This window comes from Ramlibacter sp. WS9 (assembly GCF_003797765.1).
In the GTDB taxonomy this organism is placed as follows: Bacteria; Pseudomonadota; Gammaproteobacteria; order Burkholderiales; family Burkholderiaceae_C; genus Ramlibacter.
This window is the reverse complement of sequence record NZ_RKMB01000022.1, coordinates 1-57,440: the sequence shown is the minus strand read 5'-3', so window position 1 is coordinate 57,440 and position 57,440 is coordinate 1. Positions and strand designations below refer to the sequence as shown.

The 57,440-nt window shown below is 65.5% G+C and carries 49 protein-coding genes and 1 pseudogene (1 of these 50 running past the window's edge); 27 read left to right on the top strand and 23 right to left on the bottom strand.

Translation table 11 applies throughout. The features are described 5' to 3' along the window. From EEB15_RS25160 to dapC, 6 genes are all read right to left on the bottom strand, one after another. Positions 1-390 carry the beginning of a cystathionine gamma-synthase family protein gene (locus tag EEB15_RS25160; protein WP_141512706.1) on the bottom strand. The gene continues 882 nt to the left of window position 1, outside the view, so 390 of the gene's 1,272 nt are visible here — the first part of the coding sequence; its start codon is at positions 388-390; the stop codon falls past the left edge of the window. Between the two features lie 57 nt (positions 391-447). Continuing rightward, on the bottom strand, positions 448-1,317 hold the full coding sequence (gene prmB / locus EEB15_RS25155) for a 50S ribosomal protein L3 N(5)-glutamine methyltransferase (protein WP_141512705.1): 870 nt from the start codon (positions 1,315-1,317) through the stop codon (positions 448-450). Beyond that, entirely contained in the window at positions 1,314-2,489 is a 1,176-nt protein-coding gene (gene dapE / locus EEB15_RS25150) for a succinyl-diaminopimelate desuccinylase (RefSeq protein WP_141512704.1), read from the bottom strand. Before dapE ends, prmB begins: the two co-directional genes overlap by 4 nt. A 36-nt stretch (positions 2,490-2,525) precedes the next feature. After that, positions 2,526-3,680 (bottom strand): PilT/PilU family type 4a pilus ATPase, encoded by a 1,155-nt coding sequence (locus EEB15_RS25145; protein WP_141512703.1) that lies wholly within the window; start codon positions 3,678-3,680, stop codon positions 2,526-2,528. A gap of 117 nt (positions 3,681-3,797) precedes the next feature. Next, positions 3,798-4,622 carry a 2,3,4,5-tetrahydropyridine-2,6-dicarboxylate N-succinyltransferase gene (gene dapD, locus EEB15_RS25140; RefSeq protein ID WP_141512702.1) on the bottom strand — a complete coding sequence of 275 codons (825 nt, stop codon included), beginning with the start codon at positions 4,620-4,622 and terminating at the stop codon, positions 3,798-3,800. Beyond that, positions 4,619-5,818: a succinyldiaminopimelate transaminase gene (gene dapC, locus EEB15_RS25135; protein WP_141512701.1), complete on the bottom strand. Its 1,200-nt coding sequence runs from the start codon at positions 5,816-5,818 to the stop codon at positions 4,619-4,621. Before dapC ends, dapD begins: the two co-directional genes overlap by 4 nt. A 205-nt stretch (positions 5,819-6,023) precedes the next feature. Between dapC and EEB15_RS25130 the strand changes: the two genes are divergently transcribed. The 7 genes from EEB15_RS25130 to ligA all read left to right on the top strand — a co-directional run bounded on the left by EEB15_RS25130 (position 6,024) and on the right by ligA (position 17,158). Continuing rightward, complete coding sequence (locus EEB15_RS25130; protein ID WP_233259615.1) at positions 6,024-6,425, top strand: hypothetical protein; 402 nt, start codon at positions 6,024-6,026, stop codon at positions 6,423-6,425. 77 nt (positions 6,426-6,502) lie between these two features. Further along, entirely contained in the window at positions 6,503-8,128 is a 1,626-nt protein-coding gene (locus EEB15_RS25125; RefSeq protein WP_233259614.1) for a PAS domain S-box protein, read from the top strand. A 4-nt stretch (positions 8,129-8,132) separates the two neighbouring features. Beyond that, positions 8,133-8,549: a response regulator gene (locus tag EEB15_RS25120; RefSeq protein WP_141512699.1), complete on the top strand. Its 417-nt coding sequence runs from the start codon at positions 8,133-8,135 to the stop codon at positions 8,547-8,549. A 1-nt stretch (position 8,550) separates the two neighbouring features. Next, complete coding sequence (locus tag EEB15_RS25115; protein WP_158290223.1) at positions 8,551-10,341, top strand: ATP-binding protein; 1,791 nt, start codon at positions 8,551-8,553, stop codon at positions 10,339-10,341. 217 nt (positions 10,342-10,558) lie between these two features. Then, the gene (gene smc / locus EEB15_RS25110; RefSeq protein ID WP_141512697.1) at positions 10,559-14,074 is read left to right on the top strand and encodes a chromosome segregation protein SMC; all 3,516 of its coding nucleotides are present in this window, start codon (positions 10,559-10,561) and stop codon (positions 14,072-14,074) included. Beyond that, entirely contained in the window at positions 14,071-15,090 is a 1,020-nt protein-coding gene (locus EEB15_RS25105) for a cell division protein ZipA C-terminal FtsZ-binding domain-containing protein (protein ID WP_141512696.1), read from the top strand. The genes smc and EEB15_RS25105 overlap by 4 nt, the downstream gene beginning before the upstream one ends. A 1-nt stretch (position 15,091) precedes the next feature. Beyond that, complete coding sequence (gene ligA, locus EEB15_RS25100) at positions 15,092-17,158, top strand: NAD-dependent DNA ligase LigA (protein WP_141512695.1); 2,067 nt, start codon at positions 15,092-15,094, stop codon at positions 17,156-17,158. A 31-nt stretch (positions 17,159-17,189) separates the two neighbouring features. Here the strand turns inward: ligA and EEB15_RS25095 are convergent, their stop codons facing one another. Continuing rightward, the gene (locus EEB15_RS25095; RefSeq protein ID WP_141512694.1) at positions 17,190-18,014 is read right to left on the bottom strand and encodes a phosphate/phosphite/phosphonate ABC transporter substrate-binding protein; all 825 of its coding nucleotides are present in this window, start codon (positions 18,012-18,014) and stop codon (positions 17,190-17,192) included. 103 nt (positions 18,015-18,117) lie between these two features. Here EEB15_RS25095 and def point away from each other — a divergent pair, with 103 nt between their 5' ends. From def to EEB15_RS25080, 3 genes are all read left to right on the top strand, one after another. Then, entirely contained in the window at positions 18,118-18,657 is a 540-nt protein-coding gene (gene def, locus EEB15_RS25090) for a peptide deformylase (protein WP_141512693.1), read from the top strand. Continuing rightward, positions 18,650-19,336, top strand: a complete 687-nt coding sequence (locus EEB15_RS25085; RefSeq protein WP_141512692.1) for a methyltransferase — start codon at positions 18,650-18,652, stop codon at positions 19,334-19,336. Before def ends, EEB15_RS25085 begins: the two co-directional genes overlap by 8 nt. 71 nt (positions 19,337-19,407) lie before the next feature. Next, the gene (locus EEB15_RS25080; RefSeq protein ID WP_141512691.1) at positions 19,408-19,683 is read left to right on the top strand and encodes a hypothetical protein; all 276 of its coding nucleotides are present in this window, start codon (positions 19,408-19,410) and stop codon (positions 19,681-19,683) included. Between the two features lie 18 nt (positions 19,684-19,701). On the opposite strand, the gene EEB15_RS25075 is transcribed toward EEB15_RS25080, so the two are convergent. From EEB15_RS25075 to map, 7 genes are all read right to left on the bottom strand, one after another. Then, positions 19,702-20,412 (bottom strand): cytochrome b/b6 domain-containing protein, encoded by a 711-nt coding sequence (locus tag EEB15_RS25075; RefSeq protein ID WP_141512690.1) that lies wholly within the window; start codon positions 20,410-20,412, stop codon positions 19,702-19,704. Further along, positions 20,390-20,854 carry a cytochrome c gene (locus EEB15_RS25070; protein ID WP_199236630.1) on the bottom strand — a complete coding sequence of 155 codons (465 nt, stop codon included), beginning with the start codon at positions 20,852-20,854 and terminating at the stop codon, positions 20,390-20,392. Before EEB15_RS25070 ends, EEB15_RS25075 begins: the two co-directional genes overlap by 23 nt. Then, positions 20,851-21,696, bottom strand: coding sequence for a phosphate/phosphite/phosphonate ABC transporter substrate-binding protein (locus EEB15_RS25065; protein ID WP_141512689.1), 846 nt, complete (start codon positions 21,694-21,696; stop codon positions 20,851-20,853). Before EEB15_RS25065 ends, EEB15_RS25070 begins: the two co-directional genes overlap by 4 nt. A gap of 4 nt (positions 21,697-21,700) precedes the next feature. Next, positions 21,701-22,792 (bottom strand): hypothetical protein, encoded by a 1,092-nt coding sequence (locus EEB15_RS25060; protein ID WP_199236629.1) that lies wholly within the window; start codon positions 22,790-22,792, stop codon positions 21,701-21,703. Between the two features lie 5 nt (positions 22,793-22,797). Next, on the bottom strand, positions 22,798-23,679 hold the full coding sequence (locus EEB15_RS25055; protein WP_233259613.1) for a phosphate/phosphite/phosphonate ABC transporter substrate-binding protein: 882 nt from the start codon (positions 23,677-23,679) through the stop codon (positions 22,798-22,800). 355 nt (positions 23,680-24,034) lie between these two features. Continuing rightward, entirely contained in the window at positions 24,035-26,701 is a 2,667-nt protein-coding gene (locus EEB15_RS25050) for a [protein-PII] uridylyltransferase (protein ID WP_141512688.1), read from the bottom strand. Positions 26,702-26,741: 40 nt separating this feature from the next. After that, complete coding sequence (gene map / locus EEB15_RS25045; protein WP_141512687.1) at positions 26,742-27,545, bottom strand: type I methionyl aminopeptidase; 804 nt, start codon at positions 27,543-27,545, stop codon at positions 26,742-26,744. Positions 27,546-27,661: 116 nt separating this feature from the next. Between map and purL the strand changes: the two genes are divergently transcribed. Further along, a complete protein-coding gene (gene purL, locus EEB15_RS25040; protein WP_141512686.1) occupies positions 27,662-31,675 on the top strand; it encodes a phosphoribosylformylglycinamidine synthase in 4,014 nt (1,337 codons plus the stop codon). 10 nt (positions 31,676-31,685) lie between these two features. Here the strand turns inward: purL and EEB15_RS25035 are convergent, their stop codons facing one another. After that, positions 31,686-31,964, bottom strand: coding sequence for a ribosomal protein L7/L12 (locus EEB15_RS25035; RefSeq protein WP_158290222.1), 279 nt, complete (start codon positions 31,962-31,964; stop codon positions 31,686-31,688). 71 nt (positions 31,965-32,035) lie between these two features. On the opposite strand from EEB15_RS25035, the gene EEB15_RS25030 reads away from it, so the two are divergent. After that, positions 32,036-32,779, top strand: coding sequence for a DUF1624 domain-containing protein (locus tag EEB15_RS25030; RefSeq protein ID WP_141512684.1), 744 nt, complete (start codon positions 32,036-32,038; stop codon positions 32,777-32,779). Positions 32,780-32,987: 208 nt separating this feature from the next. Here EEB15_RS25030 and EEB15_RS25025 read toward each other — a convergent pair whose 3' ends face one another. Genes EEB15_RS25025 through EEB15_RS25000 form a run of 6 tightly spaced genes read right to left on the bottom strand, consistent with a single transcriptional unit; the run spans position 32,988 to position 37,296 of the window. Next, positions 32,988-33,767: a peptidylprolyl isomerase gene (locus tag EEB15_RS25025; RefSeq protein ID WP_141512683.1), complete on the bottom strand. Its 780-nt coding sequence runs from the start codon at positions 33,765-33,767 to the stop codon at positions 32,988-32,990. Positions 33,768-33,810: 43 nt separating this feature from the next. Further along, positions 33,811-34,083: a BolA family transcriptional regulator gene (locus EEB15_RS25020; protein WP_141512682.1), complete on the bottom strand. Its 273-nt coding sequence runs from the start codon at positions 34,081-34,083 to the stop codon at positions 33,811-33,813. After that, the gene (locus EEB15_RS25015; protein WP_233259618.1) at positions 34,080-34,625 is read right to left on the bottom strand and encodes a septation protein A; all 546 of its coding nucleotides are present in this window, start codon (positions 34,623-34,625) and stop codon (positions 34,080-34,082) included. Before EEB15_RS25015 ends, EEB15_RS25020 begins: the two co-directional genes overlap by 4 nt. Positions 34,626-34,627: 2 nt before the next feature. After that, positions 34,628-35,038: a peptide-methionine (R)-S-oxide reductase MsrB gene (gene msrB, locus EEB15_RS25010; protein WP_141512680.1), complete on the bottom strand. Its 411-nt coding sequence runs from the start codon at positions 35,036-35,038 to the stop codon at positions 34,628-34,630. Next, complete coding sequence (locus EEB15_RS25005; RefSeq protein ID WP_141512679.1) at positions 35,035-36,528, bottom strand: YdiU family protein; 1,494 nt, start codon at positions 36,526-36,528, stop codon at positions 35,035-35,037. The genes msrB and EEB15_RS25005 overlap by 4 nt, the downstream gene beginning before the upstream one ends. Before the next feature lie 60 nt (positions 36,529-36,588). Further along, the gene (locus EEB15_RS25000; RefSeq protein ID WP_141512678.1) at positions 36,589-37,296 is read right to left on the bottom strand and encodes a Crp/Fnr family transcriptional regulator; all 708 of its coding nucleotides are present in this window, start codon (positions 37,294-37,296) and stop codon (positions 36,589-36,591) included. Positions 37,297-37,424: 128 nt separating this feature from the next. Between EEB15_RS25000 and EEB15_RS24995 the strand changes: the two genes are divergently transcribed. From EEB15_RS24995 to EEB15_RS24970, 6 genes are all read left to right on the top strand, one after another. Next, positions 37,425-39,050: a 3-(methylthio)propionyl-CoA ligase gene (locus tag EEB15_RS24995; RefSeq protein ID WP_141512677.1), complete on the top strand. Its 1,626-nt coding sequence runs from the start codon at positions 37,425-37,427 to the stop codon at positions 39,048-39,050. A 137-nt stretch (positions 39,051-39,187) separates the two neighbouring features. Further along, positions 39,188-40,420: a branched-chain amino acid ABC transporter substrate-binding protein gene (locus EEB15_RS24990; protein WP_141512676.1), complete on the top strand. Its 1,233-nt coding sequence runs from the start codon at positions 39,188-39,190 to the stop codon at positions 40,418-40,420. Positions 40,421-40,487: 67 nt separating this feature from the next. After that, complete coding sequence (locus EEB15_RS24985) at positions 40,488-41,435, top strand: branched-chain amino acid ABC transporter permease (RefSeq protein ID WP_141512675.1); 948 nt, start codon at positions 40,488-40,490, stop codon at positions 41,433-41,435. Between the two features lie 3 nt (positions 41,436-41,438). Beyond that, complete coding sequence (locus tag EEB15_RS24980; protein ID WP_141512674.1) at positions 41,439-42,782, top strand: branched-chain amino acid ABC transporter permease; 1,344 nt, start codon at positions 41,439-41,441, stop codon at positions 42,780-42,782. Continuing rightward, on the top strand, positions 42,779-43,549 hold the full coding sequence (locus EEB15_RS24975) for an ABC transporter ATP-binding protein (RefSeq protein WP_141512673.1): 771 nt from the start codon (positions 42,779-42,781) through the stop codon (positions 43,547-43,549). Before EEB15_RS24980 ends, EEB15_RS24975 begins: the two co-directional genes overlap by 4 nt. Position 43,550: 1 nt before the next feature. Continuing rightward, positions 43,551-44,252: an ABC transporter ATP-binding protein gene (locus EEB15_RS24970; protein WP_141512672.1), complete on the top strand. Its 702-nt coding sequence runs from the start codon at positions 43,551-43,553 to the stop codon at positions 44,250-44,252. Between the two features lie 6 nt (positions 44,253-44,258). Here the strand turns inward: EEB15_RS24970 and EEB15_RS24965 are convergent, their stop codons facing one another. After that, a complete protein-coding gene (locus tag EEB15_RS24965; protein WP_158290220.1) occupies positions 44,259-46,766 on the bottom strand; it encodes a response regulator in 2,508 nt (835 codons plus the stop codon). A gap of 85 nt (positions 46,767-46,851) precedes the next feature. Beyond that, a complete protein-coding gene (locus EEB15_RS24960; RefSeq protein ID WP_141512670.1) occupies positions 46,852-47,445 on the bottom strand; it encodes a hypothetical protein in 594 nt (197 codons plus the stop codon). 295 nt (positions 47,446-47,740) lie between these two features. Between EEB15_RS24960 and EEB15_RS24955 the strand changes: the two genes are divergently transcribed. The 9 genes and pseudogenes from EEB15_RS24955 to EEB15_RS24915 all read left to right on the top strand — a co-directional run. Next, entirely contained in the window at positions 47,741-49,840 is a 2,100-nt protein-coding gene (locus tag EEB15_RS24955; protein WP_141512669.1) for a 3-hydroxyacyl-CoA dehydrogenase NAD-binding domain-containing protein, read from the top strand. Between the two features lie 13 nt (positions 49,841-49,853). Continuing rightward, positions 49,854-51,401, top strand: coding sequence for a M20 family peptidase (locus EEB15_RS24950; RefSeq protein WP_233259612.1), 1,548 nt, complete (start codon positions 49,854-49,856; stop codon positions 51,399-51,401). A gap of 32 nt (positions 51,402-51,433) precedes the next feature. Beyond that, positions 51,434-52,609, top strand: coding sequence for an acetyl-CoA C-acyltransferase (locus EEB15_RS24945; RefSeq protein WP_141512667.1), 1,176 nt, complete (start codon positions 51,434-51,436; stop codon positions 52,607-52,609). Between the two features lie 78 nt (positions 52,610-52,687). Next, positions 52,688-54,517: an acyl-CoA dehydrogenase gene (locus EEB15_RS24940; protein ID WP_141512666.1), complete on the top strand. Its 1,830-nt coding sequence runs from the start codon at positions 52,688-52,690 to the stop codon at positions 54,515-54,517. Next, on the top strand, positions 54,517-54,720 hold the full coding sequence (locus EEB15_RS24935) for a hypothetical protein (RefSeq protein WP_141512665.1): 204 nt from the start codon (positions 54,517-54,519) through the stop codon (positions 54,718-54,720). The genes EEB15_RS24940 and EEB15_RS24935 overlap by 1 nt, the downstream gene beginning before the upstream one ends. Before the next feature lie 88 nt (positions 54,721-54,808). Beyond that, positions 54,809-55,600, top strand: coding sequence for an SDR family oxidoreductase (locus EEB15_RS24930; protein WP_141512664.1), 792 nt, complete (start codon positions 54,809-54,811; stop codon positions 55,598-55,600). Positions 55,601-55,615: 15 nt separating this feature from the next. Next, a complete protein-coding gene (locus tag EEB15_RS24925) occupies positions 55,616-56,044 on the top strand; it encodes a PaaI family thioesterase (RefSeq protein ID WP_141512663.1) in 429 nt (142 codons plus the stop codon). A gap of 8 nt (positions 56,045-56,052) precedes the next feature. Next, the gene (locus tag EEB15_RS24920) at positions 56,053-57,069 is read left to right on the top strand and encodes an NADP-dependent oxidoreductase (RefSeq protein ID WP_141512662.1); all 1,017 of its coding nucleotides are present in this window, start codon (positions 56,053-56,055) and stop codon (positions 57,067-57,069) included. A 24-nt stretch (positions 57,070-57,093) separates the two neighbouring features. Beyond that, a pseudogene (locus tag EEB15_RS24915) lies at positions 57,094-57,440 on the top strand (DNA alkylation response protein); the annotation flags it as partial.

Genomic DNA, 57,440 nt, shown 5'->3' with positions numbered 1-57,440 from the left:
ATCGACGAGCGTCACTTCGCAGCCGAGCTGCGACAGCGTGCCCATCCAGCTGGCGGTATTGCCGAACAGGAAGCGGCTGGCCACCACGTGGTCGCCGCTCTTGAGCAAGGCCATCATGGTCGAACAGATGGCCGCCATGCCGGTGGCGAAGCACACCGTCCCGACGGCGTCCTCCATCAGGCTGATCTTGGCTTCCAGCGCCTGCGTGGTGGGGTTGCCCTGGCGGCCGTAGACATGGCCGCTTTGCTGGCCCTGGAAAACGGCCGTCAGTTCTTCGGCCGTGGCATAGCCATAGGCCGTCGCGATGTGCAGCGGCTTGAGGATGGCGCCATGCTCGACCGCGCCCAGCCGGTCGGCGTGGAGGATGCGGGTGGTGATATCTCGGGTCATGGGTGTATTGTCGGTCATGCCCCTCACCCCAGCCCTCTCCCCAGAGGGGCGAGGGGGTCAAGCCCGCAGTGACAATTCCTCACGGGTGACCAGTAGCACCTGGTTTTCGCCCGCGCTCGTTTCCAGCCAGACGACTTCCAGCTTGGGAAACGCGGCTTCGAAGTTCTCGCGCTCGTTGCCGATCTCCAGCACCAGCACCGCCTGCTCGCGCATGTGCGCCGGCGCGTCGCGAAGCAGCGCGCGGATGAAGTCCATGCCGTCCGCGCCGCCCGCCAGGGCGAGCTCTGGCTCGGCGCGGTATTCCTGGGGCAGCTGCGACATGCTCAACGCATTGACGTAGGGCGGGTTGCAAAGGATCAGGTCGTAAGGTCCCCGCACCGATTGCAGCCCATCGGATTGCAGCAGATGTACGCGATCGGTCAGGCTGTGCTTGTCGACATTGATGCGGGCCACTTCCAGCGCCTCCGCTGAAATGTCCGCGCCGTCGACGGTGACTTCGGGAAAGGTCATGGCGGCGAGGACCGCCAGGCTGCCATTGCCAGTGCACAGGTCCAGCACACGCTGGGTGTGTTCGCCCAGCCAGGTGTCGAAGCTGCCGTCGGCCAGCAGTTCCGCGATGAAGCTGCGCGGCACGATGCTGCGCTCGTCCACGTAGAAGGGCACGCCCTGCAGCCAAGCTTCGCGCGTCAGGTAGGCGGCGGGCTTGCGGGACGCGATGCGCTCGGCGACCAGCTCGTTGACGCTGTCTTGCTGCTGCGGCGACACGGACATCTCGGCAACGCCATCGAGGTCGTCGAGCGGCAAACCCAGTTGCCACAGAACGAGCCACGCCGCTTCGTCGAACGCATTCGTCGTGCCATGGCCGAAACCTACGCCGGCCTGATCGAGCAGCGCCGCGCTCGACTCCACCAGTTCAAGTAGCGTCATGAACGAACCAATGCGGCTTCGAGGTTCTCGAGCGTGCGGCGATAGATGTTTTTCAGCGGCTCGATGTCCGCCACCACCACGTGCTCGTCGATCTTGTGGATGCTGGCGTTGATCGGCCCGAACTCGACGACCTGCGGGCAGATGCGCGAGATGAAGCGCCCGTCGCTGGTGCCGCCCGTGGTCGACAACTCGGTCTCGATCCCCGTCTCGGCGCGGATGGCGCCCTGGATGGCGCCGACCAGGTCACCGGGCGTGGTGAGGAAAGGCAGGCCGCCCACGACCCAATCGACGCTGCAATCCAGGCCATGGCGGTCCAGCACTTCGTGCACGAGCTTTTGCAAGCCTTCCGGCGTGGACTCGGTGGAGTAGCGGAAGTTGAAGTCCACCACCAGAGTGCCCGGGATCACGTTGCCGGCGCCGGTGCCCGCGTGGATGTTGCTCATCTGCCAGCTGGTGGGCTGAAAGAAATCATTGCCCCGATCCCATTCGATGGTGGCGAGTTCCGCCAGTGCGGGCATCGCGAGATGGATCGGGTTCTTTGCCAACTGCGGATAAGCGATATGCCCCTGCACGCCGCGGATGGTGAGCTTGCCGCTCATGCTGCCGCGCCGGCCGTTCTTGATCATGTCGCCGACGCGCTCGACCGAAGAGGGTTCGCCCACGATGCAGTAATCGAGCCGCTCGCCGCGCGCCTTGAGGCGGTCGCAGACGACGACGGTGCCGTCGACGCTGGGACCTTCCTCGTCGCTCGTCAGGAGAAAAGCGATAGACAGATCCGGCTCGGGGTGCGCCGCCAGGAACTCTTCCACGGCCACCGTGAAAGCCGCGATCGACGTTTTCATGTCGGATGCGCCGCGGCCATACAGCTTGCCGTCGCGGTGGGACGGCGTGAAAGGGTCGCTCGTCCATTGGTCCAGTGGGCCGGTGGGCACGACGTCGGTGTGGCCGGCGAACACCACCGTGCGCCCGGCGCCGGGCTGCGCTTCGAGCTTCCCCTCGCGCTTGGCCCAAAGGTTGGTCACGCGGAACGTGTCGGGCCCGCTCAGGATGGTTTTGCAAGCAAAGCCCAGCGGCGCAAGCCGCTCGGCGATGATCTGCTGGCAGTTGCCGTCTTCCGGCGTGATGGACCGGCGAGAGATCAGCTGTTCAGTGAGATGGAGGGCGCGGGTCATCGAAAAGGCCCTTCGGCAAGCAGAGGGCGAACGGGGTTAATGTTTCACGTCGAGCGTGATCTCGGTGAACGACGGTTCATCGGCCATGTCGTCGGACGGGCCGTCTTCGGCGTCGCCCCTGACCTTGGCTGCAAAGTCGTTCTGCAGGCGCCATTGGAGGTTGGTGGGAGAGTCGGCGTAGGCCAGGCCCTCTTTCCGGTCCACGGAACCGTCCACGATGAGGCGGGCGATGTCCATCTCGAAAGTCTGCGAGCCCTCGGCCATGGATTTCTCCATCGCCTCCTTGATGCCCGAGAAGTCGCCTTTCTCGATCAACTCAGCGATCAGCTTGGTGTTCAGCAGCACCTCGACGGCCGGCGTGCGGCTGCCGTGCACAGTGCGCAGAAGACGCTGCGACACGATGGCCTTGAGCGCGGCGGCCAGGTCGCCCAGCATGGTGGGGCGTACTTCGACGGGGTAGAACGAGAGAATGCGGTTCAGCGCCTGGTAGCTGTTGTTCGCGTGCATGGTGGCCAGGCACAGGTGGCCCGACTGCGCATACGCGATGGCCGCGGACATGGTCTCGCGGTCGCGGATTTCACCGACCAGGATCACGTCGGGCGCCTGGCGCAGCGCGTTCTTCAGCGCGGTCTGCATCGACTGCGTGTCGCTGCCGACTTCGCGCTGGTTGACCACCGACTTCTTGTTCTTGAACAGGAATTCGACCGGGTCTTCGATGGTGAGGATGTGCCCCGACACCTTTTCGTTGCGGTGGTCCATCATCGACGCGAGCGTCGTGCTCTTGCCGGCGCCGGTGGCGCCCACCATCAGCAGCAGGCCGCGCTTTTCCATGATCAGGTCGGCCAGGATCATGGGCACGCCGAGGGACGCCAGGGCGGGAATCTCGGTCGTGATGTAGCGAATGACGATGGCGTAGGTGCCGCGCTGGCGCATGCCGGAAATCCGGAAATTGCCGACGCCTTCGATGGCATGCGCCATGTTCAGCTCGCCGGTTTCCTCGAGTTCCTCGATGCGGCGCGCGGGTATCACCTCGGACAGCAGCGCCAAGGGGGCATCCGGCGGCAGCAGCTGGTTGTTGATCGGCAGGCACTGGCCGTTGATCTTGATCAGCGCCGGCGCGTGCGCCGACAGGTACACGTCCGACGCCTTCTTTTCGCCCATCAGGCGAAGAATCCGCTCCATCGTGCTCATAAATGTACTTTCGTCAAGAATTTTGCTCCGCTTCGCTCCACAAAATTCTTGCCGAGTTCAATCAGCAAAAAATCTAGGGGCGGCCCGTCGATTTTTTGAAAACCAGACACCACTAACTCAGTCGCGCAAGAGGTCGTTCAGGCTGGTCTTGGCGCGGGTCTGCGCATCGACGCGCTTGACGATCACCGCACAGTACAGGCTGTACTTGCCGTCCGCGCTCGGCAGATTCCCGGAGACGACCACCGAACCGGCCGGAATGCGGCCGTACGTCACGGTGCCAGTGGCGCGGTCATAGATCTTGGTGCTCTGGCCGATGTACACGCCCATGGAGATCACCGAGTTCTCTTCGACGATCACGCCTTCCACCACTTCGGAGCGGGCGCCGATGAAGCAGTTGTCTTCGATGATGGTCGGGCCGGCCTGCACCGGCTCCAGCACGCCGCCGATGCCGACGCCGCCGGACAGGTGCACGTTCTTGCCGATCTGGGCGCAGCTGCCCACCGTGGCCCAGGTGTCCACCATGGTGGCTTCGTCGACGTAGGCGCCGATGTTCACGTAGCTGGGCATCAGGATCGCGCCCTTGGCGATGAAGCTGCCGCGGCGCGCCACGGCCGGCGGCACGACGCGCACGCCGGTGGCGGCCATCTCTTCGGGCGTTAGGTGCGCGAACTTGGTCGGCACCTTGTCGTAGAAGCCCAGGTCGCCGGCGCGGACGATCTCGTTGTCACGCAGGCGGAAAGACAGCAGCACGGCCTTCTTGATCCACTGGTGCACCGTCCATTGGCCCACCGACTCACGCGTCGCGACGCGCAGGTGGCCGTTGTTCAGCTCGGCGATCACGTGCTCCACAGCCTCGGAGACCTCCTTGGACACGGTCTTGACGGAAATGCCGGCGCGGTTTTCCCACGCGTTGTCGATGATTTGCTGGAGCTGTTGGGTCATTGCGATGATTTTCTGGACTGGACGAACTGGACGATGCGTTGCGCGGCTTCCACGCATTCCGCGGTGGGCGCCACCAGGGCCATGCGGATGCGCCCGGTGCCCGGGTTCTTGCCACCGCTCTCGCGGGCGAGATAACTCCCCGGCAACACGGTGACATTGTATTGAGCCAGGAGGTCGCGGGCGAATTCCGTGTCGCTTCCCCCCACGCCGGCCCACAGATAAAAGCCCGCGTCGGGCAGCTGTACGTCCATCACCTCGGCCAGCATGGGGGTCACCTGGGCGAACTTTTCCCGGTACAGGTTGCGGTTTTCCACCACGTGCTGCTCGTCGCCCCAGGCCGCAATGCTGGCCTGCTGGATCACCGGGCTCATGGCACTGCCATGGTAGGTGCGGTACAGCAGGAATTTCTTTATCAGTGCTGCGTCGCCGGCCACGAAGCCGCTGCGCATGCCGGGCACGTTGCTGCGCTTGGACAGGCTGGTGAAGCTGACCAGGTTCTTGAAGTCGGGCCGCCCCAGCTTCACCGAGGCCTGCAGGCCGCCCAGGGGTGGCTCGTCCCTGAAGAAGATCTCGCTGTAGCACTCGTCCGAGGCGATCACGAAGCCATGCTTGTCGGACAGCTCGAACAGCTTCTTCCACTCTTGCAGCGGCATCACGGCGCCGGTGGGGTTGCCGGGCGAGCAGACGAACAGCAACTGCGTGCGGGCCCAGACCTCCAACGGCACGCTGTCCCAGTCCACCGCGAAGTTGCGGGCCGGGTCGCACGGCGCGTAGTACGGCTCAGCGCCGGCGAGGAGGGCCGCGCCTTCGTAGATTTGATAGAACGGGTTGGGGCAAACCACCACGGGCTTCTTCGTGGGGTCGATCACGGTCTGGGCAAATGCGAAAAGGGCCTCACGAGAGCCGTTCACGGGCAGCATCTGCGTATTGGCGTCCACGGCCATCAACGCGTAGCGGGTCTGCAGCCAATGGCGAAACGTGTCGCGCAGTTTGGGCTCGCCGGCCGTGGCCGGATAGACGGCCAGCCCGCCCAGGGCGCCGGCCAGCGCCTGCTTGATGAATTCGGGCGTCGGGTGCTTGGGTTCGCCGATGCCCAGGCTGATGGGCGTGTACGCGGGATTGGGCGTGACGCCCACGAAAAGTTGCCGCAGGCGCTCGAACGGATAGGGCTGCAGGCGGGAAAGCAGGGGATTCATGGGCCCGATTATCGTTGGCACGGCGGGATGGCCGTGCGCCGGTAGCTCCATACGCCCCTTTGGGTGCCGGTTGGCGCTACACGGGCATCTTCGTGGTACTTCGAACGCCCCGGCGCGAAGAATCCGCGGCACAGGCATTTGCCTGGGTCACTGGATCGTTATGAACATCCCCTCGCGATTTGTCCGCATTGTTTCGTTGGCCGGCATGGCTGTCACATCGGCCGTCCTGGCCGGGTGCTACGTCGTCCCGCTGCAGCACCAAACGCCCCATACGGTGGTGCACGTGCCTGCACCCGCGCCTGCGCCCGTCACTTTTTCGGCGCGGCTCTACCCGGCCAACGACATGGCGGCGGTGCACGGGACGGTGATGGCGGTGGTGACCAACGATCTCAACGGCCGCGGCCACTTCACGACCAACATCAACGGCGAGAGCTTCTCCGGCGAAGCGACCCGGGTGGCCGGCTCGGCCCGTGACGGCCTGGCCAACGGCGCGGGCTCGCGCGGCAGCTACATCAATTGCCGCTACACGATGAATTCGCCCGCGCTCGGCACGGGCAGTTGCCGCCTGTCCAACGGCGCCGTCTTCACCATGCACGTGGGCGGCTGACGGCTTCTCGCAAATGCCTCGCCTTTCCGGCGAAGTGCGCGCAGAATAAGCGCAAGAATACATTTCCAAAGGCGAGGTTGGCGGCCGGGCAATGCCAGGATACGGTCGCTCCGCGGGACGGGAATGAGGGGGGTGCCAGTGCAATTGATTTCTACATTCGTGACCGCGAACGCAGCCGTTCGGGCCGTGTCTTGATGGCGGCGGTTCCGGTGCACTCCCGGCGACTCTCGGACATCGACGCCAAGCTGGGCGACCTGCTTGAATCGACACCTGATGCCATCGTCATGGTCGATTCGGACGGGCATATCGTCCTCGTCAATTCGCAGGCTGAGCACCTCTTCGGCTACCGGCGGGACGAGCTGCTTGGCAAGCCCATCGAGGTATTGCTGCCGGAGCGTTTTCGCCACCAGCACCTCGCGCACCGCGATGGCTATTTCGCGCAACCCCATACCCGCACCATGGGCGCAGGCCTGGAGTTGCATGGACTGCGCAAGGACGGGATCCAGTTTCCCGTGGAGATCAGTCTGAGCCCGCTGAAAACAGAGGGCGGCACGCTGGTCATGAGCGCGGTGCGCGACATCAGCGGGCGCCAGCGGGCCGAAAGAAAATTCAGGGAACTCCTCGAGTCGGCGCCCGACGCGATGGTGATCGTCAATGGCGAGGGGCAGATCGTCCTGGTGAACTCGCAAACTGAAAAGTTGTTCGGCTATCGCCGCGAACAGCTTCTGGGCCAATCGGTCGAGATCCTCGTGCCAAGCCGCTTCAGGGAGCGGCACCCCAGCCACCGCGCCGGATTTTTCAGCCAGCCGCGCGCGCGGTCGATGGGGGCGGGGCTCGAGCTCAATGGCTTGCGCGCGGATGGCTCCGAGTTTCCCGTGGAGATCAGCCTCAGCCCCCTGGAGACGGAAGAGGGCCTCTTCGTGTCCAGCGCGATCCGGGACGTCACCGAGCGCAAGCGATTCGAGCAGGCGCTTCGCGACAAGAACCTCGAGCTCGAAAACGCCGCGCTGGTGAAAGACCGGTTCCTGGCGAGCATGTCTCACGAGCTGCGCACACCGCTCAATGCCATCATCGGATTCACCGGCACGCTGTTGATGAAGTTGCCCGGCCCGATCAATGCCGCGCAGGAGCACCAGCTCCAGACAATCGAATCCAGCGCGCGCCATCTGCATTCGCTGATCAACGACCTGCTCGACCTGGCGCGCATCGAGGCCGGGAAGGTCGAACTGGTACTCGAGGCCGTGAACTGCCGCGAAGTCCTGGACGAGCTCGATGCGGTGTTGCGGCCGGCAGCCGAGGCCAAGGGCCTGTCGTTCAGGCTGGCCGCCCCGCCGGCGGCTCACTCGTTGCGGACCGACCGCCGGGCGCTGACACAAATCCTGCTGAACCTGACGAGCAACGCCATCAAATTCACGCAGACGGGTGAGGTTCGGGTCGACTTCATTTCCGGTGGCAGGGATGCCGAGAGCGAGTTCACGGAGTTCGCCGTCACGGATACGGGCATAGGCATCGCATCGGAAGACCAAGCCAAGCTGTTTCAATCATTCCAGCAGTTGGGAGCGCCGGGCATGCGCCGGCAGGATGGCGCGGGTCTGGGGCTGCACTTGTCAAAGAAACTGGCAGTCCTTGTGGGAGGCGACATCAGCTTTCACAGTGTGGCGGGCCAGGGCAGCCGGTTTACGCTGAAACTGGGCGGGAGCTGAGGCCATGGCCATCGCCCGAGTCCTGCTGATCGAAGACAACGCCGCCAACATGGATCTGGCGAGGTACATCCTGGAAGCCCATGGCTTCGCCTGTCACGAGGCGCGTGACGGCGAAACCGGGGTGAAAGCCGCGCGAGAACGCCGGCCTGACCTGGTCCTTTGCGACCTGCGGTTGCCGGGGATCGACGGGTTCGGCGTGCTGCGCGCGTTGCGCGCCGACGTCGCAATGGCCGGTGTCCCCATCGTCGCGCTGACGGCCTATGCCATGGTGGGCGACCGGGACAGGGTGCTCTCGGCAGGCTTCGACGGGTACCTGGCCAAGCCGCTGGACCCTCAGCGTTTCGCCCATCAGGTGGCCGGTTTCCTCGACGTGCGCCTGCCGGATGCTGGTCAGGCGCCCACAACACCAACCCAAAGCTGACATGGCCCACATCCTCGTCGTCGACGACCGTCCGCTCAATCGCCAGTTGCTGGTGACGCTGCTTGGCTACTACGAGCACCGCGTCTCGGAGGCGGGCGACGGGCTGGCCGCGATGGAGCAAATCGCCACCGATCGGCCGGATCTCGTCATCACGGACCTGCTGATGCCGAACATGGACGGTGAGCAGCTTTGTGTGTGGCTGCGCGGGAACGAAGCCACCGCTGCGATTCCGATCATCATCCACACAGCCAGTTATCGGGCGCGGCAAGCGCGCCAGACCGCTGACCGGGTCCGCGTGCGCTGGGTGCTGCCCAAGCCGAGCGATCCCGCCGAAATCATGGCGATGGTGAATGAAGCGCTGGGCCCGTTGCAGACGCCCGTTGCAGACCCGGGCGAGCAAATGCAGCGGCCCGCAGGCCGGTCGGCCGGGCCGCGCAGGTTCGACCAACTTGCCACGGTGAGGGAGCGCAACGATCGGTTGGCCCGGCTGCTGGCTGACGCCGCTGAAATCGCGCACGTGCAGGCCCGCGCGCTGTCGACCGCCGAACTGCCGCGCGACGCCCAGTCGGAGGTATCGCGCCTGACCAACCTGGTCAATCTGGGCATGGAGATGTCCTGGGAGAGGGACCCAGACGCCATGGTCGCGAGGTTTTGCGAGGCGGCACAGGAGGTCATCGGTGCGCGCTACGTCGGCGTCGCGGTCCTTGCGCCCGACGGCGCATTGCAGGAATTCGCGAGCGCGGGCATCGATCAGGCAACCCATGATGCGCTGAAAGCAGTCATCGGCAACTGTGCGGCGGCACGCCACGTGCTGGATCCGACGCAGCCGCGGATGCTCGTGGCTGAAAAGGCGGGCGATTTTGTAGGCCTGCCGGAAACTCATCCACCCGTGCGCACCTTTCTGGCATGTCCGCTTATGTCCCGGAACGTCGTCCATGGCTGGATGTATGCGGCGGACCGCATGGGGGGCGAGGCCTTCGATGCGGGCGACGAACGGATCATTTCCGCCTTGGCGGCGGTACTCGCGACGGCCTGGAGCGGTTTGCTGGTCGTCGGCGAGCTCGACCGGCGCGTGGCACAACGGACGCGCCAACTGGAGCGCGTCAACGAGCAGCTCGAAGCCTATTCACTGCTCGTGTCGCACGACCTGCGCGCGCCGCTGGGCAGCATCGACGGGTTTGCCAAGGCCTTGCGGGACAAGGCGGGCGCAGTCCTGCCGCCCGACGGCAAGCGCTATCTCGACAAGATCGACCGCAACGTGGAAGTGATGAGGCGCCTCATCGATGATCTGCTGCACTTCGCCCGCACGTCGCACATGGAAGTGCGGCCGCGCAAGCTGGATCTCGGTGTCCTGGTGAACGATTGCCTGGCCAGCTTCAAGGACGAAATCGACCGCCGCGGTGTGACGCTCGAACTGGGCGCCCTGGGAGAGTGCTGCGCAGATCCACCCTTGCTGGCGCAAGTCATGCTCAACCTGTTGGGCAATGCGATCAAGTACACCCGCAAGGAGCCTCACCCCGTCATTCATGTCGCTTGCCGCACGGAAGCGGACGACCTAGTGATCTCCGTCAAGGACAACGGGGCGGGCTTCGACATGCAGTTCGCCGAGGCCTTGTTCAAGCCGTTCGGCCGATTGCATTCCAGCAGCGAATTCGAGGGAAGCGGCATCGGCCTGGCCTTGGTCGAGCAGGTGGTGCGCCGCCATGGCGGCCGCGTGTGGGCGGAAAGCAGCCCCGGCGCCGGCGCCAGCGTGTTCTTCACGCTGCCCCTCGAGCCGCACGTGGAGCCGTGAGCTGCGCGAGCGCAGTTTTTTGCCTCGCGGATTCATGCCTGGTTGCAGGGGTGCAGCCCTGAATGCGAAAGAATTAACCTGCCCGGTTACGTCCTCGCCCGGGCCGAGCCCAGGAAACGCGCCTTTTCACCGCAGGACGCCTGGGCGGCTCGGGTAACATCGTGCGTCCCACGCGGCGCCAGCGCCCGCCACCGAACGTTCAAGACAGGCTTTTCCAGTGCGTCTCAATTCGATCAAGTTATCGGGGTTCAAGTCGTTCGCCGAACCCACCAACTTCCTGCTGCCGGGCCAACTGGTGGGCGTCGTCGGGCCCAATGGCTGCGGCAAGTCCAACATCATGGATGCCGTGCGCTGGGTGCTGGGCGAGTCGCGCGCCAGCGAGCTGCGCGGCGAGTCGATGCAGGACGTGATCTTCAACGGCACCACCACCCGCAAGCCGGCTTCGCGCTCCTCCGTCGAGCTGGTGTTCGACAACGCCGACCATCGCGCCGGCGGCCAGTGGGCCCAGTTCGCTGAGATCGCCGTCAAGCGCGTGCTGACCCGCGACGGCACGTCCAGCTACTACATCAACAACCAGCCGGTACGCCGCCGTGACGTGCAGGACGTGTTCCTCGGCACCGGCCTCGGGCCGCGCGCCTACGCCATCATCGGCCAGGGCACGATCAGCCGAATCATCGAATCCAAGCCGGAAGAGCTGCGCCTGTTCCTCGAAGAAGCGGCGGGCGTGTCCAAGTACAAGGAGCGCCGTCGCGAGACCGAGAACCGCCTGTCGGACACGCGCGAGAACCTCACCCGCGTGGAAGACATCCTGCGCGAGCTGAACAGCAACCTCGACAAGCTGGAAAAGCAGGCCGAGGTGGCGCAACGCTACAACGCGCTGCAGTCCGAGCTGACGCTCAAGCAGCACCAGCAGTGGTTCTTGAAGCGTGCCGAGAGCGAAGCCGACCAGGCGAAGGTGAAAGCGGACGCGGAGAAATCGGTCAACGATTTGGAGTCGCGTGTTGCCGACCTGCGCCGCATCGAAAGCGAGCTGGAAACGATCCGCCAGGCCCACTATGCGGCCGGCGATCAGGTCAACCAGTCGCAAGGCCAGCTGTACGAGGCCAGCGCTGAGGTGGGCCGGCTCGAAGCGGAGATCCGTTTCGTCGTCGAGGGCCGCCAGCGCGTCGAGCAGCGCCTGATTCAGCTGAAAGAGCAGACTGCCCAGTGGGCCGCTCGCAAGGACGACGCCACCGCCGAGATCGAGTCGCTCGCCGCCCAGGGCGTCGAAGCCGAAGAAAAAGCCGTGCTGTTGGCAGCGCAGGTCGAAGAGCAGGCGCAGCAGCTTCCGGAGCTGGAAGACGCACTGCGCCAAGCACAGGCCAAGTCCACCGAGCAACGCGGCTCCGTGGCCCAGGTGCAGCAGCAAATCCAGGTGCTGGCCGCCGACCAGCGCAACATCGAGGAGCAGTCACGCCAGCTGAACCAGCGCCGCGAGAAGCTTGCCGCCGACCGAAACGCGTTGGCAGCACCGGACGAAGCACGGCTGACGAACCTGCAGACGCAGTTCGCAACCGCGCAGGAAGCTGCTGAAACCGCTGACGCCCGTCTGCACGAATTGCAGGACCAGGTGCCGCAGCTCGACGACGACCGCCGCACGAAGCAGCAGACCGTCAACACCGAAAGCCACAAGCAGGCCGACCTGTCGGCGCGCATGGAAGCGCTCAAGGCACTGCAGGAGAAGGTCAAGACCGACGGCAAGCTGCGGCCCTGGCTGGCCAAGCATGGCCTGGACGGTTTGCAAGGCCTGTGGAGCCGCATCCACATCGAACAAGGCTGGGAAAGCGCGCTCGAAGCCGCGCTGCGCGAGCGCATGAACTCGCTCGAAGTGTCGCGGCTCGACATGGTGCGGGCATTCGGCAACGACGCGCCTCCCGCCAAGCTGGCGTTCTACAGCCCGCCGCAAGCAGCGGTGCCGGAAAACGCGGGCGCTCTGCCGCGCCTGGCGGATTTGCTGCGCCTGAACGACGCGGGCCAGAAGGCGCTGCTGGCCGACTGGCTGCACGGCTGCTACACCGCCCAGAGTTTCGAGGACGCGCTGGCGATGCGCGAGAAGCTCGCGCCCGGCGAAGTCATCTACGTCAAGAGCGGGCATGCGGTCACCGCGCACAGCGTGAGCTTTTACGCGCAGGATTCCGAGCAGGCCGGCCTGCTGGCGCGCCAGCAGGAAATCGAGAATCTCGAAAAGCAGCTGCGCGCGCAGGTGCTCATCGCCGAGGAAGCGCGCTCTGCGTTGATCCGCGCCGAAGCCGCGTACACCGACGCATCCCAGCGCCTCGTGTCGGCGCGCCGCGAAGCCGCCGAAACGCAAGACCGCGCGCATGAACTGCAGGTCGAGACGCTGCGCTTGACGCAGTTGGCCGAGCAGACTCGCGCCCGCAGCGAGCAGATCGCGGGCGATCTGGCCGAAGTGGACGCGCTGCTGGAAGAGTTGCAGGAGCGCCGCGTCACCGCGGAAGCGCGCTTCGAAGAGCTGGACATGCAGCTGGCCGACAGCCAGGAGCGTCACGCGCAACTGGACGAGCGCGTGATCGATGCGGAGCGCAAGCTCACCGAATCGCGCGAACAGCAGCGCAGCCTCGAGCGGCAGGCGCAGGAAGCGACTTTCTCGCAGCGCTCGGTCGAAGCGCGCAAGGCCGAGCTGCAGCGCGCCATCGAAACGGCCGCGCAGCAGGCGCAATCCATCGCCACCGAGGAAGAGCGTGCCAAGGAAGAACTCTCGCGCCTCACCGACGCCGCGGCCCAAGCCGGCCTGCAAAACGCGCTGTCCCTGAAGCTGGAGCGCGAACAGGCCCTAGGCGCCAAACGCAGCGAGTACGACGACCTCACGGCCAAGCTGCGTGCCAGCGACGAGCGCCGCCTGCAGCTCGAGCGAGAGCTTGACCCGCTGCGCCAGCGCATCACCGAATTCCAGCTGAAGGAACAGGCGGCGCGCCTGGGCTTCGAGCAGTATTCGCAGTTGCTCACGGACGCGCAGGCCGACCTGGAAGCGGTGGCGAAGTCCGTCGAAGACGGCAAGGTTCGCCTGTCGGGCATGCAGGGCGACATCGATCGCCTGCACCGCGAAATCGCCTCGCTGGGGGCAGTCAACCTGGCCGCGCTGGATGAGCTGACGACCGCGCGCGAGCGCAAGCAGTTTCTCGACGCGCAGTCGGCCGACTTGACCGAGGCCATGACCACGCTCGAAGACGCCATCAAGAAGATCGACGCCGAGACGCGTGATCTCCTGGCCGGCACCTTCAACATCGTCAACGAGCACTTCGGCAAGATGTTCCCCGAGCTGTTCGGCGGCGGCAACGCCAAGCTCGTGATGACGGGCGACGAGATCCTGGATTCGGGCGTGCAGGTGATGGCTCAGCCGCCCGGCAAGAAAAACCAGACCATCCACCTGCTCTCGGGCGGTGAGAAGGCGCTCACGGCGATCGCGCTGGTGTTCGCGATCTTCCAGCTCAACCCCGCGCCGTTCTGCCTGCTGGACGAGGTCGACGCGCCGCTGGATGACGCCAACACGGAGCGTTATGCCAAACTCGTTTCCTCCATGAGCAAAGAAACCCAGTTCCTCTTCATCAGCCACAACAAGATTGCGATGGAAATGGCCGAGCAGCTGATCGGCGTAACCATGCAGGAGCAGGGCGTCTCGCGCATCGTCGCGGTGGACATGGAGTCGGCGGTTTCGATGGCGGAATCTGCATGAGCGGATTTACGGTTGGCTTGGCGATTCTGGGCGGCCTGGTGTTGGCGGCCCTTGTCGCGTGGAATGCGTGGACGACGCGTCGCAACACGCCCCGGCAACCTGATGCCGTGGTACCGACTGAGCGGATTGAGCCCACGGAGCGTGCCGAGCCGATCTTCGACCCCATGGCGCCGCCGCCTGCGCAACTGGAAAAGAAACCCGGGCTGGATGCCTTGATCGACGTGCTGGCGCCGATCGCGCTGGAATCCGTCATCTCCGGTGAGGCGGCCTTGGCAGCGATGCCGCCCACGCGCCGCGCCGGCAGCAAGCCCTTCGCGGTCGAAGGCCTCAACGAGGCGACGCAACAGTGGGAAGCGCCGCAGCCCGGCCAGCGCTACGCCGCGTTCCAGGCGGGAGTGCAGCTGGCCAACCGAACCGGCGCGCTCAACGAGATCGAATACTCGGAATTCGTCATGAAGGCGCAGGCCTTCGCCGACGCGGTCAACGGCGAACCGGACTTCCCCGACATGCTCGAGGAAGTCGGCCGCGCGCGTGAACTGGACCAGTTCGCCAGCGCACACGATGCGCAGCTCAGCGTGACGCTGCGCGCAAGGACTGCCGCATGGAGCCCCGGCTACGTGCAGCAGAATGCCGCGCGGCTGGGCTTCGTGCCGGGTGCCATCCCAGGCCGGCTCGTGCTGCCCGCCGATGCGCCCGGTGCGCCCGCCGTGCTCGGTTTGTCGTTCGACAGCCAGGCCGCGATGGCTGACGACCCCAGCCAGTCCGCGCTGCGCGCCGTGACGCTCAGCCTGGACGTGCCGCAGGTCGACCGCAGCGAGCAGCCTTTCGTGCGGATGCGCGACACAGCCATCGCGCTGGCAGCGTCCATGGAAGGCCTCATCACCGACGACAACGGCGACGTGATCCGCGTCGAAGGGCTGGACGTGATCGGGGCCGACCTGGAACACCTTTACGACACGCTGGACACGCGCGACCTCGCGGCCGGCTCACCGTTGGCAAGACGCCTTTTCTCCTGACATGCCCGCGACCCCGAAGATCCAGGAGCGCGCCGACGCCCTGCGCGAACTGCTGCACCACCACGCCCATCGCTACTACGTGATGGACGAGCCGGACATCCCGGACGCCGAATACGACAAGCTGTTTCGCGAGCTGCAGGAAATCGAGGCGCAGCACCCTGAGCTGCTCACGCCCGATTCGCCCACCCAACGCGTTGGCGGCAAGCTGCTGGAAGGTTTTGCGAAAGTCCGGCACAAGGTGCCGATGCTGTCGATCCGGACCGAGACCGACATCGAGGCTTCCGGCGCCCGCAACTTCGATGCGCGCGTGCGGCGCGAGCTGGGGCTGGCGGAATCCGCGCCGCCTGTCGAATACGTTGCGGAACTCAAGTTCGACGGCCTCGCGCTGAACCTGCGCTATGAAGGCGGTGTCCTGGTGCAAGCCGCGACACGTGGAGACGGCGAAATCGGGGAAGAGGTCACGCAGAACATCCGCACCATCGGTCAGATTCCGCTGCGCCTACCTAAAGATGTGCCCCCCGTTCTCGAAGTGCGCGGCGAGGTCTACATGCGCCGCGACGACTTCGAGAAACTCAACGAGCTGCAGCGCGAGAAGATCGCCAAGGGAGCGAAGGGCGAGAAGACGTTCGTCAATCCGCGCAATGCGGCAGCCGGCGCGGTGCGCCAGCTTGATTCAGGCATCGCAAAGCAGCGGCCGCTCAGTTTCTTCGCCTACGGCTGGGGCGAGATCACGCCGGTGGAGCAGGGCGGGCCTGCGTTCACATCGCATTTTGAGACGTTGCTGACCCTGCGCTCCTGGGGCTTTCCGGTGTCCCCGCGCACGCAAGTCGCCACCGGCCCCGAGGAATTGGTGGCGTACCACCAGGCCGTAGGCAAGGAGCGGGACAGCCTGCCCTTTGACATCGACGGCGTGGTCTACAAAGTCAACAGCCTGGCCTTGCAAAAGCAGCTCGGCTTCGTCTCTCGCGAGCCGCGCTGGGCTGTCGCGCACAAGTACCCCGCGCAGGAACAGCTCACGACGGTGCAGGCCATCGAAGTTCAGGTGGGGCGCACCGGCAAGCTCACGCCGGTGGCGAAGCTCGCGCCGGTGTTCGTGGGCGGCGTCACGGTGACCAACGCCACGCTGCACAACGAGGACGAGGTCCATCGCAAGGACGTGCGCGTCGGTGACACGGTCATCGTGCGGCGTGCGGGCGACGTGATCCCGGAAGTGGTGTCGGTGCTGGTGGACAAGCGTGTGCAAGGTGCGGCGGCATTCAAGATGCCGGCCAAGTGCCCCGTGTGCGGCTCGGACGCCGTGCGGGAGGAGGGCGAAGCCAACCATCGCTGCACCGGCGGCCTCTTCTGCGGCGCCCAGCGTAAGGAGGCGATCCTGCATTTCGCCCAGCGCCGTGCGGTGGATATCGAGGGGCTGGGCGACAAGCTGGTCGACCAGCTTGTGGAAGCCAACGTCATCCGCACCTTGCCCGACCTGTACAAGCTGGGACTCGTGGGCTTGGCCAGCCTGGACCGCATGGCCGAAAAATCGGCGCAGAACGTGCTGGCCGCGCTTGAAAAATCCAAGCAGACGACCCTGCCGCGTTTTCTCTACGGGCTGGGCGTGCGGCACGTGGGCGAGACCACGGCCAAGGACCTGGCGCGGCACTTCGGCAAGCTCGACGCGATCATGGAAGCGAGCACCGAGCAGTTGCTCGAGGTGCCGGACGTGGGGCCTGTGGTCGCCGAAAGCGTCCACACGTTCTTCCAGCAACCGCACAACCGCGAGGTGGTGGAGCAGCTGCGCGCGTGCGGCGTGACCTGGGAGGAGGGCGAAGCCGCCGTGCGTACACCCAAGCCGCTCGCCGGCAAGACGATCGTGCTCACGGGCACGCTGCCGACGCTCAGCCGCGACGAGGCGAAGGACATGCTGGAGGCCGCCGGCGCCAAAGTGTCCGGCTCCGTCAGCAAGAAGACCGACTTCGTGGTCGCCGGCGCCGAGGCCGGCAGCAAGCTCGACAAGGCACGTGAACTCGGCGTCACGGTGCTGGACGAAGACGGCCTGAAGGCGCTGCTGGCGGGCGAGGCCTGAGGCCCGGGAGCCGGCTCCCGGCCCTGGGTCGTCACTCCCGGGTGTACTGCAGCAGGGCCGCGTAGTCCTTGGCTTCGGCCAGGGCCCATTCCTTCACGCCTATGGACGCCATCGCCGGCGCGGCATTCGTGTTCATGGCCAGCAGACCCTCGCGCAGGTGCTTCACGGTCTCGCCCGGCAGGGCGGGCGAGGCCAGGATGGACCAGTTGACCACGGGCTGGGTTTCGGCCAGCACGCGTCCGCCGCCTTCCACCCACTTCTTGGCGGTGGTCGGGTTGACCACACCGACCTGGCCCAGGCCACTCTGGATTTGCTGCGCCACCGCTTCCTGGTACTTCACGTGCATGACCTTCATGTTGGTCAAGTTGTTGCGGAGCAGTTCGGCGCGCGCAACCGCCGTCGTTGCCGCGAACTCGTCAGGCATGATGATCCGGGCCTGGCCGATGTCGGCCAGCGTCTTGATCGGCGAGTCCTTGCCGACGATGAAGGCGGCCTTGTACGGGTCGGCGCGGCGCACCAGCGGCTGGTAGCCGTTGTCGCGCACCAGCTTGGCCAGCTGGTTGACCGACTTGCCGAACACCAGATCCGGCTTCGGCGTGCCCTTGGCGATGGTGAGGAAGCGCTGGATGTCGACCACCGGCTCCATCTCGATCGGCTGGCCCTTCAGGTGCGTCGTCAGGTAGTCCGTCAGCCCCTTGTAGCGGTTGGTGAGCAGGAAGATGTTGGTTTCGCCGGTGACGGCTTCGTTGATGATGAAGCGCCACGGGACGGGGCCCGCTTTTTTCGCCGGGGTCTGGGCCCATGCAGGCAGTGCCCCCATGCCGAGCCAGGCGGCCATCTGTCGTCGTGTTTGCATTTTGTTGCATCCTCCCTTACTGGGCTCGAAGGATAGCAGGCAGCGCATGGCCCTGCGGCGCACTGTATCCTTGGCCATTGCCCAAGCCGCTATTCCTTGTTCCATGACTGTCCGAGAAATCCTCAAGATGGGCGACGCGCGGCTGCTGCGCGTGGCCCTGCCCGTCCCCCGGTTCGACACCGACGAGATCCACCTGCTCGTGTCGGACATGTTCGACACCATGCGTGCCGTCGACGGCGCCGGCCTGGCCGCGCCGCAGATCGGCGTGGACCTGCAACTGGTGATCTTCGGCACCGACGCGCCCAACCCGCGTTATCCCGATGCGCCCGTCGTTCCGCGCACGGTCCTGCTCAACCCGGTGATCACGCCTTTGGGCGACGTGGAAGAGGAAGGTTGGGAAGGCTGCCTTTCTGTGCCGGGCCTGCGTGGCGTGGTGCCGCGATGGGCGCGCATCCGGTACACCGGTTTCGACCCCTACGGCGATCCGATCGACCGCGTGGCGGACGGCTTCCACGCCCGGGTGGTGCAGCACGAATGCGATCACCTGATCGGCAAGCTGTACCCGATGCGGGTGCGCGATTTCACGAAGTTCGGCTACACCGACGTGCTGTTTCCGGGACTCGACGCGGCCGAGGATGACTGACTACCCGGCCGCGCCTGCCGGCTACCAGGTCAAGTTCGAATCCGTGACCGATACAGGCGCGGACCTGCTGGTGCGTTCGTTGCTGGATCGCCAGCAATTCCACGATCCGCTGGGTGACGCGGAGCGGGCGGGCATCTCTTCGGCCCAGTGGCCGCTGTTCGGGCTGCTGTGGCCTTCGGGCCGCGTGCTGGCGGAGGCGATGCTGACTTTCGAGCTCGAGGGGCGGCGCATCCTGGAAATGGGCTGCGGCCTGGGGCTGGCCAGCCTGGTCGTGCACCGGCGGGGTGGCGACATCACCGCCAGCGACTGCCATCCGCTGGCGGCGGCATTCCTCCTGGAGAACCTGACGCTGAACCACCTGCCGCCGATGAAGTACGAAACGGGCCACTGGTCGCGGTCCAATCCCCGCCTGGGCCTGTTCGACCTGATCATCGGCAGCGACCTGCTCTACGACCGCGAGCAGCCCGAAGCGCTGTCGCAGTTCATCGACCGGCACTCGGCATCGGCCGTGGAAGTGCTGATCGCCGATCCGGACCGCGGCAACCAGTCGCGCTTTCGGCGCAAGATGGGTGTGCTGGGCTATTCGCACAGTGAAGAGCGCATCTCGTCCCTACCCGGTGAAGGAGGCCCCTACAGAGGCCGCCTTCACAACTACCGGCGATCGGCATTCGTGGGGTAGCCGACCCCGGCCGCAGGGGCCGGCGCTATAGTCGCTGCATCGCCATCAACGCCTTTTCGAAAGGGACGACCATGAAAAAAATCATCGGCACCATCGCGCTGCTTCTCGCCTTCATGCCCCTGGCGCAGGCGGCTGAAACCGTGGGCGACAAGGCCCAGGAGGTCAAGCAGGATGCCGTGCAGGCGAAGCGCGAAACCGGCAAGGAAGTCCGCAAGGCAGGCCGCCAGGTGAAGGCCACGGGGCGCAAGGTGCGCCAGGCCGTGATCACCCGCTGCGCCGACGGCCGCCATACAGTGAAGGGCAAGGCCGGCTGCGTGGGCCATGGCGGGGTCAGCGACCCGAAGTAACGTGTCCGGCTGGGCGGTTCAGCCCAGCCGCGTCATCCAGGCCACGCCCGAAGCGCACACGGCGAACACGAGCAGCGCGGCGAAGCGCGCCCGCGCATCATCGCGCGAAGCGACCAGCTGCGGCTGCAGCGGCACCGGACCGCTGTCGCCATCGATCATCGGCTGGATCAGGTTTTTGTGGCGGCGGATCATGTAGAAGGCGATCGCCGCGATATGCAGCAGGATGAGCGCGGCCAGCATCCATTGCCCCACCTGCTTGTGGAACCACGTCGCAGCGAGACCCTGCGCCTCGCTCACGAATCGGTTGAGCGGGCCGGTAAAGGAAATCTGGTCGTCGCTGACCAGGCCCGTGCCGACCTGCGCGATCAGGCCCACCAGCATCGCGTACACCGACAACGCGCCGATCGGGTTGTGGCCCAGGCCGCCGGCCTCCTCGCCGCGCAGGTACCGGATCACACGCCGGGGCGAGTACATGAACGACCGGAAACGCGACCACTTGCCGCCGACGAACCCCCAGACAATGCGAAAGAGCAGAAGCGTCAGCACGAGGTAGCCGAGGCGCGCATGCCAGTACATCATGGCGCCGCCCACATAGCCCGTGCCGACCAGACCCACGATGGCGCCGGCGAGGCTCCAGTGGAAGAGTCGCGTGGGCAAGTCCCACACGCGCACACGATGGGACGGTGCATGCGGCACCGGGGGATGATCAATTGTTGCGGTAAGCGTCATGGCAGCTCTTGCAAGTTGCGGCCGTCGAGGCGTAGGCGGCCTTGAGTTGATCGAGGTTGTTGGTCTTGGCGGCCGCCAGCAGGCGTGCCGACTCGACCACGAAATGGTCGTTCTGCTCCTTGAAGCGGGCCTGTTCGGTCCAGATTTCCGGCTTGGCCCCGCGGGAGACGTGTTGCGTGCCCGGGCCGAAGCCGATGGCCGGCAGCTTGGCCAGCACCGCGACCAGTTCGGCGTTTTCGACGGCGGCGCGCGCGTCGTACGGAACGCGGCCATTGACCATCGCGCCGATGCGCGTGAAGTGATGCGACAAGGCGAAGAGCGTGCCCTGGCGGTACTTCACCGCGTCCTCGGCGCGCGCGAACGGGGTTTGGGCTCCGGCGGCCACGCTCATGCCGAGCGCGAGCAGGCCGACGACGAACGATGTGACTCGTTGTGTGTTCATTCGCCCGTGTACTCCAGCAGTGCGATGTATTCCTTGCGGTCGGCGCGGGCCCATTGCTTCACGCCGATCTCGGCCAGGGCACCCGTCTGGCCGTTCATGGCCAGCAGCGAGTCCGTCAGGCGCGCGACCATGTCGGGCGTGGCCTTGGGAGAAGCCAGCACGGACCAGTTCACCACCGGCTGCGTCTCGCCGATTACCCGGCCGCCTGCTTCCTTCCATTTGCGCGCGATCGTGGGATTGACAACGCCCGCTTCGGCGAGCCCGGTTTCGACTTGGCCGGCGACGCTGTCCTGGAAGCGCGTGTGCGACATGAAAGGCTCGCGGATGCCTTGCCTGCGGATCTCGGCGCGGGCCACGGCGGCCGTGGCCGAGTTCGTGTCGGGCAGCAGCAGCTTGCGGCCGGACAGTTGTGAAAAGTCGCGGATCGGCGAATCCTTCGACACGATGAAGGCGGCCTGGTAAGGCTCGGGGCGGCGCACCAGCGGCTGGTAGCCGTGGTCTCGCACCAGCTTGGCGAGCTGGTTGACCGACTTGCCGAACACCAGCAGGGGCTTCTGGTCCGACATGGCCTGCTGCAGGAATCGCTGGATGTCGATGATGGGATCGACCAGCACCTGCTTGTTGTTGATCTTCGCACCCATGTAATCGGCCCAGCCGCGGTAGCGCGTCGCAAGCATCGAGATGCTCAGGTCGGCCGTGACGGCTTCATTGACCAGCAGCCGCCAGCGGTCGCCTGCTGCCTGCTGCGCCCAGCCCAGGGGCACGGCGCAGGCGGCCGCCGCGGCGGCGCCGCGCAGGAGGGTGCGCCGGGAGAGGCGCGATTGTGAATGCGAGAGATTCATGTCATCACCTTTGCTGGGTTGGTTGGAAAAGCGGTGCGGCGGCCGATGCGGAGGCGGGGGAAGCCTTCTTCTCCCACTCCTGCGCGGCGCGCCAGCTGGCACGGAAGGCTTCGGCGCTTTCCAGCAGCCACTTCTTCTGGTCTGCCGTCAGCGCCGTGGGATTTCGGAACTCGTCCACCGGCATGCGGTCTTCGCGCACCGACTTGATCAGGCGGTCGATTTCGCCGGCGGCATGCGCGGGCGTGGACAGCAGCACGAGGCGGCTCATCTTCTCGGGGTTGTTGGGCACGTGGCATTGATTGCACTGCGACTCGCGCAGTTGCAGCGCCAGATCGCGATACTGCCGGTCCATCGCCTTGATGTGCGGGTTCTCAGGGCGCAGCACGCCGTCGAACAGCGTGACCGCCGGCTGCGTGACACCCTTGTCGTCCGTCCACAGCCACTTGCCGTCATGCTTGGCTTGGCGCATCGGCTGCACGGCGTGGAGAGGCGCAGTGGGCGCGCGGTCGGTGAACTGCGCGACGCGGATCAACGCCGTGTCCGGGGCGAGCCAGAGCATCACGGCGTTCGCGTTCTCGTACATCGACCACTTGCTTTCTTCGTGCCAGAACGGGTAGGGGAACTGGCCGGGCGCCAGCCGGTTGCGGAACGCTGCTTCGAGGCGCACGCGGAAGAGGCGCTCTTCAGGCACCCATTCGACCTGGTGCTTGCCGTTGAACATGAACAGCGGCGCGTACATGGTGGCCCAGACGTCCGGCGCGAACTGCGTGAGGCCGGTCGTGCGGATCGTCGCGCCCGCCGCCTTGCTCTCCCGGCCCCAAAGCAGGAATGCCGGCAGCCGCGCACGCAGCGTGGTGGAGCCGTAGAGACCGCGCCGGCACTCGTTGTACGCGGCCGTGTCACCGGCACCGGCAACGGGGCAATGCTGCGCGAGCTCCGTTGCGATGGCCCGCGCTGCCTGCTCGATGGCAGGCGGCACCGGCGTGGTCTGCTGCGCCTGGGCCATTCCGGCCAGCGCCAGCAGGCTCAAGGCTGCTGCGGCAATCCGGCCACGCCGGGGGCTGGGCTTCGAAAGCCCTTCGATCTTCTTTTCCATCCCTGCTACTCCTTCGTGTAATCCAACAGCGCGAGGTATTCCTTGCGCTCGGCTTTCGCCCATTCCTTGACGCCCAGTGCACCCAGCACCGGCGCCGCGTTCTTGTTCATGCCGAACAGCACCTCGCGCAGCTGCTGCACGACTTCGGCCTGCATGCCCGGGCCGGCCAGCACCGACCAGTTGACGACCGGCTGGGTTTCCGCGAGCACGCGGCCGCCTTGTTCCGCCCACTTCTTGGCGATCGTCGGGTTGACCACTCCGACCTGACCCATGCCGCTCGTGATCTGCTGGGCCACGGCTTCCTGGAACTTCACATGCATGACCACGGAGTTGGTGATGTTGTTGCGGCGCAGCTCGGCACGCGCCACCGCGGTGGTGGCGGCAAATTCGTCGGGCATGATGATCTTGGCCTGGCCGATGTCGGCCAGCGTCTTGATCTTGGAGTCCTTGCCCACGATGAAGGCCGCCTTGTACGGATCGGCCCGGCGCACGAGCGGCTGGTAGCCGTGGTCGCGTACCAGCTTCGCCAGCTGGTTCACCGACTTGCCGAACACCAGGTCCGGCTTGATCTGGCCCTGGGCCACCGCCATGAAGCGCTCGATGTTCACGACCGGCTCGATGCCGATGTTGCGGCCCTTGAAGTGCTGCGTGACGTAGTCGGCGAGCGGCTGGTAGCGGCTCGTGAGCAGGAAGAAATTCGTTTCGCCTGTGACTGCTTCATTGACGACCATGCGCCAAGGGGCGAGCTGGCCCTTCGTCGCCGCCGGGGCCTGTGCCCATGCGCTCGTTGCCCCCAGCAATGTGCCGAGACCGAGCGAAGCGCACAACTGGCGCCGGTGAGGCGACGGGGGCGGCGTAGCGCCGCCCCGGGCCATCTTGTAGTTCATTCTCTTCCTCCACTGACCTATTAGCCGACAGAGCCGACCTGTGGGGAATTTAGGCGCACAAATGGATGAGGTCAAACGTGTGGGTATCGAGCGCCCTGTCAACTCTGACAGGTTGCGTGACACGCAGAACCCGCTCGGTACTACCGCTTCACCTAGGGTCGTCACCAATATTCACGTGTCGCAACAACTGGACGCAAAAAGTGGTGTTTGCGCAGCCACTTGTAAGCTTGAGTGAGCGTTGGTCTGCTAATGCGGGCCGCCGGTCGCCTACACACAGAATTTTTCTTAACACTGGTAGTTCTGACGTATCCGCCTCGCCGAGGCTGTCGCCTGACGGCGACAACTTTGCGCTGGGTCAGGTGGACGCGATTGCTTCGAGGAGCTCGGTCTCGATCTCGATCTGCCGCCGGTTCTGCTGCAGCTCGGCGCCGTCGATGAGGAACGTGTCTTCCACGCGCTCGCCGAGCGTCGTCACCTTCGCGAGCTGCAAGTTGATGTGGTGCTTGGCCAGCACACGCGCCACCGAATAGAGCAGGCCGACTCGGTCGCTGGCGGAGATCGACAGCAGCCAGCGTTGCGCCTTTTCGTCGGGGCGCAAATCGACGCGCGGCGCGATCGGAAAACTCTTGACGCGGCGTGACACCCGGCCGCGGCTGGGCTTGGGTAGCGGGCCGGCTTCTTCGATCGTGTGCTCCAGCTCCGACTCGACCATGCTGATCAATTCGCGGTTGTGCTCGGGCAGCATCGAGCTCACCACCTGGAACGTGTCCAGCGCGTAGCCGTTGTTGGCCGTGTGGACCTTCGCGTCCAGGATGCTGAAGCCGGCCTGGTCGAAGTAGCCGCAGATGCGCGCGAACAGGTCCGGCTGGTCGGGCGTGTACACCAGCACCTGCAAACCTTCGCCCACCGGCGACACGCGGGCCCGCACGATGGCCTTGCCCTGCACGGCCTCGGCCGCGCTGGACATCTTCATGAGGTGCCGCGAGAGCTGGCGCGTGTGCCAGGCGATCTCGCCGGCGTCGTGCCGCATGAAATAGCCGACGTCCAGCGTGCTCCAGAGCTGCTTGTGCGCTTCGAACGGCAGGGCATGCAGCGCGAGTTGCACCATCGCTTCGCGCTTGCGGGCTTCGATGTCGGCGTCGCGGTCCGGCGCGCGGCCGCCCAGGATGCGCAGCGTGTAACGGTACAGGTCCTCCAGCAGCTTGCCCTTCCAGGCATTCCAGACCTTGGGGCTGGTGCCGCGGATGTCCGCCACCGTCAGCAAATACAGCGCCGTGAGGTAGCGCTCATTGCCCACGCGCTTGGCGAAGGCGGAGATGATGTCGGTGTTGCTCAGGTCTTCCTTCTGGGCGATGCGGCTCATCGTCAGGTGTTCCTTGACGAGGAACTCGACCAGTTTGCAGTCTTCCGGCTCGATGCGGTGCTGGCGGCAGAACAGGCGCACGTCCTTCGCGCCCAGCTCGGAATGGTCGCCGCCGCGCCCCTTGGCGATGTCGTGGAACAGCGCCGCGATGTACAGGATGTACGGCTTGTCCCAACCAGCGGCCAGCTGCGAGCAGAACGGGTACTCGTGCGCGTGCTCGGCGATGAAGAACCGCCGCACGTTGCGCAGCACCATCAGGATGTGCTGGTCCACCGTGTAGACGTGGAACAGGTCGTGCTGCATCTGCCCCACGATCTTGCGGAACACCCACAGGTAACGCCCTAACACCGACGTCTGGTTCATCAGGCGCATCGCGTGCGTGATGCCCTCGTGCTCCATCAGCATGGCGCGGAAGGTGGCGTGGTTGACCGGATCGCTGCGGAACTTGCTGTCCATCACCGTGCGGGCGTTGTACAGGGCACGCAGCGTGCGTGCCGACAGCCCCTTCACGCCCACCGTCGTTTGGTAGATCAGAAACGTTTCCAGGATGGCGTGCGGGTCCTTGAAATACAAGTCGTCGCTGGCGACCTCGATCATCCCGGCCTTGTTGAGGAACCGCTCGTTGATTGGCTCCGGCTCGTGGGCGTTGGGGTTCAGGCGCTCTTCGATGTTCAGCAGCAGGATCTGGTTCAGCTGCGTCACGGCCTTGGCGGCCCAGTAGAAACGCTTCATCAACGCTTCGCTGGAGCGCGACATCACGCGGTTCGTGTCGGCGTTGATCTTGTTCTCGTAGCCGAACGATTCCGCGACCGCCGTCTGCAGATCGAACACCAGCCGGTCTTCGCGCCGGTGGGCGATGACGTGCAGACGCGCGCGAATCAGGCTGAGGAGCGCCTCGTTGTGCTTGATTTGGCGCACCTCGAAAGGTGTGGCCAGGCCGGTACGCGCCAGGTCGTCCCAGCTTTTGCCCAGGCCCGCCGCGTTGGCGACCCACAGCAGCACCTGCAAATCACGCAGGCCGCCGGGCGACTCCTTGCAATTGGGTTCCAGCGAGTAGGGCGTGTTCTCGAACTTGTTGTGCCGTTGGCGCATCTCCAGCGTCTTGGCGACGTAGAACGCCGTGGGATCGAGCGTCTCTTCGAAGCGGAGATGGAATTTGCGATAGAGGTCCGCGTCGCCCGTCAGCAGGCGCGATTCGAGCAACGAGGTCTGAACAGTGACGTCGCCCTGCGCCTGGGCCACGCATTCGGACAAGGTGCGAACGCTCGAACCAATCTCGAGCCCCGCATCCCAGCAGTTGCCGATGAACGACTCGACCTTGCGTTTGAGTTCGGGATCCTCGTCGGGCGAGGTGCCGTCCGGCATGAGCACCAGCACGTCGACGTCGGAATGCGGGAACAGCTCGCCGCGGCCGAATCCGCCGACGGCCAGCAGCGCGAACGCGGGCGGAAACCCGGCCCGCGCCCACAGGTCCTTCAAGGTGACGTCGGCCTCACGCGACAGGCCTTGCAGCAGCGTGCGGATGCCGCGCGTGGAACTGCCGCTGGCCTGCATGGAAGCGAGCAGGCGCGTCTTGCGGGCGCGGTAATCGTCGCGCAACTCGGCCAATGACAAATGACCCGGCTGCTGTGCAGCCGCGATGACAGATGAACGGGTCATTTGTCATGCCGCGAAGCGGCGTCATCGCGCGCAGCGCGGGTCATGCATTCACGAAGGGCGGCGGGGGCGGGCTGCCGGCCGACAGCGTCAAGACCTCGTAGCCGCTCTCGGTGACCAGCACCGTGTGCTCCCATTGCGCGGACAGGGAATGGTCCTTGGTAACGATGGTCCAGCCGTCGTTGCCCAGTTCCTTCACGTCCTTGCGGCCGGCGTTGATCATCGGCTCGATGGTGAAGGTCATGCCGGGCTTGAGTTCTTCCAGCGTGCCGGGCTTGCCGTAGTGCAGCACCTGCGGCTCTTCGTGGAAGTTGCGGCCGATGCCGTGGCCGCAGAACTCGCGCACCACCGAAAAGCCGTTGCTTTCGGCGAATTTCTGGATGGCGAAGCCGATGTCGCCCAGGTGGATGCCGGGCTTGACGTGCATGATGCCGTGCCACATGGCGTCATAGGTCATGGCGCAGAGGCGCTTGGCGGCGATGGACACTTCGCCGACCATGAACATGCGGCTGGTGTCGCCGTACCAGCCGTCCTTGATGACGGTCACATCGACGTTGACGATGTCCCCCTTCTTGAGCGGCTTGTCGTTGGGGATGCCGTGGCAGACGACGTGGTTGACGGAAGTGCAGAGCGATGCCGGGTAGGGTGGGTAGCCGGCCGGCTGGTAACCCAGCGTGGCGGAGATCGTGCCCTGCTTCTTCATGCATTCCGCCGCCAAACGGTCGATCTCCCGCGTGGTGATGCCCGGCTTGATGTGGGGCGTGAGGTAGTCCAACACCTCCGAGGCGAGCCGGCCCGCGATTTTCATGCCCTGGACGCCGTCGGCGTCTTTGTACGTAATGCTCATTTCGCCAATTATCCCAGAGGGCTAAAACCCTTGCGATTAAAATACAGGGTTAGTACGGAGCGCCCCAGTCAGCGGCGCCCTGTCCACCGGATCCCCGACCCCTACCAGGCCCCATTGTGACCCTGCACATCACCGAGTTCGAGGGCGGCAATGCCCTCAGCGAATTTAGAGTCCAGCAACTGCTGCCCCGTTTGCAGGGCATCCACGACAAGGTCAGCGGCATCGCCGCCCGTCTCGTTCACCTGGTGGCCGCGGACCACGCGCCCGGTGCCGCGGAGAAGGAGCGCCTCGCGTCCCTCCTGACGTATGGCGAGCCCTATGCGGGCGGGCCCGCCGGCGAGCTCATCGTGGTGACCCCCCGTTTCGGCACCGTCTCCCCCTGGGCTTCCAAGGCCACGGACATCGCCCACAACTGCGGCATCGCGCTCAAGCGCGTCGAGCGCATCACCGAGTTCCGGATCAGCCTGAAAGGCGGCCTCTTCGGCAAGTCCAACCTCGAGCCGGTCCAAAGGCAGGCCATCGCTGCCTTGTTGCACGACCGCATGACCGAGAGCGCGATGTTCGACCGGGCGGCCGCCCATGAGCTGTTCACCGAACTCGATGCGGCGCCCTTGGAATACGTGGACGTGCTCGCCGGCGGGCGTGCCGCCCTGGAAAAGGCCAACGTCCAGTTTGGCTTGGCGCTGGCCGAAGACGAGATCGACTACCTGGTCGAGGCTTTCAAGGGCCTGGGCCGCAACCCGAGCGATGTCGAGCTGATGATGTTCGCCCAGGCCAACAGCGAGCACTGCCGCCACAAGATCTTCAACGCGGCGTTCACCATCGACGGCCAGCCCCAGGAACGCAGCATGTTCGGCATGATCCGCCACACGCACCAGGTGAGCCCACAGCACACGGTGATCGCGTATTCGGACAACGCCTCGGTGATGGAAGGCGGCCCCGTCGAGCGTTTCCTGGCCAAACCGGGCAATGGGGCGCGCTACGAGAAGGAAAGCGCTGTCCACCATGTGCTGATGAAGGTGGAGACGCACAACCACCCGACGGCGATTTCGCCTTTTCCGGGCGCTTCCACTGGCGCCGGCGGCGAGATTCGCGACGAGGGCGCCACGGGCCGCGGCTCCAAGCCCAAGGCGGGGATGACGGGCTTCACGGTCTCGAAGCTCTGGGGCGGCATGTCCGATCAGCAGGGCGGCAAGCCCCAGCACATCGCGAGCCCGCTGCAGATCATGATCGAGGGGCCGCTCGGCGGCGCGGCTTTCAACAACGAATTCGGCCGGCCCAACCTGCTCGGCTATTTCCGTGAATACGAACAGCAAGCTGTCTCCAGCGTCGACACGGTTCTGCGCGGCTACCACAAGCCCATCATGATCGCGGGCGGCCTGGGCACCATCGACGCCGGCCTCACGAAGAAGATCGAGTTCCCGGCCGGCACGCTGCTGATCCAGTTGGGCGGTCCCGGCATGCGCATCGGCATGGGCGGCGGCGCGGCCAGCTCCATGGCCACGGGAGCCAATGCGGCGGAGCTGGATTTCGACTCGGTGCAGCGCGGCAACCCGGAGATCGAGCGGCGGGCCCAGGAGGTCATCAACCACTGCGCGGCTGAAGGCGCGGCCAATCCCATTCTGGCGATTCACGACGTGGGCGCGGGCGGCTTGTCGAATGCATTTCCCGAACTGAGCAACGACGCCGGGCGGGGAGCGCGCTTCGACCTGCGCAGTGTTCCGCTGGAAGAGTCGGGCCTGGCGCCCAAGGAAATCTGGTGCAACGAGAGCCAGGAGCGCTACGTGCTGGCCATCGCGCCAGAGTCGCTGGAACAGTTCAAGGCCTTCTGCGAGCGCGAGCGCTGCCCGTTCGCGGTGGTCGGCGTGGCGACGGAGGAGCGGCAGCTGGTGGTGGCCGACGAAGGTGCGGCCTCTCCTGTCGACATGCCCATGAACGTGCTGCTGGGCAAGCCGCCCAAGATGCATCGTGACGTCAAGACCGTCAAGCGCGAGTTCAAGCCGGTGGACCTCACGGGCGTGAACCTGCAAGACGCCGCGATCAAGGTGCTGAGCCATCCGACGGTGGCGTCCAAGCGTTTCCTCATCACCATCGGCGACCGTACGGTGGGCGGCCTGTCGCACCGCGACCAGATGGTCGGTCCCTGGCAGGTGCCGGTGGCCGACTGTGCCGTGACGCTGGCCGACTACAAGGGTTTCGCCGGCGAGGCGATGAGCATGGGCGAGCGCACGCCGCTGGCCGCCATCGACGCACCCGCGTCCGGGCGCATGGCGGTGGCCGAAGCCATCACCAATCTGCTGGCCGCGCCGATTGAATTGCCGCGCGTCAAGCTGTCGGCCAACTGGATGGCGGCTTGCGGTGAAGAGGGTGAAGACGCGGCGCTGTACGAAACCGTGCGCGCCGTCGGCATGGAGCTTTGCCCGGCACTGGGCATTTCCATCCCCGTGGGCAAGGACAGCCTGTCGATGCGCACGCAGTGGACAGATCCGCAGGGCCCCTCCGGCAGCGGTGGCGCGAAGAAAAAGGTCACCTCGCCGGTCAGCCTGATCGTCAGCGCCTTCGCATCGCTGGTCGACGTGCGCGGCACGTTGACGCCGCAGCTCGAAGCCTCCGAAGACACGACGCTGGTGCTGGTCGACCTGGGCCGCGGACGCAACCGCATGGCCGGCAGCATCCTCGCGCAGACGCTGGACCAGGTGGGCAATGAAGTGCCCGACCTGCATGACGCCAAGGACTTGGTGGACCTGGTCAACGCCGTCAACGCGCTGCGTGCTCAGGGCCGCATCCTGGCGTATCACGACCGCAGCGACGGCGGCCTGTTCGCCACCGCTTGCGAGATGGCGTTTGCCGGCCACGTGGGCGTGTCGCTCAACGTCGACTTGCTGGTGACGGAAGGCGACGGCATCTCCGACAGCCGCGCCGACTACGGCGACGCCAAGAACTGGGCGTCGCAAGTCGGCCCGCGCCGCGACGAACTCACGCTCAAGGCGCTGTTCAACGAGGAGCTGGGCGTGCTGCTGCAAGTGCGCACCGGCGAGCGCGATGCCGTGATGCAAGTGCTGCGCGAGCATGGCCTCTCAAAGCACAGCCACTTCGTCGGCAAGACCCGGCCCGCGTCGTCGACCATCGAAGCCGGCAAGGGCGAGGTGCAGGTCTGGCGCGACACCAAGGTGGTGTTCTCGGCCAAGCTGTCGGACTTGCACCAGGTCTGGGACAACGTGAGCTGGAAGATCTGCCAGCAGCGCGACAACCCGGCCGGCGCGGACGCGGAACACGCCGCGGCCGGCGAGACGACGGACCCGGGCCTGCGATTCGCGCCGTCTTTCGATCCGCAAGACAACGTTGCGGCCCCGTTCCTCAACCTCGCGCGGCCCAAGGTTGCCATCCTGCGTGAGCAGGGCGTCAACTCGCACGTCGAGATGGCCTACACGTTCACCGAAGCGGGCTTCGAAGCGTACGACGTGCACATGACGGATCTGCAGACGGGCAGGGCGCGGCTGCAAGACTTCACCGGCTTCGTGGCCTGCGGCGGTTTCAGCTACGGCGACACGTTGGGCGCGGGCATCGGCTGGGCGCGCAGCATCACGTTCAACCCGCAGCTTGCGGACCAGTTCGCGGGCTTCTTCGACCGCCAGGACACCTTTGCGCTGGGCGTTTGCAACGGCTGCCAGATGCTGGCCGAGCTGGCCGACATCATCCCGGGCGCCGGTGCCTGGCCGCGATTCACCACCAACCGCAGCGAGCGCTACGAGGCGCGACTGTCGCAAGTGGAAGTGCTCGAGTCCCCCAGCCTGTTCTTCGCGGGCATGGCCGGCAGCCGCCTCCCGATCGCGGTGGCGCACGGCGAGGGCTTTGCGAACTTCGCGCACCGCGGAGACAGGGCCAAGGCGATCGCGGCGATGCGCTTCACCGACAACCACGGCCAGCCGACCGAGGCCTATCCGTTCAACCCGAACGGCAGCCCGGGCGGCTTGTGCGCGGTGACGACGGCGGACGGGCGCTTCACGGCGATGATGCCGCACCCGGAGCGCGTCTTCCGCAACATCCAGATGAGCTGGACGGGCGGCGACAGGAGCGAGTTCAGCCCCTGGATGCGGATCTGGCGCAACGCGCGCAAGTGGGTCGCTTGAACCCCGCTGTTCAGCCGAGACGCCGGAACAGGTAGTAGCCCAGCGCGGCGACAACAATCGCCACGAGCCAGAACACTCCACTGCCGCCACCGCTCACCTGGCCGGGCGACAGGTTACTGACCCTGGGATGGCTGCTTTCATACGCGTCGACCGCATCCTTGGCTTCTTTCAAGCCCAGGCCGGTTTGCTCGCGCACCAGCCGGATCGCCTCGATGGTCTGGCCGCGTGCAAGAGCGTCCAGGGCAGGCGCGGGCAAGAAGGCGGTGGGGCCGTCATGAGGAGGTGGCATGCCACCGATTGGAGCCATCGCGGCGCACGCCGTCAACCGGGTCAGCCCCAAGCGCGGCTAGACTTGCCGCGATGACGGCACGGCAGGCTCAACGCTACGACACCATCGACACGCTGCGCGGCGTGGCGATCGTATGGATGACGGTGTTCCACTTCTGCTTCGATCTCAACTACTTCGGCTGGCTGAAGCAGAATTTCTACGCCGACCCGTTCTGGACGTGGCAGCGCACCGCCATCGTCAGCCTGTTCCTCTTTTGCGCCGGGCTAGGGCAGGCGGTGGCGGTCGAGCAGAGCCAGAGCTGGACGCGTTTCTGGAAGCGCTGGGCGCAGGTCGCCGCATGCGCGCTGCTGGTCACCATCGGCTCCCTCTTCATGTTCCCCAAGAGCTTCATCTACTTCGGTGTGCTGCACGGAATCGCATTGATGCTCATCGTCGTGCGGTTCACTGCGGGCTGGGGCCGCTGGCTCTGGCTGGCAGGCGCACTGGCCATCGCCGCCAAGCCGCTCGCTGCATGGGCCCATTCGCAGTGGCCTGAACTGGGCTTCCTCAACACCGGCCCGTGGAACTGGCTGGGCCTCATCAGCCGCAAACCCGTGACCGAGGACTATGTTCCGCTGATCCCCTGGCTGGGTGCGATGTGGTGGGGCATGGCGACGGGCCAGGCACTGCTCGCGCAGCGGCAGGCGTGGCTGCAGCGTTCAATGCCGGCCGCGGCAGCGCCCCTGTCGTGGCTGGGGCGCTGGAGCCTGTCCTGGTACATGCTGCACCAGCCCGTCCTGATCGGCGCACTGATGCTGGCTTCGAAACTGAAATGAAAGACGGTTCTTCAGGTGTCTGAGGGGTCTTGCATTGCCGCTACGATATTTTCGCCCGAAGCCTCGGGCAAGCGCCCGAGCCAGAATTTCGCCATGAGCGTCGGTCTGGAGTCGATTCAATCCGGTCACCTGTTCATGAAAAAAGCGGCCCGCAGGCCGCTCTTGGATCCCCGCCTGCGCGGGGATCGAGTGACTCGCTTTCGCTACCTCACTCGACCTTCGCCTTGCCGCGCAGTTCTTCCTGGAACTTTGCGAGCTTCTGCTGCTGCAGCTGCTGCGCGATCTGCGGCTTGACTTCTTCCATCTTGGGCAATTGCGCTTCGCGCACGTCGTCCAGGCGGATCACGTGATAGCCGAACTGGCTCTTGACCGGTTCCTGCGTGGTCTGGCCCTTGTTCAGCTTGACCAGCGCGCCGGAGAACTCGGGCACGTAGCTGCCCGCGTTGGCCCAGTCGAGATCGCCGCCGTTGGCGCCCGATCCCGGGTCCTTGGACTGCTTCTTGGCCATGTCTTCGAACTTCTGGCCCTTCTTGAGGTTGGCGATGATGGCCTTGGCCTCTTCTTCCTTTTCCACCAGGATGTGGCGGGCGCGGTATTCCTTGCCACCGTTGGCCGCAACGAATTTGTCGTACTCGCCTTTGATGTCGGCGTCGGTCACCGGGTTGGCCTTCTGGTACTCGGCGAACAGCTCGCGGATCAGCAGGGTCTGGCGCGCCAGTTCCATCTGGTTCTTGAAGTCTTCGGTGGCGTCCAGGCCGCGCTTTTGCGCTTCCTGCATGAAGACCTCGCGTGCGATGACTTCGTCCTTGAGCTGGCCCATCATCTCGACGGAGACGGGGCGGCCGGATTTGGCGATCTGCGCCGACAAGGCGTCGACACGCGACTTCGGCACGGGCTTGCCGTTGACGATGGCCACGTTCTGCGCGAAGGCGGGCAGGGCGAGGGCGAGGGTGGCCGCCGCCAATGCGGACAGGATGATTTGCTTCATAGGAGAGTCCCCGGGAAAGTCAGGAAGGATGGGAAGGAGAATGTCAGAGCGTTTCGATCGCCAGGGCATGCAAGCCCCTGGCTACAAAATCTTGCAGCGCATCATACACAAGGCGATGGCGCGCTACGCGGGAGCGTCCGTCGAAGAGGGGAGAGGCGATGCGCACCCGGAAATGGGTGCCGGACCCGGTGCCGTCGGCCCCCGCGTGGCCGGCGTGCGCCGAACTTTCGTCGAGCACTTCGAGCGTGGTGGGGGAAAGAAGTTCCGCGAGGCGCTGGCGTAGCGCTTCGGCGGTGATGCCGGTGCCGGTACTCACGATTTCGACGTCTCGTCCTGCGGCAGGTAGCGGCTGATCCACAAGGTCTGCGCGATGATGAACAGGATCATCAGGCCGGTCATGCCGAACACCTTGTACAGGCCCCAGATGCGCTCGGAGAAGTTGTAGGCGATGACCAGGTTCAGCGCGCCCAACAGCGTGAGCAGGCCCGCCCAGCCGAGATTGAGCTTGGCCCAGATGGCGTCCGGCAGCGTCATGTGCTCGCCCATCAGCGCGCGGATGAAATTCTTCTTCAGGAGCACCGGGCCGAGCAGCAGCATCGCCGCGAACATCCAGTTGATGACGGTGGGCTTCCACTTGATGAACGTGGCGTCGTGCAGCAACAGCGTGGCCGTGCCGAAGACCAGCACGACGCCCAGGGTGAACCACTGCACGCCGCTGATCTTCTTCTTCAGCACCAGCATCACCAGGATCTGAAGGGCCATCGCGACCATCACCACGGCGGTCGCGGTGTAGATGTCGAAGAGGAAAAGGGCCGCCAGGAAAAACAGGCCCGGGAGAAAGTCGAAAAACAGCTTCATCGTCACTTGGCCTTCTGGAAATCGAGCGAGGCGGAGTTCATGCAATAGCGCAGGCCCGTATCCGTCGAGCCGTCCGGAAACACGTGTCCCAGGTGCGCGCCGCATTGGGCGCAGACGGTCTCCACGCGCACCATGCCGTGGGTGGTGTCGCGGATTTCCTTGATCGCGCCCGGCACCGCCAGTGAAAAGCTGGGCCAGCCGCACCCGGCGTCGAACTTCGTCTCGGAGTCGAACAGCTTGTTGCCGCAGCAGACGCAGTGGTAGCTGCCGTCGGCCCACACCGCCTCGTACTTGCCGGTGAAGGGGCGTTCCGTCGCCGCATGCCGCGTCACTTCGAAGGCGCCGCGTTCGGCGCCCTTTTGCGCGAGCAGGGCTTGCCACTCGGCTTCGGTCTTTTCGATGGGATAGGTCATGAGGAGCAACTGATTTCGATGTGGGACGCCCAGTCGGGCGGGAAGCCGGCCTTGTCTTCATGGGCCGGATGTTCGTCAAATGGGGATTGGACCAGCATCAGCAAGGCTTCGACTTCGGAATAGTCCTTAAGTTTCGCCTGCCGGATGGCAAGTTCCCCCAGGTGGTTGCGCAGCACGTATTTCGGGTTGGTCTTCAGCATGAGCGCGGCTGCCTCAGCGCGCCCGGCGCCCTCCAGCCGCTGCGAATAAAGTTTGCCCCAGAAATCGAAAGCTTCCCGGTCGAGAAACAGATCGCGCACCGGCTCGACGGTCGTGCCGGCCACGTACTGCGACAGGCGGCGCCAGAAGATCGTGTAGTCCACCTTGTCTTGCGCCAGCAGCTTCAGGATGGATTCGATCAGCTCACGGTCGCCGGGCTGCGCGTCGGGCAGGCCCAGCTTGGCGCGCATCCGCGCTTCCAGTTCGCGCGGAAACACGGTCTTGTACGACTCCAGCGCGGCCAGCGCATGCTCCTGTTCGCCGATGAGCGGCAGCAGAGCCTGGCCCAGGCAGAACAGGTTCCAGTACGCCACGTTCGGCTGCTTGTTGTAGGCATAGCGGCCCTGCTCGTCGCTGTGGTTGCAGATGTGGCCGGGGTCGAACGCGTCGAGGAACTGGAAAGGGCCATAGTCGATGGTCAGGCCCAGGATGCTCATGTTGTCGGTGTTCATCACGCCATGGCAAAAGCCCACGGCCTGCCATTGCGCCACCATGGCGGCCGTCCGCTCGGTCACCTGTTCCAGCAGGGCCGCATAGGCATTGCCCGCGAACTTCGCCGTGGCGCGGCACTCGGGGTAGAACCGGTCGATCACGTAATCGGCCAGTTTGCGCAACTCGCCGTACTGCTCACGGGCGGAGAAGTGTTCGAAATGGCCGAAGCGGATGAAGCTCGGCGCCACACGCGTCACCACGGATGCTGACTCGACTTCTTCCCGGCGCACGGGCGCGTCTGAACCCGTGACCATCAATGCGCGCGTGGTGGGGATGCCGAGACCTTGCATCGCCTCCGAGCCCAGGAACTCGCGGATGCTGGAACGCAGCACGGCGCGCCCGTCGCCCATGCGGGAGTAGGGCGTGCGGCCGCTGCCCTTGAGCTGGAATTCCTGCGGCCCGGCGGCGGTCTGCAATTCGCCCAGCAGGATCGCGCGGCCATCGCCCAACTGGCCTGCCCAGACGCCGAACTGGTGGCCGCTGTAGACGCTGGCGAGGCTCCGCGCGCCTTCGATGGGCCGGCTGCCGGTGAAGGCTTCGACAGCCGCAGTCGTGGCCAGCATGTCCGTTGAAAGTCCCAATTCCTCCGCCAGCAGGCGGTTCACGCACACCGCGTACGGCGCGGGCAGGGGTGTGGGTTGCAGCTCGGTGTAGAAGGCCGGTCCCAACCCGGCAAAGTTGTGCTGCCACGGCAGGCCCACTTCGAGCTGGTCCACAGTGGCTTCGGCGGTTTCGGTCATGGCCCCGATTGTCCCTGCTTCCGGGTGTCCGCGGCGGGGCGGGGACTTGGCCGGACCCGCTCAGTCGGCATCGTCCGCGGCACCCGGTTCGGGCTTGAGCGCCAGGGCCATCAGCCCGCCATCGTCGAGGATGCTGACGCGCCCGAATTCCAGCGCCACCAGGCCTTGCTGCTCCAGGCTCTTCAGGGCGGCGTTGACCGTCTGGCGCGAAAGGCCCGCCAGCACGCCCAGCTCTTCCTGCGACAGGCTCATCTTGCGCGGGCCGTGCCAGAGGTGGCGGCCCAGGTACATGGCCACGCGCTGTTCCGGGGTGCGCAGGCGCATGGTCTCGATGATGGCCATGGCCTGGCCCAACCGCATGTTCAGCTGGTCGGCCAGGGCGTGGTTGAACGCCATGCTGGTCGCACGAAGTTGCGCGAACTCGGCCACGGGGAGGCACAGCAGCTCCGAGTCGCGCAGGGCGATGACGTCGTAGCGGCGCGGTTCGTCTTTCATGGCGGCGCCTTCGCCGAACCATTCGCCGCCCGGGATGCCGAGGTAGGCGGAACGGCGGCCGTGGGACGACTTGCTCTGCAGCTTGACCAACCCCGACAGCACGGCGTACCAGCCCTGCACCTGTTCGCCGGCTCGCAGCATCACGTCGCCCTTGGTGCCCCGGAGAGTGGACACCGTGCCAGCGATGCGGGTCTGCTCATCCGCGGGCAGCGCCGCAAACCAGCGCTGCGACAGCAGCAATCGCGAAGAGGGCCTGGAGATGTCGTGGAGCATGGCTGCATTGTCGCAACTGTCCGCCAGGCGACAAGAGTTGCACCGCGCGGGTGCGCCGCACCATAGTCGCGGCTTTGAGCTGCCCGCCCGACGCACTACGATAGGGCCACAACAATTAAGGAGTACAAATGCTAGGTCTGATGCAAAGCCAGCCGCTGCTGATCTCGTCGTTGATCGACTTCGCGGAAAGGCACCACGGGGACGCGGAGATCGTCTCGCGGAGAGTCGAAGGAGACATCCATCGCTACACCTGGCAGGGCGTCGCGCGCCGCGCGCGGCAGGCGGCCAACGCGCTGGACGGCATGGGCCTGCTGCTCTCCGACCGCGTCGCCACGCTGGCCTGGAACGGCTACCGCCACCTGGAGCTGTATTTCGGTGTCAGCGGCTCCGGCCGCGTGCTGCACACCATCAATCCACGCCTGCACCCGGACCAGATCGCATGGATCGCCAACCACGCGGAAGACCAGGTCCTGTGCTTCGACCTCACCTTCCTGCCGCTGATTCAGGCGATCCAGGCCAGGTGCCCGACCATCCGCCAGTACGTCGCGCTGTGCGACGCCGACAAGCTGCCGCAGGACAGCGGCGTCCCCAACCTGATCAGCTACGAGTCATGGATCGGCGGGCAGCCCACCACCTACCAGTGGCCAACTTTCGACGAGAACTCGGCGTCGAGCATGTGCTACACGAGCGGCACCACGGGCAACCCCAAGGCCGCGCTGTACAGCCACCGCTCCACCATCCTGCATGCCTACGCCGCGGCACTGCCGGACGTGATGTGCGTCTCGGCTCGCGACTCCATCCTGCCGGTGGTGCCGATGTTCCACGTCAATGCCTGGGGCATCCCGTATTCGGCCGCGCTGTGCGGGGCCAAGCTGGTGTTCCCAGGCCCCGCGATGGACGGCAAATCAGTCTACGAGCTGATCGAGGCCGAGAAGGTGAGCTACGCCGCCGGCGTGCCGACGGTGTGGCAGATGATGCTGACGCACATGAAGCCGAACAACCTGCGCTTCTCCGCGCTCAAGCGCACAGTGATCGGCGGCTCCGCTTGCCCGCCCGCGATGATCCAGGCCTTCCAGGAAGACTACGGCGTGGAAGTGCTGCACGCCTGGGGCATGACGGAGATGAGCCCGCTGGGCACGCTGTGTACCTTGAAGAACAAGCACCTCGAGCTGCCAACCGAAGAGCAGATGAAGATCCGCCTGAAACAGGGGCGTGCGATCTACGGCGTCGACATGAAGATCGTCGGCGAAGATGGGCAGGAAGTGCCGTGGGACGGCAAGACCCCGGGCGACCTGTACGTCAAGGGGCCTTGGGTGGTGCGGGAGTACTTCAAGGGCGAGGGCGGCGACCCATTGGTGGACGGTTGGTTCCCCACCGGCGACGTTGCGTCGATCGATCCCGACGGCTACATGCAGATCACCGACCGCAGCAAGGACGTCATCAAGTCGGGCGGTGAGTGGATCAGCTCGATCGAGGTGGAGAACATCGCCGTCGCCCATCCGGCCGTGCTGATGGCGGCCTGCATCGGCATGAAGCACCCCAAGTGGGACGAACGCCCTGTCATCGCCGTGGTGAAGAAGCCGGGCGCTGAAGTGACCCGCGAAGAACTGCTCAAGTTCTACGAAGGCAAGACGGCCAAATGGCAGATTCCCGACGACGTCGTGTTCGTCGACGCCATCCCGCTGGGCGCCACCGGCAAGATGCTCAAGACCCGGCTGCGCGAGATGCTCAAGGACTACAAGCTGCCGACCTGATTGCCGTTGCGGGCCCGGCCCGCGATCCGCTGTCACGCACGCGATAGGAATGGCCCCTCGTTAGGGGCAATCCCTGAGCGTTGCAGTGCACAAAAACGTTACGCTGCCCGCTACCCCAGTCAATGAAGGAGACCTTGATGAAGCTCGCGATGAAGATGGTTGCCGTGTCCGCCCTGATGGCCGTGGCCGGCGTGTCGTATGCCCAGAAGGGCGAGACCGTCAAAATTGCCCATATTGACCCGTTCACGGGCCCGTTCGCCAATGTGGGGCAGAACCAGCTCAAGAGCTGGCAGTTCGTCGCGGAGCGCCTCAACGGCGCCAAGAACCCGGCCGGTGTCAAGTTCGAGATCGTCGGCTTCGACAACAAGGGCCTGCCGCAGGACAGCCTGAACGCACTGAAGGCCGCCATCGACCAGGGCTTCCGCTACGTCACGCAGGGCAACGGCTCGGGCGCCGCGGCCGCCATCATCGATGCGGTGAACAAGCACAACGAGCGCAACCCCGGCAAGGAAGTGGTGTACATCAACTACGCCGCCGTCGACCCGGCACTCACCAACGAGCGCTGCAGCTTCTGGCATTTCCGCCTGGACGCGGACACGACCATGAAGATGGAGGCCTTGACCAGCTACATGAAGGACGAGCCCGCGGTCAAGAACGTCTACCTGATCAACCAGAACTACGCGCATGGCCAGCAGGTGGCGCGCTACTTCAAGGAGGGCATCGCACGCAAGCGCCCCGACGTGAAGATCGTCGGCGACGAGCTGCACCCGCTCGGCCAGGTCAAGGACTTCGCGCCCTATGTGGCGAAGATCAAGGCGGCCGGCGCCGACACCATCGTCACCGGCAACTGGGGCACCGACATGACCCTGTTGATCAAGGCGCTGAACGAGGCCGGCATGAAGATGCCGCTGTACGCGTACTACGCCGGCGTCAGCGGCACGCCCACGGCGCTGGCGCAGGGCAAGGACATGAACGTGAGCCAGGTGGCCATCAGCCACTCGAACTTCACCGGCGAGCTGCGCGACCTGCGCAACGAGTTCAAGAAGAAGTTCAACGACGACTTCTACACCTTCCAGACCTACCTGGGCATCTCGATGCTGTCGCAGGGCATGGCGAACGCCAAGAGCACCGACCCGGTGAAGGTGGCGGCCGCCATGGAGGGGATGCGCTTCAAGGGCATCAGCGGCGAGGCCCAGATGCGCAAATCCGACCACCAGCTGCAGCAGCACCTGTACATCAGCAAGTGGACCAAGGCCACGGCCAAGGACCCGTACAGCGAGGAAAACACCGGCTACAACTTCGCCGTGGTCAAGCAGATGGACCCGTACGTCTCGTCGACGCCGACGTCCTGCCAGATGACGCGCCCGTAAGGCCGCAGTTCCCCGCCAACCCAAGAATGGGGCACGCCGTGCCCCATTTTTCCTCCTGCCCGCCGCCATGGAATTCTTCATCATCTCCCTGTTGAACGGCCTGAGTTACGGCCTCCTGCTGTTCATGCTCAGCTCGGGCCTGACCCTGATCTTCAGCATGATGGGCGTGCTCAACTTCGCGCACGCCAGCTTCTACATGCTGGGTGCGTATTTCGGGTACACGGTGACCCAGCTGGTGGGCTTCTGGCCGGCACTGCTCATCGGACCGCTGGTGGTGGCGCTGCTCGGGGCGGGGTTCGAGAAGTACTGCCTGCGCCGCGTGCACAAGTTCGGCCATGTGCCCGAACTGCTCATCACCTTCGGGCTGTCGTTCATCATTCTCGAGACGGTGCAGCTGATCTGGGGCACCAGCTCCGCCGACTACCGCATCCCGGCGGTGCTGGACGGCCCGCTGTTCACGGTCTACGGCACTCAGTTCCCCGCCTACCGCGCTTTCATGATGCTGGTGGCCTTGATCATGCTGGTGTCGGTGTGGCTGCTGCTCACGCGCACGCGGGTCGGGCTGGTGATCCAGGCGGCGCTCACGCACCCTGACACCGTGGAGGCGCTGGGCCACAACGTGCCGCGCGTGTTCATGCTGGTCTTCGGCGGCGGCGCCGCGCTGGCCGGCCTGGCGGGCGTCATCGGCGGCGCCGCGTTCGTGACGGAGCCGGGAATGGCGGGGGCGCTGGGGCCGGTGATCTTCGTGGTGGTGGTGGTCGGCGGGATGGGTTCGCTCTCGGGCGCGTTCGTCGCATCGCTGCTGATCGGCATCATCCAGACCTTCGCGGTGGGCATCGACACCTCGATCATGGGCACCGCGTCGCAAGTCGGCTTGAACATCACGCCCGACACCTTCGGCTACGCGGTATGGAAGCTCAAGATCAGTCAGATCGCGCCCATCCTGCCCTTCATGTTCCTGGTGCTGATGCTGATCTTCCGTCCCAAGGGCCTCCTCGGAAAGAGGGAAGGCTGAGCCATGAACGCAATCACGCAACCCATTGAAAACGCCGCGCCGGCAACCGCGCGCGCACCTGTGCGCTACTACCAGTTCAAGCCACACAACATCGGCCGCTGGATCATCTGGTCGCTGTTCGCCCTGGTGCTGCTGGTGGCGCCCAAGCTGTTCACCAGCAGCTTGTCGCACACCATGCTCAGCCAGATGGGCATCGCGATCATCGTCTGCCTGTCGTACAACATCCTGCTGGGGCAGGGCGGCATGCTCAGCTTCGGCCACGCCGTCTATTCCGGCATGGGCTCGTTCCTGGCGATCCATACGTTGAACATGGTGAGCAAGGGCGGGCTGCCCCTTCCGGTGAGCCTGATCCCCATCGTCGGCGGCCTGTCCGCGATGGTGTTCGCGGTGCTGTTCGGCTGGGTCACGACCAAGAAGGCGGCAACGCCCTTCGCGATGATCACGCTGGGCATCGGTGAGCTGGTCTGGGCGATGTCGCTGATGTTCCCCGAGTTCTTCGGCGGCGAAGGCGGCATCTCGGGCAATCGCGTCACCGGCCCCAAGCCGCTGGGCATCACCTTCGGCCCGCAGATCCAGCTGTACTACCTGATCGCGCTCTACACCTTCGTGTGTACCGGGCTCATGTACGCCTTCACCCGCACGCCGCTGGGCCGCATGCTGAACGCGGTGCGCGACAACCCGGAACGGGTGGAGTTCGTCGGCTACGACACGCAGAAGGTGCGCTACATCGCTTTCATCATCGCGGCCTTTTTCGCCGGCGTGTCGGGCGGACTGGCGGCGTTGAACTTCGAGATCGTCACGTCCGAGGTGGTGAGCGGCCCGCGCTCGGGCGCCTACCTGCTGTTCACCTTCCTCGGCGGCGCCACCTTCTTCTTCGGCCCGATCATCGGCGCCATCCTGATGGTGCTGGCCTTCGTGCTGCTGTCGGAGATGACCAAGGCGTGGCTGCTGTACCTGGGCCTCATCTTCCTGTTCATGGTGATGTACGCACCCGGCGGCATCGCCAGCCTGATCATGATGAACCTGCGCGTGGCGGCCTTCGGGCGGCTGAAGGAGCTGTGGGTGAGCTACCTCGCGCTGGCCGTGACGGCGTTCATCGCGCTGCTCGGCGCGGCCGCGATGATCGAGATGGTCTACCATCTGAAGCTGAACGCGGCACTGGGGCCGGAACTGACTTTCCTGGGCGCCAGGCTCAACGCCCATGGCCTGAACAGCTGGTTCGGTGCCGCCTTCGTGATGTTGACCGGCGTCGGCCTGTTCGAGGTCACGCGCCGCTACTTCGTCAAGCAATGGGGCGAGATCCAGGAGTTCATCGAAAAAGAGATGAAGCGGAGGGAGGCACTATGACCTACGCCCTCGAACTCAAAGACCTGCGCAAGAGCTTCGGCAAGACCGAGATCATCCGCGGCGTGCACCTGGCGGTGAACGCCGGCGAGCGCATCGCGGTGATCGGGCCCAATGGCGCCGGCAAGTCGACGCTCTTCAACCTGATCAGCGGCCGCTTCGCGCCCACCAGCGGCGAGGTGCTGCTGAACGGCCACCGGATCGACGGCAAGAAGCCGTTCGAGATCAACCGCATGGGCCTGTCGCGCAGCTTCCAGATCACCAACATCTTCCCCAAGCTCTCGGTGTTCGAAAACCTGCGCTGCGGCGTGCTGTGGAGCCTGGGCTACAAGTACACCTTTCTGAAGTTCCTGGCCGACCTCGATGATGCGAACGAGCGCGCGGAGCAGCTGATGGAGATGATCAAGCTCGACCGCAAGCGCGACGTGCTGGCCGTGAACCTGACGTACGCGGAGCAACGCGCGCTGGAGATCGGCATCACCATCGCGGGCGGTGCCAACGTGATCCTGCTGGACGAGCCGACGGCGGGTATGAGCAAGAGCGAGACCAAGCGCTTCATCGAGCTCATCAAGGAAGTGACCATCGGCAAGACGCTGCTCACAGTCGAGCACGACATGGGCGTGGTGTTCGGCCTGGCCGACAAGATCGCCGTGGTGGTTTACGGGGAAGTCATCGCCTTTGACAAGCCGGAGGCGGTGCGTGCCAACCAGCGCGTGCAGGAGGCTTACCTCGGCTCACACGTGGCAGACGCGCAAGCAGGGGCCCACTGAGATGCTCAAAGTCCAAAACCTCCACGCCTTCTACGGCAAGAGCCACGTCCTGCACGGCGTCGAATTCGACGTGGGCGAGGGCGAGATCGTCGCGCTGCTGGGCCGCAACGGCTCGGGCCGCTCCACCACCGCCAAGGCCATCATGGGCATGGTCGACTGCACCGGCACCGTGGACTGGAAGGGCCAGCACACGCTGGGACGCAAGCCCTACGAGATCGCCCACCTGGGCATCGGCTACGTGCCGGAAAACCGCGACATCTTCCCCAAGCTCACGGTGCACCAGAACCTCATGCTCGGCCAGAAGGGCAAGGCCGCGGCCGCGAAGGCGCGCTGGTCCTTCGACGACATGTACGGGATGTTCCCGCGCCTGAAGGAACGCCAGCACACCGAAGCCGGTGTACTGTCCGGTGGCGAGCAGCAGATGCTGACGCTGTGCCGCACGCTGATGGGCGACCCCGACCTGATCATCATCGACGAGCCGACCGAAGGGCTGGCCCCGAAGATCGTGGAACTGGTGGGGCAATACCTGCAGAAGCTCAAGGAGCGCGGCATCTCCGTGCTGCTGATCGAGCAGAAGCTGACGATCGCCATGGCGATCTCCGACCGCGCCCTGGTGATGGGGCACGGCAGTATCGTGTTTCACGGCACGCCTGACACCCTGCGTGCCGACGCCTATATCCGCAAGGAATGGCTGGAGGTCTGAGCCGGCTCAGGAACTGGCCGGCTCGCAGCGCACCGCGTAGTGGTCCAGCATGGCGGCTTCGGTCAGGTCGACCAGCCGCCTGATCTGCGCCAGCCAGTCGGTCTCGCGCGGCCATTCGCCTTCGCTGATCGTGCCGTAGACCCGCTCCACGGCCTGGTGCAGCGCCTGCGCACCGGCTTCGCCGCTCATGCCCAGCAGCGAATGCAGCGCGTCGTGCACGCCGTTCCGGTCCTTGGACCCGAGGCATTCCTCCAGGCGCGCCACGAAGCGGCGAATCTCGCCCAGGCAACCGGGCAGCAGCTCATGCAGGATGCCCATGCGCTGGAATTCGTTGATGCGCCGGGTGTTCAACACCGTCGTGAGAGCCGTGGCGGCCGGTGCCGTGGCGCCGCCGGCCGCAATGCGGTTGCCGCCCAGCACGTGAATCAGCTCGCGGCGCAAGGCGGACGGGTCCAGCGGCTTGGTCAGAAAACCGTTCATGCCGGCCGCGCGCGCGGCGTCCCTGCGCTCGGGCGATGAATGCCCGGTCAAGGCCAGCACGGGTGTGTTCTTGACGGAATCGGGCATGGTGCTGCGCAGCACCCGGGTGGCCGCCAGGCCGTCCAGGCCGGGCATCTCCACGTCCATCAGGATGACCGCCGGACGGGTGCCGGCTTCCAGCAGGTGCAGTGCCTTGTACCCATGTTCCGCCTCGACGACCTGCATCCCCCATTCGACCAGCCGCGCCTTGACGATGGCCCGGTTGAAGGCGTTGTCTTCCACCAGCAGGACGGTCTTTCCGACCAGCGCGGTGGTGGCGGGCTCGCCCGGCTGCGGCGCCGCGCCTTCCAGCGCCTGCGCCATGGCCTGTGCCAATTCGACCGTGCTGCAGTCCTTGCCGACAAACCCGTTCATGCCGACTTGCCGGGCCCGCGTGCCCACCGCCGAAGTCGGGCTGCCGCTGAAGCCCACGATCGGTGTGTGTTCGCACCCGGGCACCGCGCCGCGGCGGATCTGCCGTGTGGCGTCGAAACCGTTGGACACCGGCATGTGCAGGTCCATCAGCACCAGTTCGTACGGCCAATGCCGCATCGCTTCGAGCGCCTCCCGGCCGTCGGCCGCGGCATCGACCTGGCAGCCCAGCGCGGCCAGCCGGCTGCTGATGGATTGGCGGACCAGTTCCTCGTCGTCCACCACCAGGACCCGCTTGCCGGCCAGCACGTGCGCCGCGCGCCGAAGGGCCTCCTGCTCATCGGCCTCGATCTGGGCCTGTGGGACGGTCGGGAAGCTCAGGATGAACTCGGTGAACTCGCCGGGCTCCGAGCGGCAGGCGATGTCGCCGCCGATGGCCCGCATCGCCCGCCGGCAGAAGGCCAGGCCCAGGCCGGTGCCTTCGGCCTTGCCCGTGCTGCGGAACTCGCCGAACAGGCCGGCCACCTGGTCGGCCGGAATGCCCGGCCCGGTGTCGCGGACCACCACGCGATTGGGGCGCCCGCTGTCGACGGCCACGGTGACCGTGAGGTGGGGGTGCGTGGGCAGGTAGTACAGCGCGTTCTTGATCAGGTTGAACAGGATCAGGGTGAAGGCGGTCTCGTCGCCGCGGAAGCTGAAGTCGTTCAGTTCGCTCACGGCCACGCGCGCCCGGTGGGTGTAGTCCTCGTAGGCGAACTCGTTCACGGCCTGCTTCACGTACTGGCCGGCCGACAGGTAGCGGAAGCTCGCGGCGTCGAACGCGTTGGGGTTCAGCTGCTGCAGCGTCACCGTGATGGCCTGCAGGCCGCGGGTGACCGCGTCCTGCCCCTGGCCGACCGCGCGCAGCATGTCGCCCACCTGCTGGTGCGTGAACGAGATGCTGCCGCCGGCGCGATAGGCGGCCGGCAGGTCCGCCGCCACGGCGTCCAGCACGTGCCGGATCTGCATGAGCGGGCTGCGCATCTCGTGCGCCACCGAGCCGGCGAGGCCGGCGTAGAGCAGGCGCAAGCGCTCCAGCTCGGCGCGCTTCTGCCCATAGTGCGACAGCGCGCCCACCACCACCACGAGGATGGAGCCCGCGGCCGAGATCACGAATTCGGGCGGGATGCGGGGATCGGAGTCGGTGGCCCAGAACACCAGCACGCTCAGCACATAGCCCGACAGCAACATGGCCACGGTATTGCGCCAATCGGCCAGCAGCACGATCAGGATGGCGCCCATCACCATATTGACCACCGACGGCGTGCCGCCGTGGTTCTTGAGCATGGTGAACGACAGCAGGAAAGACAGGCAGTAGAAGACCGCCAGGTACGAATACCCGATGTAGAAGCGCTTGGCGCGGTCGGGCCACCACCTGCGCACGGCCAGCAGCAGGCACATCAGCGAGGCCGCGATGCGCAGCGCCAGGTCGTCGTAAAGCGGCGGCAGCGCCGAGGTCTGGCGCAGCAGGTAGAACAGCGGGAACGCGGCGAACCCGACGATGCCGATCCACTCCAGGAACGGCCGTTCCATGTCGTGGTGCGCGCAATAGCGCTCGTAAAGGCTGCGGATCAGCTCTTTCATTGTCATGCTCCCTTCGCGGTCCATCGAGGAACCGCGCCCACCCTGAGAGTGGTGGGGCGGACTTTAACAATGTTCAGCTGGCCTATCAAGCCGCCTGCAACTGCCGGTCGGCGCGTGGACACGCGTCCGGGCTGACCCCGAGCGCGAGCGCCACGTCGTCCACCCGGGCATGGATGAGCGCGCATTGCTTGCCGGTGCGGCTTTCGGCCACGCCATGGGGTGCGAAACCGAAGCGGCGATACAGGCGCGTCATCCTTGTCAGGCAGGACGCATGAAAGTGCCGTACGGTGACACGTTCGGTCAATTCGATCAGGGCCATGGCCAGGCACCGGGGCAGCAGGTCGGAGCGCCGATTTTCTGGCGCCATGACCAGCCGGCCCACCTCCCAGCTGTCAGGCCCCAGGATCCCCTCGTCGGAGATCATGTTGCGCCAGAACCGCTCGGTCAGGGTTATGCCGTGGCTGGTGGGGATGAAACGGATGGTGGCAATGGCGGCGCGGCCCAGGAACAGCGCCATCACGATGCCCAGGCTGTCCTTGGTGCTTTCGAACGCGGCCAGGCCGGGGTCGAGTTCGTATTCGGATTCGAAATCCGCGTATTGGCGCAGGTGGGCGATTGCCTGCCGTTCCTGGGGGCTGTGAAGCAAGCGGATACTGAGTTCGGGTGCAGCGACTTCCATGGGTTTTCCTCTCCTGATCATCGAATGTTGAAAGAACACGCCGGCACGAAGCTCTGAGTGCCGGCACCCGGCCCGCGCCGTGGTACCAAAGCTTGCCTTGACCGCCGCCGCCGCGCAACGGCTGAGTCAGCCTGTGGGGTAGGGAATCGGCGACTCGCCACGACAGTCCGCACGCACAGGCCTATATTCGTGACGCCGCCTTTTGTCGCTGGCGAGACAAGCGCTATTGCAGCGCAGCAGAATCCACCTACAATCAAAAACGAACGACCGTTCTTTTTCCTTAGGAGCCCCCAGCATGACCGCTGAATACCAGGTCCACGGCGATGTGGCCGTGATCACGATGAACAACCCGCCCGTCAACGGGCTGGGCTACTCCACCCGCGTCGGCATCACCGATGGCCTCAGCAAGGCCAATGCCGACGCTTCGGTCAAGGCCATCGTCATCACGGGCGCGGGCAAGGCGTTTTCGGGCGGCGCGGATATCAAGGAATTCGGTTCGCCCAAGGCGGGCGCCGAACCCAATCTGCTGTCGGTCATCCTGGCGCTGGAAGCCTCAACCAAGCCGACGGTCGCCGCCATTCACAGCGTCTGCATGGGCGGCGGGCTGGAACTCGCGCTCGGCTGTCACTACCGCATCGCCGCTCCCGGCACGCAGGTTGCGCTGCCGGAAGTGAAGCTGGGGTTGATCCCCGGCGCGGGCGGCACGCAGCGCCTGCCGCGCGTGCTGGGCGTGGAAACGGCCCTCAACATGATCGTCAGCGGCGAAGCCGTTCCCAGTGAACTGCTCGCGCAGCAACCGGGCCAGAAGCTGTTCGACAAGATGGCATCTTCGCCCGCGTCGCTCGCTGACGAGGCGCTGGCCTATGCGCGCTCCGTGGCGGACGCGCGACCATTGCCGCTGGTGCGCAATCTGCCGTCCAAGCACCCGCTGGGCGATGCGTACTTCCAGTTCGCGCGCAACATGGTCAAAGGCATGTCGAAGAATTTCCCGGCGCCTGAGAAGTGCGTCGATGTGGTGGAAGCCTCGACCAAGAAAAAGTTCGACGAGGGCATGGTGCTCGAGCGCGAGGTGTTCACCAACCTGATGTTCACGCCCGAAAGCCGTGCGCTGCGGCACATCTTCATGGCCGAGCGCGCCACGTCGAAGATTCCGGACGTGCCGGAAGACACGCCCAAGCGCGAAATCAAGTCGGTCGCCGTGATCGGCGCCGGCACCATGGGCGGCGGCATCTCGATGAACTTCCTAAACGCCGGCATCCCCGTCAAGATCCTCGAGATGAAGCAGGATGCGCTGGACCGCGGCATCGCCACGATCAAGAAGAACTACGAATCGCAGGTCAAGAAGGGCAAGCTCAAGCAGGACAAGTACGACCAACGCATGGCGCTGCTGTCGACCACGCTCGAGTACAGCGACTTGAAGGACGCCGACCTGGTGATCGAGGCGGTGTTCGAGGAAATGGGCGTCAAGCAGAAGGTGTTCGAGAAGCTGGATGAAGTGATGAAGCCCGGTGCGATCCTGGCATCCAACACCTCGACGCTCGACGTGAACAAGATTGCGTCCTTCACCAAGCGCCCGCAGGATGTGGTCGGCATGCACTTCTTCAGCCCGGCCAACGTGATGAAGCTGCTGGAAGTGGTGCGCGGCGCCAAGACCGGCAAGGACGTGATGGCCACCGTGATGGCCCTGGGCAAGAAGATCAAGAAGACCTCGGTCGTGTCCGGCGTCTGCGATGGCTTCATCGGCAACCGCATGATCGAGCAGTACAGCCGCCAGGCCGGTTTCCTGCTGGACGAGGGCGCGACGCCGCAGCAAGTCGACAAGGCCATCGAGAGGTTCGGCTTCGCGATGGGCCCGTTCCGCATGGGCGACCTGGCCGGCAACGACATCGGCTGGGCCATCCGCAAGCGCCGCGCCGAAGAGCGGCCGAACATGCTGTACAGCCGCACGGCCGACAAGCTGTGCGAACTGGGCCGCTTCGGCCAGAAGACGGGCGCGGGCTGGTACGACTACCAGGCCGGCAAGCGCGACGCCATTCCGTCGGAACTCGTGAACAAGATGATCGACGACCACCGGAAGGAACAGGGCATCACGCCGCGCAAGATCTCCGACGAAGAGATCGTGCAGCGCCTGGTATTCGCCCTGGTCAACGAAGGCGCTCGCATCGTGGAAGACGGCATCGCCAGCAAGGCCAGCGACATCGACATGGTCTACCTGACGGGCTATGGCTTCCCGATCCACCGCGGCGGCCCGATGCTGTACGCGGACCAGGTCGGCCTGTTCAACGTGGTGCAAGCCATGAAGCGCTTCCAGAAGAACCCGCGCGACGACGCGAGTTTCTGGGAACCGGCGCCGCTGCTCGCGAAGCTGGCGGCTGAAGGCAAGACGTTCAGCTAAGGCGCGAAGTACCGTGATCAAGCGCGCGTTGCTGCTGGTGCTGGCTTTGGTGTTGCTGCTGGTGGCCGCCGTGGCCATCAACACGCTGCGCCATGGCTCGCGCCAGCTCGACGTGCCGCCCGCGCCGCCGCTGGCGGTGGACGAGAAGGGCGTGGCCGACAAGCTTGCCGGGGCGATCCGCTTCAACACGGTGTCCAGCGCCGTCGACGCGCAGCAGAACGCCGATGAGTTCCGCAAGTTCCATGCGTTTCTGCAGCAACGCTTTCCCAAGGTCCATGCCGCGCTCAAGCGCGAGGTGGTGGGGGACCTGAGCCTGCTCTACACCTGGCCCGGCACGGACACGAAGGCCAAGCCCATCATGCTGATGGCGCACCAGGACGTGGTGCCGATCGCGCCGGGCACCGAGGCGAATTGGAAAGCCGGCACGTTCAGCGGCGAGATCAAGGACGGCTTCGTCTGGGGCCGCGGCGCCTGGGACGACAAGGCCAACCTGATTGCTCAACTCGAAGCGGTCGAGATGCTGCTGGCCGGCGGCTTCCAGCCGCGCCAGACGGTGCACCTGGCTTTCGGCGCCGACGAGGAAGTCGGCGGCCAGCGCGGCGCGGTGCAGATCGCCAAGCTGCTGGAGTCGCGCGGTACCAAGCTCGACTTCATCATCGACGAAGGCCTGCTGATCATCGACGGCGTCATGCCCGGGCTGAACAAGCCCGCGGCGCTGATCGGCATCGCGGAAAAGGGCTACCTCTCGGTGGTGCTGAAGGTGCCGGCCACGCCCGGCCATTCGTCGATGCCGCCGCCCAAGGGCAGCAGCGCCATCGCGATGATGAGCGCGGCGTTGCGGCGCCTGGACGACGAGCAGCTGCCGGCCAGCCTGCGCGGCGTGGCGCGTGAAATGTTCGAAACCGTCGCGCCCGAGATGAGCGGCTTTCAGCGCGTGGCGCTGTCCAACCTGTGGCTGTTCGGCCCGGTGGTGCTGTCGCAGCTCGAGAAGGGCGCCAACACCAATGCGGTGGTGCGCACGACCACGGCGCTGACCATCGTCAATGCGGGTAACAAGGACAACGTGCTTCCCGGCGTGGCCGAGGCCACGGTGAACTTCCGGCTGCTGCCGGGCGACACGCGGGAAAGCGTCATGCAGCACGTCAAGGACAAAGTGGCCAACGACCGCTTCGAATTGATCGCGCTGCCCGGCTCCGAGCCATCGCCCGTGTCGCCCACGCAGTCGGCCTCTTACCAGCTGATCAATCGCACCGTGCGCTCGCTGTTTCCGGACACCGTCGTCGCGCCGGGCCTGATGATCGGCGCCACCGACTCGCACCACTTCGCCGGGCTGTCCGACCACATCTACCGTTTCTCGCCCGTGCGCGCCAAGCCGGAAGATTTGCCGCGCTTCCACGGCACCAATGAACGCATCGCGACGGCCAACCTCGCCGAGCTGGTGCGCTTTTACAACCAGCTGCTGCAGAACTTGAACCACCCCCGAAGCGCCTTCGGCGCCTCCCCCTCTAGGGGGCGCCACCAGTGGCCCGGCGAAGCCGGTTCCACGGTGGCCCTCGCCTGAACCACGCACACTCTTCCTCGAAAGGCCTTCCCATGTCCAATGCAGTTATCGTCTCCACCGCCCGCACGCCCCTGGCCAAGAGCTGGAAGGGTTCCTTCAACATGACCCACGGCGCGACGCTGGGCGGCCACGCCGTCAAGCACGCGGTCCAGCGCGCCGGCATCGATGCCGCGCACGTGGAAGACGTGATCATGGGCTGCGCGAACCCTGAAGGCGCGACCGGCGCCAACATCGCGCGCCAGATTGCCATCATGGCCGGCATGCCGGTCTCGGTGTCGGGCCTGACGGTGAACCGTTTCTGCTCCTCCGGCCTGCAGACCATCGCCCTGGCAGCCCAGCGCGTGATCGCGGGTGAAGGCGACGTGTACGTGGCCGGTGGCGTGGAAAGCATCTCGTGCGTGCAGCAGGAAATGAACCTGCACATGATGCGCGACCCGGAGCTGGACAAGATCAAGCCCGAAATCTACTGGTCGATGCTGCAGACGGCCGAGCAGGTTGCCAAGCGCTACAACATCTCGCGCGACGTGATGGACGAGTACGGCGCCGCCAGCCAGCAGAAGGCCTGCGCCGCGCAAGCCGAAGGCAAGTTCGACGCCGAGATCGCACCGATCACCGTGAAGGCCGGCGTGGCCGACCCGGTGATGGGCCTGCGCACAAAGGAAGTCACCGTCTCCAAGGACGAAGGTACGCGTGAAGGCACGACCAAGGAAGGCATCAGCGGCATCAAGCCCGCACTGCCGGGTGGTGTGATCTCCGCCGGCAATGCCAGCCAGTTCTCCGACGGCGCCGGCGCCTGCGTGGTGGTGAGCGAAGAGTACGCGAGCAAGAACAACCTCAAGCCCCTGGGCCGCTTCCTCGGCTTCGCCGTGGCCGGCTGCGAGCCGGACGAAATGGGCATCGGCCCCGTTTTCGCCGTGCCCAAGGTGTTGAAGAAGCTGGGCCTGAAAGTCAGCGACATCGACCTGTGGGAACTGAACGAGGCTTTCGCCGTGCAGGTGATCTACTGCCGCGACAAGCTGGGCATTCCGGCGGACCGCCTGAACGTGAACGGCGGCGCCATTGCCGTCGGCCACCCGTATGGTGTGTCGGGCCAACGCCTGACGGGGCACGCGCTGATCGAAGGCAAGCGCCGCGGCGCGAAGAAAGTCGTGGTGACCATGTGCATCGGCGGCGGCATGGGCGCGGCAGGGGTGTTCGAAGTCCTCTGAATGTCATCCCCGCGGAGGCGGGGATCCAAAGCATTGGAAGCCCTGGATTCCCGCCTCCGCGGGAATGACGAGACACCCATGACCCTGCGTCCCACCCTCGATTTCCTCCTCTACAACTGGCTCAAGGCCGAAGGGCTCAACGCGCGAGAGCGCTTCGCCGATCACTCACGCGAAACCTTCGACGCGGTGCTCGACACCTGCGAGCGCATCGCGCGTGAGAAGTACGCGCCCTTCAACCGGCTGGTGGACACCGAGGAGCCACGCTTCGACGGCGAGAAGGTGATCTTGCCGCAGGCGACGCACGATGCGCACCGCGCCTATGTGGAGTCCGGCATGGTCAGCGCGGCGCAGGACTACGAAGAGGGCGGCATGCAGTTGCCCTATACCATCGAAGCCGCGGCCAATGGATTCTTTGCAATGGCTTCGGTGAGCATCGGTTCGAGCCTGCTGACCAAGGGCAACGCGAACCTGCTGCTCGTGCACGGCACGGAAGCGCAGAAGGCCGTGTTTGCGCGCAATGAATTCGGCGGACGGTTCACGGGCACCATGTGCCTGTCGGAGCCGCAGGCCGGCTCGTCGCTGTCGGACATCACGACGCGCGCGACCCCCGATGGCGCGGACTTCGAGTCCGATGCGCTCGGCCCGCGCTACCGGCTTCGCGGCAACAAGATGTGGATATCTGCCGGCGAGAACGAGCTCGCTGAAAACATCATCCACCTCGTCCTGGCGAAGATTCCGGGCCCCGACGGCAAGCTGATCCCGGGCACCAAGGGCATTTCCCTCTTCATCGTTCCGAAGAAGCTGGTGGACGACAGCGGCCAGTTGACCGGCGAGCGCAACGACGTCGCGCTGGCGGGCCTGAACCACAAGCTCGGCTGGCGCGGCACCACCAACACGCTGCTCAACTTCGGCGAGGGCAAGTACCCGGTGCGGGGCGGCGCGGGTGCGATCGGCTACCTCGTGGGCAAGCCGCACGAGGGCCTGCGCTGCATGTTCCACATGATGAATGAGGCGCGCATCGGCATCGGCATGGCCGCGACATCGCTGGGCCTGGCGGGCTACTACGCGTCCCTCGACTATGCGAAGAACCGCCCGCAGGGCAGGCCCGTTGGACCGGCGGGCAAGGACGCAGCGCAACCGCAGGTGCGCATCATCGAACACGCCGACGTCAAACGCATGCTGCTCGCGCAGAAGTCGTACGGCGAAGGCTCGCTGGCGCTGATGCTTTATTGCGCGCGGCTGGTCGACGAGCAGCACACGGGATCGCCCGAGTCCGCGAACGAAGCGCGTTTGCTGCTCGAAGTGCTCACGCCGATTGCCAAGAGCTGGCCGAGCGAATGGTGCCTGGAGGCGAACTCCCTCGCGATCCAGGTGCACGGCGGCTACGGTTACACGCGTGATTTCCCGGTGGAGCAATACTGGCGCGACAATCGCCTGAACATGATTCACGAAGGCACCCATGGCATTCAAGCGGCGGATCTGCTCGGGCGGAAGGTCCTGATGGAAGGCGGCCGCGGGCTGGAGCTGGTGGCCGAACGCATTCGCGCGACCATAGACCGGTCCCTTGGGCGCAGTGACCTGGCCGACCATGCGAAGGCTTTGCGTGATGCCCTTGAGCAAGTGGGCGCCGCGACGCGAGCCGCGTGGGCTACCGGAGATCCGGCGCAGGCACTGGCCAACGCTGTGCCCTACATGCAGGCCTTCGGCCACATGGTCCTGGCATGGATGTGGCTGGACGTATCGACGGCCATCCCGCAAGATGCGGCAGTGAACGTCCCCGCACACCAGGGCCGCATGCGCGCCGCACGGTACTTCTTCCATTACGAGCTGCCGAAGATCGGCGCCTGGTTGAACGTTGCCGCGAGCCGCGACCCGACGTGCGCCGAGATGCCGGAAGAAGCTTTTTGATGGCAACGGAGCGCACCATCGTGTGGATCGAACGCCTGATCTGGACCTGCATCTACGGCGGGCTGTTCACGGCCGTCATCGGCTTGGCGACCCGTGCGCAAGACGGCACGCTGGGGTGGTCGCTGATCGTCGTCGGTGCGTTGATCGCCGTCATTGGCGCCGTGCTCGTCTACGTGCGATCGCGCCTCAACGCGGCCCGATAACCGGCGCGGCCATATCGCTGCCGGGACACACAAACGCCCTGGGCGAAAGCACAATGGGCAGTTGCACAACCGACCCGAGACAACACGCATGACCCGCACCACTTCACAACTTTTTGACCTCAAGGGCAAGACCGCCCTGGTGACCGGCGGCTCGCGCGGGCTGGGCCTGCAGATGGCTCATGCGCTGGGCGAGGCGGGTGCCCGCATCATGCTCACGTCGCGCAAGGCCGCGGACCTGGAGGAGGCCGCCGCCGAACTGCAGGCCGCCGGCATCGACGCGCGCTGGATCGCGGCGGATTGCGGCAAGGAAGAAGACATTCGCCGGCTGGCCGACGAGACGCTGGCGCGCATGGGCGATGTGCACATCCTCGTCAACAACGCCGGCGCCGCATGGGGTGCACCGGCGGAAGACCACCCTGTCGAGGCATGGGACAAGCTGATGAACCTGAACGTTCGCGGCTATTTCATCCTGTCGCAGCACCTTGCCAAGAAGAGCATGATCCCCAAGCAGTACGGGCGCATCATCAATATCGCCAGCATCGCGGGGCTGGGCGGCAATCCGCCCGAGATGCAGACGCTGGCGTACAACACCTCGAAGGGCGCGGTCATCAACTTCACTCGCGCCTTGGGCTGCGAATGGGGCAAGTACAACATCACCGTCAACGCCATCTGCCCGGGCTTTTTTCCCAGCAAGATGACACAGGCCACGCTCAAGACGCTGGGCGAAGACAAGCTGGCCGCACACGCGCCGCTGAAGCGCCTGGGCGATGACGAAGACCTGAAAGGCACCACACTGCTGTTCGCGTCCGACGCGGGCAAGCACATCACCGGGCAGTGGCTCGCCGTCGACGGCGGCGTGAGCGTCGTCACCGGCGGCTGATCAACAGGAGTCAGCATGGAATTCGGCGTCAACATCCCGTTCGTGCATCACCTGGGCTTCGAGCTGCAGTTGTTCGAGGATGGGCAGTCCGAAATCCATTTCGATCCCAAGCCCGAGCACGGCAATTCGTTCAGCGTGGTGCACGGCGGCGCCTGCATGACTCTGCTGGACGTCGCCATGGCGGTCGCAGCGCGCAGCGTCGACAAGGAGATGGGCGTCGTCACCATCGAGATGAAGACCACCTTCATGCAGCCCGCGCGCGGCAAGCTGAGCGGCAAGGGCCGGCTGATGCATCGCACGGCCACCATGGCTTTCACCGACGCCACGATCTACGACAGCGAAGGCAAGGCCTGCGCGCACGCCACCGGCACTTTCAAATACGTCAAGCGCCTGCCCACCGGGGCCAAGAGCGTCAATCCCCTCAACACCATTTCCACCGACTAGGCCACGCCATGCCCCAGAACAAGCAAATTCACCTCGACAACCGCCCGCAGGGCGAAGCCTCTGCCGCCAACTTCAAGCTGGTGACGAGCGACACGCCCGCGCTGCAGGATGGCCAGGTCCTCGTGCGCCATCATTTCCTCAGCCTCGACCCTTACATGCGCGGCCGCATGAACGACGCGAAGAGCTACGCGCTGCCGCAGCCGCTCGGCCAGGTGATGGGTGGCGGCTCGGCGGGTGAAGTGGTGGAGAGCCGCTCGCCCAAGTACCAGCCCGGCGACAAGGTCGTGGGCATGGGCGGCTGGCAGGAATACAGCGTGGTCAACGTCGACCAGCCGGGCGCGCTGCGCAAGGTCGAGACGACGCACGTGCCGCTGTCGCACTATTTAGGCGCGGTGGGCATGCCCGGCGTCACGGCTTGGTACGGGCTGGTGAAAATCATCGAGCCGAAGGAAGGGCAGACCGTGGTCGTCAGCGCGGCTGCCGGTGCTGTGGGCAGCGCCTTCGGTGCGCTGGCCAAGGCGCGCGGCTGCCGCGTGGTCGGCATCGCCGGCGGCGCCGATAAATGCAAATACGTGGTCGACGAACTCGGCTTCGACGCCTGCGTCGACTACAAGCAGCATAAGGACGCGGGCTCGCTGTCGAAGGCCCTGAAGGAAGCGTGCCCCGCCGGCATCGACGGCTACTTCGAGAACGTGGGCGGCATGGTGCTGGACGCCGTGATGCTGCGCATGAACGCGTTCGGGCGCATCGCGCTGTGCGGCATGATCGCGGGCTACGATGGCCAGCCGCTGCCGATGGCGTATCCGCAATTGCTGCTGACCAATCGCCTCAAGCTGGAAGGCTTCATCGTCAGCGAGCACATGGAAGTGTGGCCCGAGGCGCTGAAGGAGCTCGGCACATTGGTAGGGACCGGCAAGCTGCGCCCGCGCGAATCTGTCGCGCAAGGCATCGAATCGGCACCCGAGGCCTTCCTGGGCTTGCTCAAGGGCCGCAATTTCGGCAAGCAGCTGGTCAAGCTGATTTGATGTAACTCACGCGGGAGACCCGCCATGACCGCCACGCACGAGGTTTTCAACCAGCCGGAACCACTGGCCGACTATGACCTGTTCGAAGGCAACCGGCCGCTGCGCGACGCGCTGAAGTTCAACGCGCCGGGGCTGGACATGGCGGAGCTTTCGCAGCTGGGCGCTCTGCTCGGCAGTGCGGAGATGCAGGCGCATGCGCGATTGGCGAATGTGCATCCGCCGCAGTTGCACAGCCACGACCGCTTCGGCCGGCGTATCGACCAGGTGGAGTTTCATCCGAGCTATCACGTGCTGATGAAGGCGGCGACGGGCGCGGGGCTGCATGGCACGCCCTGGGCTTCTCTCCCTCCCCCGTCGGGGGAGGGCGGGGG

Excerpts from the sequence above, each read along its gene's own strand:
- EEB15_RS24990 (WP_141512676.1), top strand. The coding sequence starts at position 39,188 with ATGAAGCTCGCGATGAAGATGGTTGCCGTGTCCGCCCTGATGGCCGTG.
- prmB (WP_141512705.1), bottom strand. The coding sequence starts at position 1,317 with ATGACGCTACTTGAACTGGTGGAGTCGAGCGCGGCGCTGCTCGATCAG.
- ligA (WP_141512695.1), top strand. The coding sequence starts at position 15,092 with ATGCCCGCGACCCCGAAGATCCAGGAGCGCGCCGACGCCCTGCGCGAA.
- EEB15_RS24975 (WP_141512673.1), top strand. The coding sequence starts at position 42,779 with ATGACCTACGCCCTCGAACTCAAAGACCTGCGCAAGAGCTTCGGCAAG.
- EEB15_RS24980 (WP_141512674.1), top strand. The coding sequence starts at position 41,439 with ATGAACGCAATCACGCAACCCATTGAAAACGCCGCGCCGGCAACCGCG.
- EEB15_RS25060 (WP_199236629.1), bottom strand. The coding sequence starts at position 22,792 with ATGGAAAAGAAGATCGAAGGGCTTTCGAAGCCCAGCCCCCGGCGTGGC.
- EEB15_RS25095 (WP_141512694.1), bottom strand. The coding sequence starts at position 18,014 with ATGCAAACACGACGACAGATGGCCGCCTGGCTCGGCATGGGGGCACTG.
- EEB15_RS25145 (WP_141512703.1), bottom strand. The coding sequence starts at position 3,680 with ATGAGCACGATGGAGCGGATTCTTCGCCTGATGGGCGAAAAGAAGGCG.
- EEB15_RS25130 (WP_233259615.1), top strand. The coding sequence starts at position 6,024 with ATGGCTGTCACATCGGCCGTCCTGGCCGGGTGCTACGTCGTCCCGCTG.
- EEB15_RS24985 (WP_141512675.1), top strand. The coding sequence starts at position 40,488 with ATGGAATTCTTCATCATCTCCCTGTTGAACGGCCTGAGTTACGGCCTC.
- EEB15_RS24945 (WP_141512667.1), top strand. The coding sequence starts at position 51,434 with ATGTCCAATGCAGTTATCGTCTCCACCGCCCGCACGCCCCTGGCCAAG.
- EEB15_RS25075 (WP_141512690.1), bottom strand. The coding sequence starts at position 20,412 with ATGACGCTTACCGCAACAATTGATCATCCCCCGGTGCCGCATGCACCG.
- EEB15_RS25085 (WP_141512692.1), top strand. The coding sequence starts at position 18,650 with ATGACTGACTACCCGGCCGCGCCTGCCGGCTACCAGGTCAAGTTCGAA.
- EEB15_RS24930 (WP_141512664.1), top strand. The coding sequence starts at position 54,809 with ATGACCCGCACCACTTCACAACTTTTTGACCTCAAGGGCAAGACCGCC.
- EEB15_RS24955 (WP_141512669.1), top strand. The coding sequence starts at position 47,741 with ATGACCGCTGAATACCAGGTCCACGGCGATGTGGCCGTGATCACGATG.
- EEB15_RS25055 (WP_233259613.1), bottom strand. The coding sequence starts at position 23,679 with ATGAACTACAAGATGGCCCGGGGCGGCGCTACGCCGCCCCCGTCGCCT.
- EEB15_RS25115 (WP_158290223.1), top strand. The coding sequence starts at position 8,551 with ATGGCCCACATCCTCGTCGTCGACGACCGTCCGCTCAATCGCCAGTTG.
- EEB15_RS25000 (WP_141512678.1), bottom strand. The coding sequence starts at position 37,296 with ATGCTCCACGACATCTCCAGGCCCTCTTCGCGATTGCTGCTGTCGCAG.
- dapC (WP_141512701.1), bottom strand. The coding sequence starts at position 5,818 with ATGAATCCCCTGCTTTCCCGCCTGCAGCCCTATCCGTTCGAGCGCCTG.
- EEB15_RS24925 (WP_141512663.1), top strand. The coding sequence starts at position 55,616 with ATGGAATTCGGCGTCAACATCCCGTTCGTGCATCACCTGGGCTTCGAG.
- EEB15_RS24935 (WP_141512665.1), top strand. The coding sequence starts at position 54,517 with ATGGCAACGGAGCGCACCATCGTGTGGATCGAACGCCTGATCTGGACC.
- EEB15_RS25025 (WP_141512683.1), bottom strand. The coding sequence starts at position 33,767 with ATGAAGCAAATCATCCTGTCCGCATTGGCGGCGGCCACCCTCGCCCTC.
- EEB15_RS25015 (WP_233259618.1), bottom strand. The coding sequence starts at position 34,625 with ATGAAGCTGTTTTTCGACTTTCTCCCGGGCCTGTTTTTCCTGGCGGCC.
- EEB15_RS25005 (WP_141512679.1), bottom strand. The coding sequence starts at position 36,528 with ATGACCGAAACCGCCGAAGCCACTGTGGACCAGCTCGAAGTGGGCCTG.
- EEB15_RS24960 (WP_141512670.1), bottom strand. The coding sequence starts at position 47,445 with ATGGAAGTCGCTGCACCCGAACTCAGTATCCGCTTGCTTCACAGCCCC.
- EEB15_RS24940 (WP_141512666.1), top strand. The coding sequence starts at position 52,688 with ATGACCCTGCGTCCCACCCTCGATTTCCTCCTCTACAACTGGCTCAAG.
- dapD (WP_141512702.1), bottom strand. The coding sequence starts at position 4,622 with ATGACCCAACAGCTCCAGCAAATCATCGACAACGCGTGGGAAAACCGC.
- EEB15_RS25120 (WP_141512699.1), top strand. The coding sequence starts at position 8,133 with ATGGCCATCGCCCGAGTCCTGCTGATCGAAGACAACGCCGCCAACATG.
- def (WP_141512693.1), top strand. The coding sequence starts at position 18,118 with ATGACTGTCCGAGAAATCCTCAAGATGGGCGACGCGCGGCTGCTGCGC.
- EEB15_RS25030 (WP_141512684.1), top strand. The coding sequence starts at position 32,036 with ATGACGGCACGGCAGGCTCAACGCTACGACACCATCGACACGCTGCGC.
- dapE (WP_141512704.1), bottom strand. The coding sequence starts at position 2,489 with ATGACCCGCGCCCTCCATCTCACTGAACAGCTGATCTCTCGCCGGTCC.
- EEB15_RS25035 (WP_158290222.1), bottom strand. The coding sequence starts at position 31,964 with ATGCCACCTCCTCATGACGGCCCCACCGCCTTCTTGCCCGCGCCTGCC.
- map (WP_141512687.1), bottom strand. The coding sequence starts at position 27,545 with ATGAGCATTACGTACAAAGACGCCGACGGCGTCCAGGGCATGAAAATC.
- EEB15_RS24920 (WP_141512662.1), top strand. The coding sequence starts at position 56,053 with ATGCCCCAGAACAAGCAAATTCACCTCGACAACCGCCCGCAGGGCGAA.
- EEB15_RS25080 (WP_141512691.1), top strand. The coding sequence starts at position 19,408 with ATGAAAAAAATCATCGGCACCATCGCGCTGCTTCTCGCCTTCATGCCC.
- EEB15_RS24995 (WP_141512677.1), top strand. The coding sequence starts at position 37,425 with ATGCTAGGTCTGATGCAAAGCCAGCCGCTGCTGATCTCGTCGTTGATC.
- EEB15_RS25070 (WP_199236630.1), bottom strand. The coding sequence starts at position 20,854 with ATGAACACACAACGAGTCACATCGTTCGTCGTCGGCCTGCTCGCGCTC.
- EEB15_RS25065 (WP_141512689.1), bottom strand. The coding sequence starts at position 21,696 with ATGAATCTCTCGCATTCACAATCGCGCCTCTCCCGGCGCACCCTCCTG.
- EEB15_RS24970 (WP_141512672.1), top strand. The coding sequence starts at position 43,551 with ATGCTCAAAGTCCAAAACCTCCACGCCTTCTACGGCAAGAGCCACGTC.
- EEB15_RS25050 (WP_141512688.1), bottom strand. The coding sequence starts at position 26,701 with ATGACCCGTTCATCTGTCATCGCGGCTGCACAGCAGCCGGGTCATTTG.
- msrB (WP_141512680.1), bottom strand. The coding sequence starts at position 35,038 with ATGACCTATCCCATCGAAAAGACCGAAGCCGAGTGGCAAGCCCTGCTC.
- EEB15_RS25105 (WP_141512696.1), top strand. The coding sequence starts at position 14,071 with ATGAGCGGATTTACGGTTGGCTTGGCGATTCTGGGCGGCCTGGTGTTG.
- EEB15_RS24965 (WP_158290220.1), bottom strand. The coding sequence starts at position 46,766 with ATGAAAGAGCTGATCCGCAGCCTTTACGAGCGCTATTGCGCGCACCAC.